We start from the raw sequence: 57,671 nt of genomic DNA, 5'->3' as shown, positions 1-57,671 counted from the left end.
GGCGCCTACAACAAGTTGGTGCAGCTCACCGCCGAGCAAAAGGCGCGTGGTGTGGTGACGGCGTCGGCGGGTAACCATGCGCAAGGCGTGGCACTGGCGGCGAAGGCGTTGGGGATCCAGGCGCGGATCGTCATGCCGTGCAGCACTCCCGAGTTGAAGGTGCTGGGCGTGCGCTCCCGAGGCGCCGAAGCGGTGCTGCATGGCGAGAGCTTCCCGTTTGCCCTGGCCCATGCGCTGCAGTTGGCCGAGACATCCGGGTGCACGTTCGTATCGCCTTTCGATGACCCGGATGTGATCGCTGGCCAAGGCACGGTGGCCATGGAGATCCTGCGCCAGCAACAGGGCCCGCTGGACGCGATCTTCGTGCCGGTGGGCGGCGGCGGCTTGATCGCCGGCATTGCCGCCTACGTCAAATACCTGCGGCCCGAGGTGCGCATCATCGGGGTCGAGCCCGAAGGCTCCAGTTGCCTGCTCGCGGCGCTGCGAGCCGGAGAGCGGGTGGTGCTGCCCAGTGTCGACGGGTTTGCCGATGGCACCGCGGTCGCGCAAATCGGCGCCTATGGCTTTGAGATCTGCCGCGATTGGGTGGACGAAGTGATCACCGTCAGCAATGACGAACTGTGCAGCGCGATGAAGTTGATCTACGACGATACACGTTCCATCACCGAGCCCTCCGGTGCGCTGGCGGTGGCGGGGGTTCGCAAGTACGTGGCCAATCGTGGGGTGAGTGGGCAGACCTTGGTCGCAGTTAATTCAGGCGCCAATATCAACTTTGATAGTTTGCGATATGTTGCTGAAAGAGTGGCGGCACAAGCTGCAGTTTAATTCGAAGCGTGGGGTTAAACGATTAATCGAAGCGGTTCGACGATGATTTAACTGGGGTGACCTAAGCTGTATAAATTCCTACATTGCTTATGAGGAAAAGTTACAACAAAAACGGAATTTGCCGAGTAGGCTGGTAAGGGTAAGCGTCTTCCAGGGTTGGCAAGACGTAGCAGGCAAGCGCCTGCAGACCTACAACAATCGATTGGCAAGTCTCAGACAAGGAGAGGTTGGCCATGCTTTCGGAATTAGAACTTCGCAGCATTATTGAAGGAAGTTTCCTGCCTAAACGGTGCGAATGCACCAAAGCCGAAGATGCTTCGCTGACGATCAAGGTCTATGACGACCGCGACCGTGACCGGGTGGATTTGGAGGTCAAAGGTATAAATGCTGACAAACTCGACAGCAGTCGAGCTATTTGCAACCTCATCACCGGGTTGCGTGAAGACCTCAAGCACAGCCATGCACCTGCCCAGCAAAGGGCTGGAGGGCGCGGTTACTACTGATCGTTGGTTATGAACGGTGGGCCTGGTAAATGCCAGGCCCAATGCTGTGTATGTTTGCCCATCAATTCTGGAAATCGCAGGCTTCGGACATTTTCCGGTAGCTCACGTCTTCCACTTTGCCCGCCTTGTCCAGGAACTTGATATCCGCCTTGATGACTTTGCAGTCGTTGGTTGGGGGTTCGTTCATGGCCAGGACCTTGGCAATGTTCATCGGCATGCCGTAATGATAAGGCACGGGTTTGTTCGCCTGTGTTTGATCGTCAGCCTGGGCCAGGCCCGACACCGCTGCCAGCGCCAGGGCGCTGCCGAGCATTAAGGTGTGCAGTTTCATGGTGGTGCTCCGCAAGTGAGTAGAACTTCACTCTCGACTTGCGGGATTAACCATCGATTAATTTTCCCTGGCTGACAAAACCTTCATCCAAGCTGCTGGCGATACGGCAAGTCCGGCCCGGTCTTGCCGCACGTCAGTGCCGCAGCGCGGATGGCAAAACCGAGCATGGCGTCGATCTGCACGCGGCTCAGTTGTTGCAGGCCTTCCACCGAGTCCAGCTGTTGCTCGGTCAGCCAGGCAATCAACGCGGCCTGGAAGGTATCCCCGGCACCCACGGTATCCGCCATCACCACGCTCTGTGCCGGTTGCGACCAGGTGCCATGCTGACGGCTGAACACACTGGCGCCATCGCCGCCACGGGTGAGGAACACCAGTTGGCAACGGTGCTGCAGCCAGCCTTGCAGCACGCTTTCCGGCGACTGGCCGGGGTAGAGCAGGTGCAGGTCCTCATCGCTGACCTTGATCAGGTCGGCATGCTTGGCCAACTCGGCGACACGGTCGCGCCACAGCTGGATATCCGGCTGCGGATTAAGGCGCACGTTGGGGTCGAGGCTGATCAGGCGCTTGCCGCTTTCGCGCTTGACCAGGTTCAGCAAGGTGTCGCCGATCGGTTGCACCACCAGCGAAAACGAGCCGATATGCAGGCCGCGAATATCAGACCCCAGTTCCGGCAGGTGGGCGACTTCCAGCAGTCGGTCGGCGCAGCCTTCACCCCGGAAGTTGTACTGCGGTGAACCATCGGCGCCCACGGCGACCATCGACAGCGTAGTCGGCGCGGCGAACTCCACCAGGAACTGCTCGCTGACGCCTTCATCTTTCAGCACCTGCAACAAGCGCCGGCCGAGGAAGTCGGTGGACAGGCCGCCGAACAACCCGGCCTCGATGCCCAGGCGGCGCAAACCTACCGCGACGTTGAACGGTGAGCCGCCGGCAATCGCCTTGTAATTGACCTTGGAGGCCTGCCCGCTGGCATCTTCCTCGCTGAAAAAATCAAACAGCGCTTCACCACACACCAAATACATAGTCGTTCGCTCTTAAAGGGTTGCCACGTGCTGTTGATAGCGTTCGTAAGCCAGTTGATAGGCGCTGACACTGGCCGCCACCGGCAGGGTACGGCTGGTCGGGTCGACGCTCACGCATTTGTCGCACAGGCTGGCCAGGGATTCGCCGGACTGGCTCCACGCCGCCTGGATCGCCGCGCCCAGGGCGGCGGCTTCGCTTTGTTCGGTGCAGATCACTTCGGTGTTCATGATATCGGCGACCATCTGCCGCCACACCGGGCTTTTCGAGCCGCCGCCGATCAGGCGGATGCTCTGGCTTTGCAGGCCGGTCTGGCGCAGCAGGTCGAGGCCGTAGCGCAGGCCGAAGGTGGTGCCTTCGACTACGGCCCGGCACAGGTTGGCACGGGTCAGGTTGGTCATGGTCAGCCCATGCAGGCTGCCGGTGGCGTGGGGCAGGGCGGGCACGCGTTCGCCGTTGAGGAACGGCAGCATGCTCACGCCATCGGCGCCAATCGGGGCTTGCTCGACCAGCGCGTTGAAGGCGTTGAGGTCCAATTCAAACAGCTCGCGAATCACCCCGGTGGCGTTGGTCAGGTTCATCGTGCAGATCAACGGCAACCAGCCGCCGCTGGACGAGCAGAACGTGGCGACCGACGCCTGCGGGCTGACGTTGGGTTGGTCAGCGAAGGCATACACGGTGCCGGACGAGCCCAGGCTCATGGTGATCACGCCGGGGGCGATATTGCCGGTGCCGATGGCGCCCATCATGTTGTCGCCGCCGCCGCTGGACACGATGGCCTTGGGGTTGATGCCCAGGCGTTCGGCGATGGCCGGCAGGATGCTGCCCACGGTTTGATCGGCTTCGATCAACGCCGGCAACGCCGCTTCGAGGCGGCCGCTGGGATCGATGTGCTTGAGCAGCGCCACATCCCAGGCGCGAGTGCGCACGTTGAAGTAGCCGGTGCCCGAGGCATCGCCGTATTCGGCGACGGCGCGGCCGGTAAGCCAGTAGTTGAGGTAGTCGTGGGGCAGCAGGACATGGGCGATGCGCGCGAAGATGTCCGGGTGCTGCTCAAGGGTCCACAGCAGTTTCGACACGGTGTAGCCTGGCGCAATCGCCACGCCCAGGCGTTCCAGCGAACCGCTCTCGCCGCCCAGGTAGGCCAGCAGGCGCTCGTTCTCCGGTGCGGTTTCGGTGTCGCACCACAGCTTGGCCGGGCGCAGCACCTGGCCGCTGTCATCCAGCAACACCAGGCCGTGCTGCTGGCCGGACACGCCGATGCCGAGGATGTCCTGGCCGTCCACGCCCGCCTGTTGCAAGGCGCGGTGGGTGGCTTCGGTAAAGGCATCCAGCCATTCCTGGGTGTGCTGCTCGCGCCGGCCATTGGCGCCGCTGATCAGGGTGTGCGCGGCGGCGCCCAGGCCCAGCACCTTGCCGCTGGACGCGTCGAGGACGATGGCCTTGGTGCCTTGGGTGCCGCAGTCGATGCCGAGGAACAGGTTTTGCTGGGTCATGAGAGTGTGCTCAGCGGTGTTATTTTTTTGGATTGGCAACCCGGTCCAGTGTGGGAGGGGGCTTGCCCCCGATGGCAGTGGGTCAGTGAAGAATATTTGCCTGACACACCCTCATCGGGGCAAGCCCCCTCCCACATTTAAGCCGGTTTCTTCAGGAGGTTCTGTAGGGTTTCGGTGACGCCGTTATCACGCAAGCTCCCATAGCAACGCTCGAACGCTGCCACAAACTCAGGCGAGTTGGGAATAGCCGTACCGAAAATCTCTTCCACTGCCAGCAATCGCTGGCTGATCAGTGCATCATCGCTCACCAGCCCCTGGCAGAACGCCGCGCGCGGATCGGGGATCGTGTAGCTCACGCCATTCTCATCCACGCCCTTCAAATACAAGGCCCAGGCCGCGACGACCAGCGCCGCGCGCTCGGTCTCGCGCCCATCGGCAATCAGGCGATTGATGGTCGGCACGGTGAACTTTGGAAACTTCGACGAGCCATCCGAACACACCCGTTCCAACTGGTCGGCAATCGCCTGGTTGGAGAAGCGGTCCACCAGGGTCTGCTTATAGTCGGTCAGGTCGATGCCCGGTACCGGCGCGAGGTTTGGCGTGACGTCGAGGTCCATGTAGGCGCGCATGTAAGCCACGAACAGCGGGTCGTTCATGGTCTCGTGCACAAACCGATAGCCCTTGAGAAACCCCAGGTAGGTCAGGGCGAGGTGGCTGCCGTTGAGCAAGCCGATCTTCATTTCTTCATAGGGTGTCACATCGTCGGTGAACTGCACGCCGACCTTTTCCCATGCCGGGCGGCCGTTGACGAACTTGTCTTCCAGCACCCATTGCACAAAGGGTTCGCAGACAACTGGCCAGGCATCGTCGATGCCGTGTTCATCGTGCAGTTGCAGGCGGTGGGCAGTGCTGGTCATCGGCGTGATGCGGTCGACCATGGCGTTCGGGAAGCTCACATTGGCCTTGATCCAGTCATGCAGCTCGGCATTGTGCAGGGCGGCGAAGGCCAGCAGTGCCTTGCGCGTGACGGCGCCGTTGTGCGGCAGGTTATCGCAGGACATCACGGTAAACGCCGGGATGCCGGCCGCGCGGCGCTGGGTCAATGCCGCACAGATAAAGCCAAACACGGTTTTCGGCGCACCGGGGTGCGCCAGGTCATGCTGGATCTGCGGCAGGTGGGCCATGAACTCGCCGTTGCTGTCGTCGATGCAGTAGCCGCCTTCGGTGATGGTCAGCGAGACGATGCGAATCTCGGGGCTGGCCAGTTTATCGATCAATGCCTGGGCGCTGTCTTCGGCCAGCAGCATGTCGCTGATCGAGCCGATCACGCGCACTTCGGTGTCGTCGGTGTCGCCCAGTTCGTACAGGGTGAACAAGTAGTCCTGGCCGGCCAGGTCGTCGCGGGCCTTGCGGTCCTCGGCGCGCAGGCCAACGCCGCAGATGCTCCAGTCCAGGCCCTCGCCGGTATTCATCAGCGCATCGGTGTAATACGCCTGGTGCGCGCGGTGGAAGCCGCCGACGCCGATATGGGCGATGCCCTGGGAGGTACTCGCAATGGCGTAGGCCGGCAGTTTGACTTCCGGCCGCAGCTGGGTGAGGTTCTGTTTATTCAGTTTCATCACAAATCTCGCAAATCAGGCGGCGGCGCGCAGTGGACGGGCCACGGCAACACCGTCGGTGTCGAACAGATGGCAGTGCGCCGGGTCCAGGTGCAGGTGCAGCGTTTCGCCATACTGGCTGGCCATGTCGCCGCGAATCCGCATGGTCAGCGGCTCGCCGTTCGAGGTGATGACGTGGCAGAAGGTGTCGCTGCCCAGGCGCTCGCCGACGTCGGCGGTGACGGTCAGGGTGGTTTGCCCAGGCGACGCGATTTCCAGGTGCTCCGGACGAATGCCCAGGGTCACCGCGCTGCCCACGCTCAAGCTGGCGCCGCTCAGCGGCAGGCTGATCAGGGTGCCGGCGTCCAGCTGCACCTCACAGCCCTGGCCTTCGACGCGGGTGACCTTGCCCTTGAGGAAGCCCATTTTCGGCGTGCCGAGAAAACCCGCCACAAACAGGTTGGCCGGCTGGTGGTACAGCTCCAGCGGCGAGCCGACCTGCTCGATGCGACCGCTGTTGAGCACCACTACCTTGTCGGCCAGGGTCATGGCTTCAACCTGGTCGTGGGTCACGTAGATCATGGTCGCTTGCAGCTCTTTGTGCAGGCGCGCCAGTTCCAGGCGCATCTGTACGCGCAGGGCTGCGTCGAGGTTGGACAGCGGTTCGTCGAACAGGAAGATCTTCGGGTTGCGCACAATCGCCCGGCCGATCGCCACGCGCTGGCGCTGGCCACCGGAGAGTTGCTTGGGCTTGCGCTCCAGCAGCGGGCCCAGTTCGAGAATACGTGCGGCTTCGTTGACCTTGCTTTCCACCAGCTTCTTGTCGACGCCGGCCAGGTCCAGGGCAAACGACATGTTCTTGCGCACGCTCATGTGCGGGTACAGGGCGTAGGTCTGGAACACCATGGCCAGGTCGCGCTTGGCCGGCGTGACTTCGGTGATGTCGCGGCCATCCAGTTCGATGGTGCCTTCGCTCACCTCTTCGAGGCCGGCAATCAGGCGCAGCAGGGTAGATTTACCGCAGCCCGACGGGCCGACGAACACGACGAATTCCTTGTCATTCACTTCCAGGTCGATGCCCTTGATGATCGAGAAGCCTTCGAAGCCTTTTTGCAGATTCTTGATTTTCAGGTTGGCCATGGGATGGGCCTCCTTTTGAATTTTTATAGGAAACCGTTATTTCACGGCGCCGAAGGACAAACCGCGCACCAGCTGTTTCTGGCTGATCCAGCCAAAGATCAGGATCGGCGCGCAGGCCAGGGTCGAGACGGCTGACAATTTGGCCCAGAACAAGCCTTCGGGGCTGGAGTAGGAGGCGATCAGTGCGGTCAAGGGCGCGGCGTTGGACGAGGTCAGGTTCAACGACCAGAAGGCCTCGTTCCAGCACAGGATCAGTGACAGCAACACCGTGGAAGCCAGGCCGCCCTTGGCGATCGGCAGCAGCACCCGGACCATTTCCTGCCACAGCGTGGCGCCGTCCAGGCGCGCGGCTTCGAGGATGTCCTTGGGGATGTCCTTGAAGTAGGTGTAAACCATCCAGACCACGATCGGCAGGTTGATCAGGGTGTAGATGATGATCAGCGCGATGCGCGTGTCCAGCAGGCCAAAGCTCTTGGCCAGCAGGTAGATCGGCATCAGCACGCCCACCGGTGGCAGCATCTTGGTGGACAGCATCCACAGCAGCGTGCCCTTGGTGCGCTTGGTTTCGTAGAACGCCATGGAGTAGGCGGCCGGCACCGAAATCAGCAGGCACAGGGCGGTGGCGCTGAATGAAATCAGCACGGAATTCCAGGCATAGCTGAAGTAGTTGCTGCGCTCGTTAATGTGCAGGTAGTTCTCCAGCGTCGGCGTGAAGATGAACTGCGGCGGCGTGGCGAACGCGTCGATTTCGGTCTTGAAGCTGGTCAGCACCATCCAGAAGATCGGGAAGAAGATCAGGATCGCGATGGCCCAGGCCAGGGTGCCGAGCAACAGGCTTTGCAGGCGGCGGGATTGTTGAAGCGTCATGGCGCGGCCCTCAAGGCTTGTCAGTCAGGTTTTTGCCGATCATCCGCACCAGGATGATCGCCGCGATATTGGCGATGACCACGGCAATCAAGCCGCCGGCCGAGGCCATGCCCACGTCGAACTGCACTAGCGCCTGGTTGTAGATCAGGTAGGCGAGGTTGGTGGAGGCGTAGCCGGGGCCACCGTTGGTAGTGGTGAAGATTTCGGCGAAGACCGAGAGCAGGAAGATCGTTTCGATCATCACCACCACGGCAATCGGGCGGGCCAGGTGGGGCAGGGTCAGGTGCCAGAAAATCGCGATGGCGCCGGCACCGTCCAGGCGTGCAGCTTCCTTTTGTTCCTGGTCGAGGGACTGCATGGCGGTCATCAGCAACAGGATGGCGAACGGCAGCCATTGCCACGACACAATGATGATGATCGACAGCAGCGGGTAGTGCGCCAGCCAGTCCACCGGCTCGGCGCCGAAGAACTTCCACACGGCGGCGAGAATCCCCGACACCGGGTGAAAAATCAGGTTCTTCCAGATCAGCGCACCGACGGTGGGCATGATGAAGAAGGGCGAAATCAACAGCACCCGGACGATGCCCCGCCCCAGGAACTCACTGGCCTCCAGCAGGGCACTGATCAACACGCCGAACACCACGCTGATCAGCAGCACGCTGCCCACCAGCAACAACGTATTGGTGGCGCCGGGCAGGAAACCCGAGTCGGTGATGAAGTAAGTGAAGTTCTCCAGCCCGACGAATTGGTTTTCACCGGGGTAGAGCAGGTTGTAGCGGATCAGTGAAAAGTACAGGGTCATGCACAGCGGCACGATCATCCACAGCAGCAGCATGGCAACCGAGGGCGTGACGAGGAACCAGCCGGGGTTGGCCAGGCGGTTTTTGGGTGGTGTATTCATGATAATCAAGACCAGTGCGGAGCAAGGATCGGAGTGCGGTCAGTGTGGGAGGGGGCTTGCCCCCGATAGCGGTGTATCAGTCACAAAATCATCAACTGGTAGATTGCTATCGGGGGCAAGCCCCCTCCCACACTGAACTGTGGTGAGGCCCCGGTTACTTGGGGTAACCCGCCCGCTTCATTTCACGCTCGGTGGTGGTCTGCGCGGCGGTCAGTGCAGCATCGACCGTTTGCTGGCCGGTCAGCGCGCCGGAGAAGAACTTGCCGACCTGGGTTCCGATCGCCTGGAACTCAGGAATGGTCACCAGCTGGATACCGATATACGGCACCGGCTTGAGGGTCGGTTTGGTCGGGTCGGCGACTTTCAGCGATTCCAGGGTCACCTTGGCGAACGGTGCAGCCTTCATGTACTCGTCGCTGTAGGTCGACTTGCGCGTACCTGGCGGCACGTTGGCTACGCCGTCGGTCTTGGCGACCAATGCGCCATATTCCTTGGAGGTGGCCCAACTGGTGAACACCTTGGCGGCGTCCTTGGCCTTGGAACTGGTCGGGATCGCCAGGCTCCAGGAGTACAGCCACGACGTGCCTTTGTCGGTTTTTTCGTGCGGGGCAAAGGTGAAACCGACATGGTCAGCCACTTTGCTTTGGGTCTTGTCGGTGACGAACGAGCCGGCGACGCTCGCGTCGACCCAGATCGCGCACTTGCCGCTGTTGAACAGCGCCAGGTTCTCGTTGAAACCGTTGCTGGAAGCACCCGGCGGGCCGGATTTCTTCATGTTGTCGACGTAGAAGTTCAGCGCGTCCTTCCACTCGGGGCCGTTGAATTCCGGCTGCCATTTCTCATCGAACCAGCGCGCGCCGTAGCCGTTGGCCAGGGTGGTGATCAGCGCCATGTTTTCACCCCAACCGGCTTTGCCACGCAGGCACAGGCCGTATTGCTCTTTGCTCTTGTCGGTGAGTTTGGCCGCGAATTCGCCGATCTGGCTCCAGGTCGGGTGCTCGGGCATGCTCAGCCCGGCGTTCTTGAACAGGTCGGTGCGGTAATAGGTGATCGAGCTTTCAGCGTAGAACGGCAGGGCGTACAGCGAGCCCTTGACGGACAAACCGTCACGCACGGAAGGGAATACGTCGTCGAGGTCGTAGGACGCCGGCAAGTCCTTCATCGGTTCGAGCCAACCCTTGGCGCCCCAGAGTGCGGCTTCGTACATGCCGATGGTCAACACATCGAACTGCCCGCCCTGGGTGGCGATGTCGGTGGTCAGGCGCTGGCGCAGTACGTTTTCTTCGAGCACCACCCAGTTCAGCTTGATCTCCGGATGCTCGGCCTCGAAGGTTTTCGAGAGCTTCTGCATGCGGATCATGTCGCTGTTGTTGACGGTGGCAATGGTCAGGGTTTGCGCGCCAAGGCTGACGGCGCTGAGGGTCATACAGGTACAGGCAAGCAGAGCTTTTGCTGTGAACTTCATCGCGCACTCCATTTCCGCGCCCAGGGGCTACAGAAGGACAGTTATTGTTGTTGTGTCTTCCTACGAGCAGTCAGGAAGAGTGTGCGTTGATTACAGCCTTCAAACGGGGCTGTGACAAATCCTTGGGAACACTTGGACTGATACTTTTTTGCACTCGAGGATCGTGTCCACTACGTGGGAGCGATCACCATTAGGCCAGGTTCTGCTCGGTCAAGCGCTGTACCGCCAGGCGGCGGTAGTGAGAGGGTGTCATGCCCTTGAGCTGCTGAAATCGCCGGTTGAAATTGGAGATGTTGTTGAAGCCCGATTCAAAACACACATCCGTCACGGCCTTGTCGCCATCGGCCAGCAGCTCGCAGGACTTGCTGATGCGCAGCCGGTTTACAAACTCGATAAATGTGCGCCCGGTCGCCTGCTTGAACACCCGGGAAAAGTACGTCGGCTTCATCCCCAGGTGTTCCGCCACTTCCTCCAGGGGCAACTCGCGCGCGTAGTGGGCGAAAATGTAGTCCACCGCGCGGTTGGTGCGGTCGATACTGTGTTCATCGGCCAGTTGCGGCGTGGTCACACCGGACAGCAGGTGGTAGTCCTCACAGCTACTCAGCACTTCCAGCAAGATAAAGAAGTGCCCCAGGCGCGCCATGCCCTGGGCGTCTTCGATACGTTGCATCAGGGTCATGGCCTGGGCGATGGTTTTTTTGCAGCGGAACTCGATGCCGTATTGAGCGCGCTCCAGCAACGGTGCCAGCATTTTCAGTTCGGTAAAAATGTGGCTGCCCTGCTCGAACAGCTCATCGGTGAAGTTCACCAGCATGTCGCGCTTGGGCACCACTTCGTCTTCCTCCACCTGGCTGATCCAGTTGTGGGGCAGGTTGGGGCCGGTGAGGAACAGGCTTTCCGGATAGAAGTTGCCGATGTAGTCGCCGATAAACACCTTGCCCGAGCTGGCGACGATCAGGTGCAGTTCGTATTCCTTGTGGAAATGCCAGCGCACCAGCGGGCAGGGGAAACCATGCTGGCGATAGATGATGGACAGACCGTTGTGATCGTCCATCAGCTCGTAGGAAGGGTCGGTGATTCGCGTTGCTCGGGTCATGCTGCCGTCGCTTTATTGTGGTTGCTGCTTGGGATAATGCCCCCTCGCGCACGACCTCGCCAGCGCCGGCGTTTACACGGTCCGGTTTTTTGCCTCGATCCATTGGGACATGTACTGCGTACTTTTATGGGCGTGGTGGCGCAGCATGCTGCCCGTGAAGTTGTCCCGACGGTGGGCGGCGAGATGGCTGCGGCAGCGTTCCAGGCTCTCCACCAACGCGGGACCATGCACGTTTTGGTCATAGCGGCGCGCCAGCAGCTGGCGGCCGTGCTCCTGGGCCTGGGTCCAACGCTCGCGGTCCTGGTACAAACTCACCGCGGCGGCGGCCAGGGCGGCGGCGCTCGGTTCGATCACGCCAGGCCAGGGCTGTTCATCGCCCATGGCCTCGGCACCCACCGGCGTGGTGATGTTGGGTGTGCCGCACAGCATCGCATCGGCCAACTTGCCCTTGATGCCCGCGCCAAAGCGCAAGGGCGCCAGGCAGATACGCGCAGCGGTCATCACTTGCAGGGCATCCTCGGCCCAGTTCATCACGTGAAAGCCTTGCGCCGGATTGTGCAGTGCGGTGGCCTTGGGCGGGGTGTAGGCACCATAGATATGCAGTTGGGCGCCCGGCAGTTGCTGGCGAATCAGCGGCCACAGGCTGTTCTTCATCCACAGCACGGCGTCCCAGTTCGGCGCGTGGCGGAAGTTGCCGATGCTGAGGAAGTGCGCACGCTCCTCGAACGGTACGAAGGCGTCGGTTGGCGGCGTCATCATCAACGGGCACCAGTGGAGCAGGGCGGCCGGTACCTTGAACTGTTCGGTGAGCAGGCGGATTTCCACGTCGGAGATCATCAGGCTGATGTCGCAGCGGTAAATCGCGGCGATTTCGCGCTTGGCCAGGTCGGTGTCGGCCATCAGTTGGAATTCTTCCTCCAGGGCTGGGGCGAACAGCGCAGTGAAGTCGTCGCTGCCCGGATGGGCCTTGAGGTGCGCCTTGAGACGCTGGTGACGGGCGTCGCGCAGGCTTTGCAGGTCGGAGGTTTCCAGCACGCGCAGGGCGTCGGGGCAGCATTTCTCCACGCGCCAGCCAAACTGCTCTTCCATCATGAAACGGTCGAACAGCACGATGTCGGGGGCTAGTTCGCGGATAAAATCGTCGAAACTGCTGTTATTGAGCTCAATCGCGCATTCGGCGATGCCCAGCGCAAGCAGGTCGGCCTTGTGCTCGCCCAGCGCTGCGGGGCTGCTGAAGGTAATGTCCCAACCTTGCGTAAGAAACATTTCGAGGATCTGCATCATGTGCCCGCCCGCGGCCGAGGAACGCGGCTCCGGCCAGACATAACCAATGACCAGGACTTTGGTGGCGGGCTGATTCATCAACAACGGTTTCCTTGGAGGGCAGGCGCAAAGCGCGCAATTAAACCACAACCGCGTGGCATGACAATTTGTGTCTGGCGGTAGGTAGCCACGGCACTTTGTGGTTAACTTCCGCCTCTCGAATTCGTTTAACCAAAACCCAGCATAAGGATTCTGTTCATGGCTCAAGTCACCCTTCGTGGGAACCCTGTCCAGGTTGAAGGCGAATTGCCGAAAGTCGGCTCTGAAGCTGCAGACTTCACCCTGACCGCCGGCGATCTGTCGGATGCAACCCTGGCTACCTTTGCCGGCAAGCGCAAAGTGCTGAATATCTTCCCAAGCGTCGACACCCCGACCTGCGCGACTTCGGTACGCAAGTTCAACGCCCAGGCCAACGAGCTGAACAACGCCGTTGTGCTGTGCATCTCCACTGACCTGCCATTCGCCCAGGCGCGTTTCTGCGGCGCCGAAGGCCTGGAAAACGTGAAGAGCCTGTCGGACTTCCGTGACCCTGGTTTCGCAGTCGATTACGGCGTAGCGATTACTGATGGCCCCCTCAAAGGCCTGACCGCACGCGCTGTCGTGGTACTGGACGAAAACGACACTGTGTTGCACAGCGAGCTCGTTTCGGAAATCGGTCAAGAGCCGAACTACGAAGCCGCCTTGGCTGTTTTGAAGTAACTGTTTCGGCGCATTACTGTCGTTTTGCAGTAACACGTTCGATACATGATTGCGGCCTGGCCTAGTCCAGGCCGTTTTTATTTGCATGTCAGGCGCTTAGCGAAATAGCTGTCGGACTAAGCCGCAGAAGTTAAAAGTTGTAAGCCCAAGGTAAATAGCCGGTAAAGGCGCTTTTCTTAACGCGCTCCAGTGCTTATCTTTCAGCCTCCCGAAGAAGAAGCTCTCGCGCCCAATGGTTGATCACTCCATGCAATCCTCCCCCCGCAACTCCCGCCGCTGGCTGTTCGGCCTGCTCGTGCTGCTGGTTATCGCCGGCCTGTGCTGGAAATTCTGGCCAAGCGGCGCCGCCCACAAAGACGCACCGGCCGGGCACACCGGCAAAACCGGCATGGCGCGCCCGGGCTTCGGCGGGTCCACCGGCCCGGTGCCGGTGCGTGTGGCGCCGGCGGTGCTGGGGGAGTTCCCGGTGTACTACAAGGCCTTGGGCACGGTCACCGCGCTCAATACCATCAATGTGCGCAGTCGGGTGGGCGGCGAGCTGGTCAAGATCGCTTTTGAAGAAGGGCAGATGGTCAAGGCCGGCGACCTGCTGGCCGAGATCGACCCGCGCAGCTACCAGAACGCCTTGCTCCAGGCCCAGGGCACGCTGATGCAGAACCAGGCCCTGCTGAAAAACGCCCAGGTCGATGTCGAGCGTTATCGTGGCCTATATGCCCAGGACAGTATCGCCAAGCAAACCCTGGACACCGCCGAAGCGCTGGTCCTGCAATACCAGGGCACGGTCAAAACCAACCAGGGCGCGGTGGACGACGCCAAGCTCAACCTCGAGTTCACCAGGATCCGCGCGCCTATCAGCGGTCGCGTCGGCTTGCGCCAGGTCGACGTGGGTAACCTGGTGGCGGCCAACGACACCACCTTCCTGGCCGTGATCACCCAGACCCAACCGATCAGCGTGGCCTTCACCCTGCCGGAAAACACCCTCGAAACCGTGCTCGCCCGTTATCGCGCCGGCAACAAGCTGCCCGTGGAAGCCTGGGACCGTGGCGACGTGAAACAGCAGGCCACCGGCGTGCTGCAGAGCCTGGACAACCAGATCGACGTCACCACCGGCACCCTGAAATTCAAGGCGCGTTTCGATAACAAGGACCAGGCGCTGTTCCCCAACCAGTTCGTCAACGTGCATTTGCTTGCCGATACCTTGCACAACGTGGTGCTGGCGCCGTCCGCCGCGATTCAGTTCGGCAACACCGGCACCTTTGTCTACAAGCTCGATGGCGACAAGAAGGTCAAGGTCCAGCCGCTGGTGGTGGGTGACACCGATGGCGACAACACCGTGATCAAGGAAGGCCTGGTCGCCGGCGACCGCGTGGTGCTTGAAGGCACCGACCGCCTCAAGGACGGCAGCGAGATCGAAGTGGTCAACGACAGCAGCGAAGTGCCGACGACGCCAACCGAACACCTGCAAGGCAAGCCAGCGGCTAAAGGGGAGACCGGCACCACCGCCGGCAAGGCGCAAAAGGTCGGTTCATGAACCTGTCGCGGCTGTTTATCCTTCGCCCGGTCGCCACCACGCTGAGCATGCTGGCGATTGTTTTGGCCGGCATTATTTCCTACCGCTTGTTGCCGGTCTCGGCGCTGCCCCAGGTGGATTACCCGACAATCCGGGTGATGACCCTGTACCCCGGCGCCAGCCCCGATGTGATGACCAGCGCGGTCACCGCGCCGCTTGAGCGCCAATTCGGGCAGATGCCCGGCCTGACCCAGATGGCGTCCACCAGTTCCGGCGGTGCGTCGGTGCTGACCCTGCGTTTCAACCTCGATGTCAATATGGATGTCGCCGAGCAACAGGTGCAGGCTGCGATCAACGCCGCCACCAACCTGCTGCCCAAGGATTTGCCGGCGCCGCCGGTGTACAACAAGGTCAACCCGGCGGATACCCCGGTGCTGACCCTGGCCATTACGTCCAAGACCATGCTGTTGCCCAAGCTCAATGACCTGGTCGATACGCGCATGGCGCAAAAGATCGCGCAGATCAGCGGCGTCGGCATGGTCAGCATCGCCGGTGGCCAGCGCCAGGCCGTGCGCATCAAGGTCAATCCCGAAGCCCTGGCGGCCAACGGCTTGAACCTGTCCGACGTGCGCACCCTGATCGCCGCGTCCAACGTCAACCAGCCCAAGGGCAACTTTGACGGCCCCACGCGGGTGTCGATGCTCGATGCCAACGACCAGTTGGTGTCGCCGCAGCAATACGCCGAACTGATCCTGGCCTACAACAATGGCGCGCCTCTGCGCCTTAAAGATGTGGCACAGATCGTCGACGGCGCGGAAAACGAACGCCTCGCCGCCTGGGCCAATGAAAACCAGGCCGTGCTCCTTAATATCCAGCGCCAGCCGGGTGCCAACGTGATCGAGGTGGTCGACCGCATCAAGGCGCTGCTGCCGAGCATCACCGACAACCTGCCGGCCGGCCTCGACGTGACCGTCCTCACCGACCGCACCCAGACCATCCGCGCCTCGGTCACCGATGTGCAGCACGAATTGCTGATCGCCATCGCCCTGGTGGTGATGGTGACGTTCCTGTTCCTGCGCCGGGTCAGCGCGACGATCATTCCGTCGATTGCCGTGCCGCTGTCGCTGGTGGGCACCTTTGGCGTGATGTACCTGGCCGGGTTCTCCATCAACAACCTGACGCTGATGGCCCTGACCATCGCCACGGGGTTTGTGGTGGACGATGCCATCGTGATGCTGGAGAACATCTCGCGCTATATCGAGGAAGGCGAGACGCCGCTGGCCGCCGCGCTCAAGGGCGCCAAGCAGATCGGCTTCACCCTGATTTCCCTGACCCTGTCACTGATCGCCGTATTGATCCCGCTGCTGTTCATGGCTGACGTGGTCGGGCGGCTGTTCCGCGAGTTTGCCATCACCCTGGCGGTGGCGATCCTGATTTCCCTGGTGGTGTCCCTGACGCTCACGCCGATGATGTGCGCGCGTTTGCTCAAGCGCGAGCCCAAGGAAGAAGAGCAGAGCCGTTTCTACAAGGCCAGCGGCGCCTGGATCGACTGGCTGATCGAAGCCTATGGGCGCAAGTTGCAATGGGTGCTCAAGCACCAGCCGCTGACCCTATTGGTGGCCATCGCGACCTTGGGCCTTACGGTGGTGCTGTACCTGGTGGTGCCCAAGGGCTTTTTCCCGGTGCAGGACACCGGGGTGATCCAGGGGATCTCCGAGGCGCCGCAGTCGATTTCATTCGCCGCCATGAGCCAGCGCCAGCAGGAACTGGCGAAAATCATCCTCACCGACCCGGCGGTGGAAAGCCTGTCGTCCTATATCGGTGTGGATGGTGACAACGCCACCCTCAACAGCGGCCGTTTGCTGATCAACCTCAAGCCCCACGGCCAGCGCGACTTGAGCGCGGCCCAGGTGATTACCCGCCTGCAACCGCAGATCGACAAGCTGGTGGGCATCCGCCTGTTCATGCAGCCGGTGCAGGACCTGACCATCGAAGACCGTGTCAGCCGCACCCAGTACCAGTTCAGCATGTCCTCGCCGGACGCCGACCTGTTGGCCCTGTGGAGCGGCAAGCTGGTGCATGCGCTGAGCCAGATGCCGGAACTCACCGACGTCGCCAGCGACCTGCAGGACAAAGGCCTGCAGGTGTACCTGGTGATCGACCGCGATGCGGCCTCGCGCCTGGGCGTCAGTGTGTCGACCATCACCGATGCCCTGTATGACGCGTTCGGCCAGCGGCAGATTTCCACCATCTACACCCAGGCCAGCCAGTACCGCGTGGTCTTGCAGGCCCAGTCGGGAGAAACCCTGGGCCCGGCCGCGCTGAACCAGATCCACGTGAAAACCACCGACGGCGGTCAGGTGCGCTTGTCCAGCCTGGCCCATGTGGAACAGCGCCAGGCGCAGTTGGCAATTGCGCATATCGGCCAGTTCCCGGCGGTGATGATGTCGTTCAACCTCGCCCCCGGCGTTGCGCTGGGCAAAGGCGTGGAGCTGATCAACCAGGCGCAGAAGGACATCGGCATGCCGGTGGGCGTGCAGACCCAGTTCCAGGGCGCGGCACAGGCTTTCGAAGCGTCGCTGTCGAGCACCTTGCTGCTGATCCTGGCGGCGGTGGTCACCATGTACATCGTGCTCGGTGTGCTCTACGAGAGCTACATTCACCCGATCACCATTCTGTCGACCTTGCCGTCGGCAGCGGTAGGGGCCTTGCTGGCCTTGCTGCTCAGTGGCAACGACCTGGGCATGATCGCGATCATCGGCATCATCCTGCTGATCGGTATCGTGAAAAAGAACGCGATCATGATGATCGACTTCGCCCTCGACGCCGAACGCAATCAGGGCCTGGACCCGCAGACCGCGATCTACCAGGCGGCGCTGCTGCGTTTCCGGCCGATCCTGATGACCACCCTGGCTGCGCTGTTCGGTGCAGTGCCGTTGATGCTGGCCACCGGCTCCGGCGCTGAATTGCGCCAGCCCCTCGGCCTGGTGATGGTCGGCGGCTTGCTGGTGAGCCAGGTGTTGACGCTGTTCACCACGCCAGTGATCTACCTGTACTTCGATCGCCTCGGCCGCCGCTGGCGCAAAGAGCCGCAAAGCCTGGAGCCGGTTGAGTCATGAACCTGTCCGGACCTTTCATCCGCCGACCGGTCGCCACCATGCTGCTGAGCCTGGCGATCATGTTGCTGGGCGGTGTCAGCTTCAACCTGCTGCCGGTGTCGCCGCTGCCACAGATCGATTTTCCGGTGATCGTGGTCTCGGCCAGCTTGCCCGGCGCCAGCCCCGAGGTGATGGCGTCCACCGTGGCGACGCCGCTGGAGCGCTCCTTCGGCGCGATTGCCGGCATCACCACCATGAGCAGCTCGTCGAGCCAGGGCTCCACCCGGGTGATCCTGGCATTCGATTCCGACCGTGATATCAACGGTGCCGCGCGGGAAGTGCAGGCAGCCATCAATGCCTCGCGTAACCTGCTGCCCAGCGGCATGCGCAGCATGCCCACCTACAAGAAGATCAACCCGTCCCAGGCACCGATCATGGTGCTGTCGCTGACCTCGGACGTGTTGCAGAAGGGCCAGTTGTACGACCTGGCCTCGACCATCCTCTCCCAAAGCCTGTCCCAGGTGCCGGGCGTGGGCGAAGTGCAGATCGGCGGCAGCTCCCTGCCGGCGGTGCGTATCGAGCTGGAACCCAAGGCCCTCGACCAGTACGGCGTGGCCCTGGACGACGTGCGCAACACCATCGCCAACGCCAACCAGCGCCGGCCCAAGGGTTCCCTGGAAGACAGTGAGCGCAACTGGCAGATCCAGGCCAACGACCAGTTGGAAAAGGCTAAGGACTACGAGCCGCTGCTGATTCGCTACCAGGACGGCGCTGCCTTGCGCCTGAAGGACGTGGCAAAGATCAGCGACGGCGTGGAAGACCGCTACAACAGTGGCTTCTTCAACAATGATGCGGCGGTGCTGCTGGTGATCAACCGCCAGTCCGGTGCCAACATCATCGAGACCGTCAGGCAGATCAAGGCACAACTGCCGGCGTTGCAGGCGGTGCTGCCGTCCAGCGTCAAGCTCAGCCTGGCCATGGACCGCTCGCCGGTGATCACCGCGACCCTGCATGAAGCCGAGATGACCCTGCTGATTGCGGTGGGGCTGGTGATCCTGGTGGTGTACCTGTTCCTCGGCAACTTCCGCGCCTCGCTGATTCCAACCCTGGCGGTGCCGGTGTCACTGGTGGGCACCTTCGCGGTGATGTACCTGTACGGTTTCTCGCTGAACAACTTTTCGCTGATGGCGCTGATCCTGGCCACCGGCCTGGTGGTGGACGATGCCATCGTGGTGCTGGAGAACATTTCCCGGCACATCGACGCGGGTGTGCCACCGATGAGGGCCGCCTACCTGGGGGCCGAGGAAGTCGGCTTTACCCTGCTGTCGATGAACGTGTCGCTGGTGGCGGTGTTCCTCTCCATCCTGTTCATGGGCGGGATCGTCACCAACCTGTTCCGCGAGTTTTCCATCACCTTGTCGGCGGCGATCATCGTGTCGCTGATCGTCTCGCTGACGTTGACGCCGATGCTCTGCGCCCGTTGGCTCAAGCCCCACGTGAAAGGGCAGATGACCGGCCTGCAGCGCTGGAGCCAGAAGATCAACGACCGCATGGTCGCCGGCTACGCCACCAGCCTGGACTGGGTGCTGCGCCACCGCCGCCTGACCCTGCTCAGCCTGTTGCTGACCATTGGTTTGAACGTGGCGCTCTACGTGGTGGTGCCGAAGACCTTTATGCCGCAACAGGACACCGGCCAATTGATCGGCTTTGTGCGCGGCGATGACGGCCTGTCGTTCAGCGTCATGCAGCCGAAGATGGAAATCTTCCGCAAGGCGGTGCTCAAGGACCCGGCGGTGCTCAGCGTGGCCGGCTTTATCGGTGGCAACAACGGCACCAACAATGCGGTGATGCTGGTGCGCCTCAAGCCCATCAGCGAACGCAGGATTTCTGCCCAGGCGGTGATCGAGCGGCTGCGCAAGGACGTACCGCTGGTACCGGGCGGGCGTCTGTTCCTGATGGCCGACCAGGACCTGCAATTTGGCGGCAGCCGTGACCAGACCAGCGCGCAGTATTCCTACATCCTGCAAAGCGGTGATCTCGCAGCGCTGCGCCTGTGGTACCCGAAAGTCGTGGCCGCCTTGCGTGAGCTGCCGGAACTGACGGCCATTGACGCCCGTGAAGGGCGCGGCGCGGCCCAGGTCACGCTGATTGTCGACCGCGACCAGGCCAAGCGCCTGGGCATCGACATGGACATGGTCACGGCAGTGCTCAACAACGCCTACAGCCAGCGGCAGATTTCCACCATCTATGACAGCCTCAACCAGTACCAGGTGGTGATGGAGGTCAACCCCAAATACGCCCAGGACCCGATCACCCTCAACCAGATGCAGGTGATTACCTCCAGCGGCGCGCGGGTGCCGTTGTCGACCATTGCCCATTACGAGAACAGCCTGGCGAACGACCGCGTCAGCCACGAAGGCCAGTTCGCCTCGGAAAACATCGCCTTCGACATGGCGCCTGGGGTTACGGTGGAGCAGGGCACGGCCGCGATCGAGCGGGCGATTGCCAAGGTCGGCCTGCCGGAAGACGTGATCGCCAAGATGGCCGGCACCGCCGATGCATTTGCCGCCACGCAGAAGGGCCAGCCGTTCATGATCCTCGGCGCTCTGGTGGCGGTGTACCTGGTGCTGGGCATTCTGTATGAGAGCTACATTCATCCGCTGACGATCCTCTCGACCCTGCCGTCGGCCGGTGTCGGCGCCATGCTCGCGATCTACCTGACGGGCGGCGAGTTCAGCCTGATCTCGTTGCTGGGTCTGTTCCTGCTGATCGGCGTGGTGAAGAAGAACGCGATCCTGATGATCGACCTGGCCCTGCAACTGGAGCGCAACGACGGCATGGGGCCGCTGGAGTCGATCCGCAGTGCTTGCCTGCTGCGTTTGCGACCGATCCTGATGACCACCCTGGCGGCCATCCTCGGTGCCTTGCCGTTGCTGCTCGGCGCTGGCGATGGCGCGGAAATGCGTCGTCCTTTGGGCCTGACCATTATCGGTGGCCTGATCTTCAGTCAGGTCCTGACCCTCTACACCACCCCGGTGGTCTACCTCTATCTCGACCGCGCGCGCCACCGCTTCAACGCCTGGCGCGGCGTGCGTACCGATGCTGCCCTGGACACTGCGCTATGACCGATTCAACCTTTGCCAAATTGGCCATGATCCGTGGTTCCCGTGTTGCGAGTCTGGTGCTTTGCGGCGCACTGCTCAGCGCCTGCGCCGTCGGTCCGGATTACAAGCGTCCGGAAGTCGTCGAGCCCGCGCAATTCAAGGAAGCCCAGGGCTGGCGCCAGGCCACCCCCAGCGACTCGCTGGCCCGTGGCGCCTGGTGGGAGCTGTATGGTGATCGCCAGCTCAACGACCTGGTGCTGCGCCTGAATAATTCCAACCAGACCGTGGCCCAGGCCGAAGCGCGCTTTCGCCAGGCCCAGGCGCTGGTGCGCAGTTCACGCGGGGCGTTTTACCCGAGCGTCGACCTGAGCGCCGGTAAAACCCGTGCCAGCCAGGGCACCGGCAGCAGCAGCGCCAGCCTCAGCAGTTCCAGCAGCGGGATTCGCGACACGCTCAACGCACAGTTGGGCGTGAGCTGGGAAGCGGACATCTGGGGCAAATTGCGCCGTGGCCTGGAGGCCAACGAGGCCAGCGCCGAAGCCAGCTCGGCGGACTTGGCCGCGATGCGCCTGAGCCAACAGTCGGAACTGGTGCAAAGCTACCTGCAACTGCGGGTCATGGACGAGCAGACACGCCTGCTGCAAGCGACCCTGGAGACCTACCAGCGCTCCCTGCAAATGACCGAGAACCAATACCGTGCCGGCGTCTCCGGCAAGGACGCGGTGGCCCAGGCGCAAACCCAGCTCAAGACCACCCAGGCCAGCCTGATCGACCTGATCTGGCAGCGCGCCCAACTGGAAAACGCCATCGCCGTATTGATTGGCGAGGCACCGGCCAACTTCAACCTGGCGGTGAGCAAGGACATTCCGGCGCTGCCGCAGATTCCGGTCAGCCTGCCGTCGCAGTTGCTTGAGCGTCGCCCGGACATTGCTTCGGCCGAACGCTCGGTGATCGCCGCCAACGCCAATATCGGCGTGGCCAAGGCCGCCTATTACCCGGACCTGACGCTGAGCCTGGCCGGTGGGTATTCCAGCAGCACTTATGCCGACTGGATCAGCCTGCCGAATCGCTTCTGGTCGGTAGGGCCGAAACTCGCCATGACCCTGTTCGACGGCGGCCAGCGCTCTGCGGAAGTCGACCGCACTGTGGCGTCCTACGACGAAACCGTGGCCAAGTACCGCCAGACCGTGCTCGACGGCTTCCGTGAAGTGGAAAACTACATGGTGCAGCTCAAGGTGCTGGAAGACGAGGCGGTGGTCAGCAACGAAGCGCTTGAGGCCGCCCGAGAATCGCTGCGCTTGACCCAGAACCAGTACAAGGCCGGGTTGATTGCCTACTTGGACGTAGTGACTGTCCAGGCCACTGCGCTGAGCAACGAGCGTACCGTGCTGACCCTGCTGCAGAGCCGCCTGGTGGCCAGCGTGCAACTGATCGCCGCACTGGGCGGTGGCTGGGATGGGCAGACGCCGATTGCCGAGAAGGATTGATCTTGAGGAGGACGGGGGTTCCTTGGCAGGGAGCTTGCTTATATAGCAGCTCCCCAATACAGGCCGCCGACCTAAATCCGTACCTCTGCTGCTATCAAATGCTACTAGCTCCCCTCCCGCAGGAAGGGCGGTTGTATTGGCATATATAAGAAGATTAGATTTCAAAGGGACGTATTTTAGAATTTCTCCTATCTCACCGGAGACTCTGAATTTTAAAAATCGAGTGTCCGAGTCTTTAATTTCGTACTCTTTTCCGGCTCGAGAACGATAGGTTACGACCTTGTTTTCAAAGCCATCTATTCTCCCCGCACACCTCATACTCTTCCCGGTTGTAGCAAAGATGAAGGCCTGCTAAAGGCGCATGGTTCGCCTCTTTTGGCTCAGTTATCCGAAGTGGGATAGCGCTTGGGCGTACCTGAAAACGCACGTGCCTTCGAGCCATGGCCCTAAATCATGTGGGTCTTCGAGCCAGTAGATTGGCGTCAAATTGCCATTAATGGCCTTCTGATAATTAATCAACTATCCAATAATTATTCTCGCTACAATCGCGCGCTTTGCCACTTGGCACGGGCGTTTCAGGTCCGATGCCCACGAGAAGTCCCATGCTCATCGGTAGTTATTCACCCTCGTTGGTCGTGATCTCCCTGTTTGTCGCGATCTTGGCTTCCTACACCGCGCTGGACCTCAGCGGCCGCATCGCGACGGCCAAAGGGCGCGCTGTTTATTTATGGATAGCCGGCGGTGCCCTGGCGATGGGCGTGGGGGTGTGGTCCATGCACTTCATTGGCATGCTGGCGTTGCGCTTGCCGTTCGCGCTGGGCTTTGACGTGGGTATCACCGGCCTGTCGTTGTTGATCGCGGTGCTGTCCAGCGGCTTTGCGTTATGGCTGGTCAGCCAAGCCCGTTTGCCCGCCTGGCAACTGGCGTTCGGCGCGCTGGTCATGGGCAGCGGTATTGCCAGCATGCACTACACCGGCATGGCCGCGATGCGCATGACCCCGGGTATCGATTACGACCCCACGTTGTTCGGCGCTTCGTTACTGATCGCGGTGGCGGCTTCCGGTGCCGCATTGTGGATCGCATTTAACCTGCGCCGTAATACCCCGTTTGTGCGCCTGGCCCGAGGCGGGGCGTCGATGGTGATGGGGTTCGCCATTGTCGGCATGCATTACACCGGTATGGCGGCGGCACGTTTTGCCGATGAAAGCTTCTGCGGTGCGGCATTGGACGGCTTGAGCGGCAAGGGCCTGGATAACCTGGTATTGGTCACGACACTGGCGGTGCTGGCGATTGCATTGCTCACCTCGTTGCTCGATGCCCGTCTGGAAGCACGCACCGCCGTGCTCGCCGACTCCTTGTCCCTGGCCAACCAGGAACTGACTCACTTGGCCCTGCACGACATGCTCACAGGCCTGCCCAACCGCACGTTGTTGGCGGATCGCATTCAACAGGCCATTGAAGCGGTAAAAGAGCAGGGCGGTTGCTTCGCCTTGATGTTTATCGACCTGGACGGCTTCAAGCCGGTCAACGATGCTTTTGGTCATCACATGGGTGACCAGTTGTTGCGCGAAGTCGGCCTGCGCCTGCGCGAAGACCTGCGCAGCCATGACACCCTGGCGCGTATCGGTGGTGACGAGTTTGTCTTGCTGGTGCAGTTGACGCAGTCCGACGATGCCCTTGGCCTCGCCGAACGCCAGGTGATGCTGATCAACCGCGCGTTCCAGGTGGCCGAGCATGAGTTGAAAATTTCCGCCAGCCTCGGCATCGCGATGTTCCCGGGCAACGGTAACAACCCTCAGGAGCTGTTGATGAACGCCGACGCCGCCATGTACCACGCCAAGGGCATGGGCAAGAACGGCTACAGCTTTTTTGATGTGTCGATGAACACCAATGCGCGCAAGCAATTGCAGTTGCTGCAAGACCTGCGCAATGCCCTTGAGCAAGAGCAATTTCGTCTGTACTACCAGCCCAAGTTTGATGCGCTCAGTGGCATCCCGGTGGGGGCTGAAGCGCTGGTGCGCTGGGAGCATCCACAACAAGGCCTGTTGTTGCCGGCCACTTTTATCGAGTTGGCGGAAAAAACCGGCTTGATCATCCCCATCGGCGAATGGGTGCTCAATGAGGCCTGTCGCCAAATGAGCGTATGGTACGCCCAGGGTTATGAGCACTGGCGTATCGCGGTGAACTTGTCGGCGTTGCAGTTCTGCCACGCCGGGTTGGTCAACAGCGTCGCCGGCGCACTTGCCCGGCACCGGTTGCCGGCTAACAGCCTGACCCTGGAAATCACCGAGACCACCGCCATGAGCGATGCTGATGCAAGCATGACGGTGTTGCAGCAGCTGTCGGACATGGGCGTGGACCTGTCCATCGACGACTTCGGTACCGGCTATTCGAGCCTGATGTACCTCAAGCGCCTGCCCGCCAACGAGCTGAAGATCGACCGTGGGTTTGTGCGTGACCTGGAGCACGACAGCGACGACGCGGCCATCGTCTCGGCCATCGTTGCCCTCGGCCAGGCCCTGGGGCTGCGGATTGTCGCTGAAGGGGTGGAGACGAATGTGCAGCAGAGCTTCCTCACGCGGCTGGGCTGCAACTCCCTGCAAGGTTACCTGCTCGGCCACCCGCTGCCGGCGGACAGCTTCATGGCCGATATCCAGCGCGCCGAAGACGCAGCGATGCCTGACAAAAGCCTTGCGTGACGGTTAGTATTGGATCCACCCCGTACACCCGCTTCGATCAGGAGACCGCACGCATGGACAAAGTTGTCATCATCACTGGGGGCAGTCGCGGCATTGGCGCCGAAACGGCCTTGCTGGCGGCGCGCGAGGGCTATCGCATCTGCATCAACTACCACTCCGACGAAAAAGCCGCCCATAGCGTCCTGGAACGGGTACGCGGCCTGGGTGCCCAGGCCATTGCGGTGCGCGCGGATGTCAGCATCGAAGATGAAGTGATTGCATTGTTCCACCGTGTCGACGCCGAGCTGGGCCGCGTCACGGCATTGGTGAACAACGCCGGCACCGTGGGGCACAAGTCGCGGGTGGACGAGATGTCCGAGTTCCGCATCCTGAATATCCTCAAGACCAATGTGCTCGGCCCGATCCTGTGTGCCAAGCACGCGGTGCTGCGCATGTCGCCCAAGCATGGCGGGCAGGGCGGCAGTATCGTCAACGTGTCTTCGGTGGCCGCGCGCCTGGGTTCGCCGGGTGAATACGTCGACTACGCCGCATCCAAGGGTGCGCTCGACACCTTCACCCTGGGCCTGTCCAAAGAAGTGGCCGGCGAGGGCATTCGCGTCAACGCGGTACGCCCCGGCTACATCTTCACCGACTTCCACGCCCTGAGCGGCGACCCGGACCGGGTCAGCAAGCTGGAGTCCGGGATTCCCATGGCGCGTGGGGGGCGACCGGATGAAGTCGCGGAAGCGATTATCTGGTTGCTGTCGGACAAGGCGTCGTATGCCACGGGGACTTTTTTGGATTTGGGTGGCGGTCGCTAGTGACGCAGTGCCTGCACCGGCGCCATCGGGGGCAAGCCCTCTCCCACACTTGAGAGTATTCACAGCTCAAAATGTGGGAGGGGGCTTGCCCCCGATAGCGTCAGAAAGCGCAACGCCACAACTTAAAACGACCGCACAATCCGCCCCAACGTCTCCATCGCCTTCTCCGAGGCCTCGGTCCATGGGCTGCCGTAGTTCAGGCGAATACAGTTTCTGAAGCGTTGCGTCGCCGAGAAAATCGGCCCGGGTGCAATGCTGATGCCTTGCGCCAGCGCCATCTGGAACAACTTCAACGAATCGGTCTGCTCCGGCAATTCCAGCCACAGGAAATACCCGCCGGCCGGTTGGCTCACCCGCGTCTGGGCCGGGAAGTAGCGGGCGATGGCGGCCAGCATCGCGCTTTGCTGTTCTTCCAGGGCATAACGCAGCTTGCGTAGATGCCGGTCATAACCGCCGTGCTGCAGGTAGTCGGCAATCGCCGCTTGTGCCGGCATCGAGGGGCACAGCGAGGTCATCAACTTCAAGCGCTCGACTTTCTGCGCATAGCGCCCAGCGGCCACCCAGCCGACGCGATAGCCCGGCGCGAGGCTCTTGGCGAAGGAACCGCAGTGCATCACCAGGCCTTCAGTGTCGAAGGCTTTGGCCGGTTTGGGGGCCTGCTGCCCGTAGTACAACTCGGCGTACACATCGTCCTCGATCAGCGGCACCTGGTGGCTACGCAGCAGTTCCACCAGCGCCTGTTTTTTCGCTTCCGGCAGCGTCGCGCCCATGGGGTTCTGGAAACTGGTCATGGTCCAGCAGGCCTTGATCGGGTAGCGCTCCAGGGTTTGCGCCAGGGCACCCAGGTCAATGCCGTCGCGCGGGTGTACGGGGATTTCCACCGCCTTGAGCTTCAGGCGTTCCAGCACTTGCAGGCAGGCGTAGAACGCCGGGGCCTCGATAGCCACCAGGTCGCCTGGTTCGGTGACCGCTTGCAGGCACAGGTTCAACGCTTCCAGGGCGCCGTTGGTAATCAGCAGTTCTTCCATGGGCAGCATCAGGCCGCCGACCATATAGCGCAGGGCTATTTGTCGGCGCAGTTGTGGGTTGCCCGGCGACATGTCGGTGACCACCAGGCGCGGGTCCATTTCGCGGCTGGCACTGGCCAGGGAACGGGCCAGGCGTGGCAACGGGAACAACATGGGGCTGGGGAAGGCCGAGCCGAAGGGCACGGTATTGGGGTCTTTGATTGAGTCGAGTACTGAGAACACCAACTCGCTGACATCGACTTCGGTGGACTCATGCACCTGCTCGCTCACCACCGGCTCGGAGAACGGGCTGGGGGCATGGGTGTTGACGAAGTAGCCGGAGCGCGGCCGTGCACGGATCAACCCGCGCCGCTCCAACAGGTAGTAGGCCTGGAACACCGTGGACGGGCTGACGCCATAGGTCTGGCTGGCATAGCGCACCGAGGGCACACGCTGGCCGGGGCCGAGCACGCCGGAGCGGATCAGTTCTGCGATGTCGTCGGCGAATTTTTCGTAGCGTTTCATTTTGGCCTTAAACAGATGTTTTGTATGAGTGGAGATCCCACTGTGGGAGGGGGCTTGCCTCTCCCACATGTGACCTTCATCATTTTTCGATACCGAGGTCTCAGCGGTTGAGCGGCGCCACGAATCGGCTATCGGCAAGGCTGTAAATGCTCGGTGCATCCACGTCTGTCACCTTGAACCGCAACGTCTGCGAACTGCTCGCCGGCTTGTCGGCCAGCAACGCCACCGAGACCGGAACGTCACTGATTTCACCAGGCGCCAGGCTGATCTCGGTCTTGCCCTGCAACTGGAAGTCTTCGGCATCCACCAGTTCCAGGCGGTATTCCTGGCGCTGCTGGGTCTTGTTAATGACCTTGAGGCTGTAGATGTTTTCGATCTGACCCTGGGCGTTCTCGCGGAACATGCCACGGTCCTTGGTCACGTCCAGCGAGACCATTGGCCGCTCCACCAGTGCCACCACCAGCGCGGCAATCATCACCAGCAACACGGCACTGTAGCCGATCAGGCGTGGCCTGAGCAGATGGGTCTTGCCGCCTTGCAATTGATGCTCGCTGGTGTAGCTCACCAGACCACGGGCATAGCCCATCTTGTCCATGATCGAATCACAGGCGTCGATGCACGCCGCACAGCCGATGCATTCCATTTGCAGGCCGTCGCGAATGTCGATGCCGGTGGGGCAGACCTGGACGCACAGCTGGCAATCAATGCAGTCGCCGAGGCCGACATCGGCCGGCGTGACCTCGCGTTTACGCGGGCCGCGATGCTCGCCACGGGCGCTGTCGTAGGAAATAGTCAGCGTGTCTTTATCGAACATCACGCTCTGGAATCGCGCATACGGACACATGTGCATGCACACCGCTTCGCGCAGCCAACCGGCGTTGATGTAGGTAGCACCGGTGAAAAACAGCACCCAGAACAGACTCACGCCACCCATTTGCCAGGTCAGCAGTTCGGCGGTCAGTGGGCGGATCGGCGTGAAGTAGCCGACAAAGGTCAGCCCGGTGAGCACGCTGATGCTCAGCCACAACGTGTGTTTGGCCGAGCGCCGCGCGAGCTTGTTCAGGTTCCAGGGCGCCGCTTGCAGCTTGATGCGCTGGTTGCGCTCGCCCTCGGTGACCTTTTCGCACCACATGAACAGCCAGGTAAACGAGCTTTGCGGGCAGGTGTAGCCACACCACACGCGACCGGCGAACACCGTGATCGCAAACAGGCCGAAGGCGCAGATGATCAGCAAAGCCGATAACAGGATGAAGTCCTGGGGCCAGAAGGTGGCGCCAAAAATATGAAATTTGCTTTCGGCCAAGTCCCACAGCACGGCTTGCCTTCCACCCCAGTTCAGCCACACGGTGCCGAAGAACGCCAGGAACAGAAAGCCCGCGCCGCCCACGCGCAAGGTGCGGAACAGGCCGGTGAAACTGCGGGTATGGATCAGGTTGTCGCTGGATTTGGCCTTCACCTTCTTTGGGTGCATCGGCTCAAAGGTTTCCACGGTTGGGATTCGTTCGCTCATGTCGTTCGCTCATCAGCCTCCATCAGGCCGATGAACTATGGGCGCCGGTCTGTTTGCATAACAGACTCAGGTGTGTCGATAAAAAGCGGATCAGATGGGTTTTTTACAGGCGCCTGCGTCAATGTGCTGCACCCCGTGGCTGAAGGGGTGCAGCCCTGTCGAAGCAGTACTGATACAGATCAATTAAATCAGCGAACCAGGTTCTTCAGTCTTTACATGTTGGCGGCCATCGTGGGCACCTGCCACCGTCAGGGCGTCGGCCTCGGCTTCGGTGATATAGATCCGCTCAGCTGCCAGTTCCACGTAAGACATGGATTTGTCGGTGTCGGTAACGATATTGACCCTTGTCGCCGGCACACTCTGTTCCTGGCCGTTGTCATCAAGCATGAAGTAGCACAGTTGGTTTTCGATACGTAGGGGCATGCCGATCTCCTTTTTCGTGGGCTATGAAGGTTAGGGGTCGGCAATGTGCGTGGGTTCAAGGCAACTGACTGGCGGTCGCGGCTGTCCATTCTTTATCAATAAAGACAAAGGACAGTGTTCATGGACGCTTGGTGGCATGAAGTGTGGCAAACCCTGCAGGCCGAATTCGCCGACCTGGGCGACGCAAAACAGCTCACTCAAATTACCGTTCGCCTGCTGATCGCGGCGCTGTTGGGGGGCATCCTCGGGTTTGAGCGCGAGCACAAGGGCAAGGCTGCCGGTGTGCGCACCCATATGCTGGTCGCAATGGGCGCCGCATTATTTGTGCTGGTGCCGCAGATGTCCGGCAATCAGGCAGATGCCATGAGCCGCGTGGTGCAGGGCGTGATTGCCGGGATTGGTTTCCTGGGCGCCGGCACCATCATCAAGGGCAAGGATGATGACGAGGGGCATGTGAAGGGCCTGACTACGGCCGCCGGTTTGTGGATGACCGCTGCGATTGGGGTCTCGGCCGGATTGGGTCGGGAATCGACAGCGGTGCTGAGTACCTTACTGGCGTTGGCGGTGTTCAGTGTGATGCCAAAAATCGTCAAGCAGTTTGAAAAGGACTGACGATCACCGGCGGCATGGTTGTCGGCGGTTCCTCCACCGGCGGCGGCTCATTTTCCGGCGGTTCTTTCTCGGGAATCGGTTGCGGCTCGGTAGGCGGCAGGGTCGGGTTGTCGATATTCGGGTCTGGGGTTTCCGCGGGGATCGGGATATTCATCGGTGTGGCCTCCTTTGTGCTTTGCTCTAGCGGTGGACATTCGCAGGGGCCAATTGATTCCCCCGCCCGATGGAGTTACATCCAGCTGAACTTTTAACCTCGGCCCAAGCTCGGACCTATAGCGGCCCTGCTCAGGGAGAGCGCTGCCGTATCAGAATTTGGATCAAGCAAAGAGCGTCCACAGGGCGTAAGGGGAAGATGCTCGATGACTGCTGAAACACTGGCTACAGAAGACTCCATATTGCCGCTGTCCCAGGCGCTGATGCTGCCCAGGATCGCGATCGAAAGCACCTCACCCGTGATCGACGGCGGCGAATTTGCCGTCAAGGCGGTAGTGGGCCAGCGGGTCAACGTCACCAGCAAGGTATTCGCCGACGGCCACGACAAGCTGGCCGTATTGATCCGCTGGCGCCCCCTGCATGAAGAAAGCTGGCACAGCGTGGTCATGAACGACGTGGGCAACAATGGCTGGGAAGGTGGGTTTACCGTCACCGTCCAAGGCCCTCACGAATACTGCATCGAGGCCTGGATCGATACCTTCGCCAGCTTCTGTTACGAACTGCGTAAAAAGCATGAAGCCAGCGTGCCGGTCAGCCTGGAATTGCAGGAAGGCCGCAGCCTGGTGCTGCAGGCCGCCGAACGCAGCGACAACGAACTGCGCGACCGCCTGATGCTGTTGCATCACGAACTCTCAGGCCTGCTGGAAACCGAGCAGGTCGCGCTGTTTTTGCACGAAGACAGTGCACACTTGATGACCCAGGCCGACCACCGCGCCTACTTGAGCATCAGTACCGTCTACCCGATTGATGTGGAGCGCGAGGCGGCGCAGTTTGCCAGTTGGTACGAGCTGTTTCCCCGCTCGATCACCGACGATCCTGCACGTCACGGTACGTTTAATGACGTGCACGCGCGGTTGCCGATGATTCATGACATGGGTTTCGACGTGCTGTACTTCCCGCCGATCCACCCGATCGGCCGCAGCCACCGCAAGGGCAAGAACAATTCCCTGACCGCAGGCCCCGATGATCCGGGCAGCCCGTATGCCATCGGCAGCGAGGAGGGCGGCCACGAAGCCATTCATCCGCAGTTGGGCAGCCGCGAGGACTTCCGCCGCCTGGTCAAGGCCGCCGCCGAGCATGGCCTGGAGATCGCCCTGGATTTTGCCATCCAGTGCTCCCAGGATCACCCGTGGCTCAAAGAGCACCCGGGCTGGTTCAACTGGCGCCCGGACGGCACGATCAAATACGCCGAGAACCCACCGAAGAAGTATCAGGACATCGTCAACGTCGACTTCTATGCGGCGGATGCGATCCCGGGCCTGTGGACTGAACTGCGCGACATCGTGGTCGGCTGGGTGGAAGAGGGCGTGAAGACCTTTCGCGTCGACAACCCCCACACCAAGCCACTGCCCTTTTGGCAGTGGCTGATCGCCGATGTACGGGCAAAGCATCCCGAGGTGATCTTCCTCGCCGAAGCATTCACCACCCCGGCGATGATGGCGCGCCTGGGCAAGGTCGGTTACTCCCAGAGCTATACCTATTTCACCTGGCGCAACAGCAAGGCCGAGTTGGGTGAGTACCTGACGCAATTGAACGAGTCGCCGTGGCGCGAATGCTACCGGCCGAATTTTTTCGTCAATACACCGGATATCAACCCAGGCTTCCTGCACCAATCCGGCCGCCCGGGTTTCTTGATCCGCGCGGCGCTGGCCACCATGGGCTCAGGCCTGTGGGGCATGTATTCGGGCTTTGAACTGTGCGAAGCGGCACCTGTGCCCGGCAAGGAAGAATACCTGGACTCGGAGAAATACGAGATCCGCCCTCGGGACTTCACCGCGCCCGGCAACATCATCGCCGAAATCGCCCAGCTCAACCGCATCCGCCGCCAGAACCCGGCGTTGCAGACACACCTGGGCCTGAAACTCTATAACGCCTGGAACGACAACATCCTCTACTTCGGCAAGCGCAGCGAGGATGGCAGCAACTTCATCCTGGTGGCGGTCAATCTCGACCCGTTCAATGCCCAGGAAGCCAACTTCGAGTTGCCATTGTGGGAACTGGGCCTGCCGGACGATGCGCAAACCCAGGGCGAAGACCTGATGAACGGTCATCGCTGGACCTGGTATGGCAAGACCCAGTGGACGCGGCTGGAGCCGCAGATGCCGTTCGGGATCTGGCGCATCAGCACCTCCTGAGCCTGGTGAAGATAAACATGTGGGAGGGGGCTTGCCCCCTCCCACATTGACCCGGTTCAGTCTGCAAGCTTTTTCGAGTATTTCAGGAGCCTCCAATGGCGAAGAAACCCAAGGCTGCCACCTTTATCAAAGACCCGCTCTGGTACAAGGACGCGGTGATCTACCAGGTTCATGTCAAATCCTATTTCGACTCCAACAACGACGGTATCGGTGACTTTCCCGGCCTGATCGCCAAGCTCGACTACATCGCCGACCTGGGCGTGAACACCATCTGGCTGTTGCCGTTCTACCCTTCGCCACGCCGCGATGACGGCTACGACATCGCCGAATACCGTGGCGTGCACAGCGACTACGGGACCATGGCCGATGCCCGGCGCTTTATCGCCGAAGCCCACAAGCGCGGGCTGCGGGTCATCACTGAGTTGGTGATCAACCACACCTCCGACCAGCACCCCTGGTTTCAGCGCGCGCGCAAGGCCAAGCCGGGCTCGGCGGCGCGGGACTTCTACGTGTGGTCCGATGACGACCAGAAATACGACGGTACCCGCATCATTTTCCTCGACACCGAAAAGTCCAACTGGACCTGGGACCCGGTCGCCGGCCAGTACTTCTGGCACCGCTTCTATTCCCACCAGCCGGACCTCAACTTCGACAACCCGCAGGTAATGAAAGCCGTGCTGTCGGTGATGCGCTATTGGCTGGACATGGGCATCGACGGCCTGCGCCTGGACGCCATCCCGTACCTGATCGAGCGCGATGGCACCAACAACGAAAACCTGCCGGAGACCCACGACGTCCTCAAACAGATCCGCGCCGAGATCGACGCCCATTACCCCGACCGCATGCTGCTCGCCGAGGCCAACCAATGGCCGGAAGACACGCAGCTGTATTTCGGTGACCGCAAGGGCGATGACGGCGATGAATGCCACATGGCGTTCCACTTCCCGCTGATGCCGCGCATGTACATGGCGCTGGCCCAGGAGGATCGCTTCCCCATCACCGATATCCTGCGCCAGACCCCGGAAATCCCCGCCAATTGCCAATGGGCGATCTTCCTGCGCAACCACGATGAATTGACCCTGGAAATGGTCACCGACAAAGAGCGTGACTACCTGTGGAACTACTACGCCGCTGACCGCCGTGCACGCATCAACCTGGGTATTCGCCGGCGCCTGGCGCCCTTGATGGAGCGTGACCGCCGCCGGGTCGAGTTGCTCAACAGCCTGCTGCTGTCTATGCCCGGCACGCCGACCCTGTATTACGGCGACGAAATCGGCATGGGCGACAACATCTACCTCGGCGACCGCGATGGGGTGCGCACGCCGATGCAGTGGTCCATCGACCGCAACGGCGGTTTCTCCCGCGCCGACCCGGCCAGCCTGGTGCTGCCACCGATCATGGACCCGCAATATGGTTACCTGTCGGTCAACGTCGAAACCCAGGCCCAGGACCCGCACTCGCTGCTGAACTGGACCCGCCGCATGCTGGCGGTGCGCAAACAGTCCAAGGCGTTTGGGCGTGGCAGCCTGAAGATGCTCTCGCCGAGCAACCGTCGCATCCTGGCGTATACCCGTGAATTCACCGGTGAAGACGGGCGTACCGAGATCATCCTGTGCGTGGCCAACGTCTCGCGCAGTGCCCAGGCCGCCGAACTGGACCTGTCGGCCTTTGCCGGCATGGTCCCGGTCGAGATGCTCGGCGGCAATGCGTTCCCGCCCATTGGCCAGCTGAATTTCCTGCTGACCCTGGCGCCGTATGGCTTCTATTGGTTCGTGCTGGCGGCGGAAAACCAGATGCCCAGCTGGCACGTGGAACCGGCGCAAAGCATGCCGGACTTCACCACCCTGGTCCTGAAGAAACGCATGGAAGAGCTGCTCGATGAGCCATGTCGCAGCACCCTGGAGCAGACTTCGCTCCCGGCCTGGCTGCCCAAGCGGCGTTGGTTTGCCGGCAAGGACACGGCCATCGACAGTGTGCGCATCGCTTACGGCGTACGCTTTGGCGACCCGCAGCACCCGGTATTGCTCAGCGAACTTGAGGTCACCGCCGGTGGCCAGGTGAGCCGTTATCAGTTGCCGTTCGGTTTCCTTGGCGAGGACCAGTTCACCAGTGCCTTGCCGCAGCAATTGGCCATGGCCCGCGTGCGACGCGTGCGTCAGGTGGGGTTGGTGACCGATGCCTTCAGCCTCGAGCACTTTATTCGCGCGGTGATCCAGGGCTTGCAGGCCGGCACCGTATTGAACAGCCAGGACGGCGACCTGGGTTTTGAAGCGACGGCGCACCTGGCCAAGCTGCAACTGACTGATGAGTCGCCCGTGCGCTACTTGTCTGCCGAGCAGTCCAACAGCTCGGTGGTGGTGGGCGAGAGCCTGGTGCTCAAGCTGATCCGCAAAGTCAGCGCCGGGGTGCACCCGGAGCTGGAAATGAGCGCCTACCTGACGGAGGCGGGTTACCCGAATATCTCGCCGCTGATGGGCTCGGTGATTCGCCATGATGCCGCAGGCCAGGACAACCTGCTGATGATTGCCCAGGGCTACCTGAGCAACCAGGGCGACGCCTGGGCGTGGACCCAGAACAACCTGGAGCGTGCCATTCGCGATGAACTGGCCGAGGCCATCTCCGAACAGGAACAGCATTACAACGCCCTGGGCGAGCTGGCGGACTTCGCCGGGTTGCTCGGCCAGCGCCTGGGTGAAATGCACGGGGTGCTGGGCGCCAAAACCACCAACAAAGACTTCAAGCCCGAGCTCACCACGGCCAGGGACACCCAGGCCTGGGCCAAGGACGTTGGGGCGCAGATCGACCGTGCCCTGCAATTGCTCAAGCTTCATCAAAGCCAATTGAACCCTGCCGATCAGGCATTGGTCAGTGAATTGCTGGGCCAGAAAAAAGCCATCGGCGCGCATGTCCAGGCCCTGGCGAAAGCCACGTTGGGCGGACTGCGCATTCGTGTCCATGGTGACTTGCACCTGGGCCAGGTGCTGGTGGTCAAAGGTGATGCCTACCTGATCGACTTTGAAGGCGAACCGGCGCGGCCGCTGCATGAACGGCGCGGCAAGCACAGCCCGTATAAAGATGTGAGTGGTGTGCTGCGCTCCTTTGATTACGCGGCGGCCATGGCCTTGAACGTACAAGGGGTGGACCACTCGCCCGAAGCGGACCAGGCGCGCAGACGCGTGACGGATCGCTATCTCAAGGAGGCCCGCCAGGCATTTATCCAGGCTTATCAGGCCGCTGCGTCTACACTGGCGCATGACTGGCAGGATGCCAAGGGCCAGGACGCCGCGCTGACGTTGTTCAGCCTGGAGAAGGCCGCGTATGAAGTGGCTTACGAAGCGGAAAACCGCCCGACCTGGTTGCCGGTGCCTCTACAGGGCTTGCACGGGTTGTTGAGCGGGCTTACATCTAAATCGAACACTGCACGCGGTGGGGAGACGTCATGAGCTTTACGAATAAAGAACCGCTGCAACCGAAGTTGACAGCCATGCCGGCGTCCAAGGACGTCGAAGCGCTGGTGCGCGCCGAGCACCACGACCCGTTTTCCATTCTCGGGCCACACGATGACGAGCAGGGCGGGCAATTTATCCGCGCGTTCCTGCCGGAAGCCTTGAGCGTCCAGGTGCTGAGCCGCGATGGCGGCGAACAGCTCGGCAGCCTGGATGCGACCCAGGTGCCGGGTCTGTTCGTCGGGCAGTTCAACACTCGCCAGGCGTACGTGCTGAAAATCCAGTGGGCTGGCGGTGAGCAGATCACCGAAGACCCTTACAGCTTCCAGCAACTGTTACTGGGGGAGATGGACCTTTACCTGTTTGCCGAAGGCAATCACCGTGACCTCAGCAGTTGCCTGGGTGCCCAGGTGACCAGCGTCGATGGCGTCGACGGCGTGCGCTTTGCCGTGTGGGCGCCGAATGCGCGCCGGGTCTCGGTGGTGGGTGACTTCAATATCTGGGACGGCCGCCGCCATCCGATGCGCCTGCGGCATCCGTCGGGCGTGTGGGAAATCTTCATTCCACGCCTGCAACCTGGCGCCGCCTACAAGTATGAAATTCTCGGCGCCAACGGCATTCTGCCGCTCAAGGCTGACCCGATGGCGCTCGCGACCCAGTTGCCGCCCGACACCGCCTCGAAAGTCGCCGCGCCATTGCAGGTGGACTGGCAGGACCACGAGTGGATGCAATCGCGAGTCGAGCGGCAGAAGGCCACGGCGCCGCTGTCGATCTACGAGTTGCATGTGGGCTCCTGGCAGTGCGAGCTGGACGAGGCGGGCGAAGTGGCGCGCCAATACAACTGGCGCGAGCTGGCGGAGCGACTGGTGCCCTATGTGCAGCAACTGGGCTTCACCCACGTTGAACTGATGCCGATCATGGAACACCCGTTCGGCGGTTCGTGGGGTTACCAGGCGCTGTCACAGTTCGCCCCGACCGCGCGCTTTGGCTCGCCGGAAGATTTCGCCTACTTCATCAACGCACTTCACCAGGCCGATATCGGCGTGATCCTCGATTGGGTGCCGGCGCATTTTCCCACCGATACCCACGGCCTGGCGCAATTCGACGGCACCGCGCTGTACGAATATGCCAACCCGCTGGAAGGCTTCCATCAGGATTGGGACACGCTGATCTACAACCTGGGCCGTACTGAAGTCCACGGTTTCATGCTGGCCTCGGCGCTGCATTGGCTCAAACACTTCCACATTGACGGTCTGCGCGTAGATGCCGTGGCGTCGATGCTGTACCGCGACTATTCGCGCAAGGCCGGCGAATGGGTGCCGAACCGCCATGGCGGGCGCGAGAACCTGGAAGCCATCGACTTCCTGCGCCACTTGAACGACGTGGTGGCGCTGGAAGCCCCCGGCGCGCTGGTGATCGCCGAAGAGTCCACCGCCTGGCCCGGCGTCAGCCAACCCACCCAACAGGGCGGCCTGGGCTTCAACTACAAATGGAACATGGGCTGGATGCACGATTCGCTGCATTACATCCAGCAGGATCCGGTGTACCGCGCCCACCACCATAACGAGCTGAGCTTCGGCCTGGTGTATGCCTGGTCCGAGCGTTTCATCCTGCCGATTTCCCACGATGAAGTGGTGCACGGCAAGCACTCGCTGATCGACAAGATGCCCGGCGACCGCTGGCAGAAGTTCGCCAACCTGCGCGCCTACCTGGCGTTCATGTGGATGCATCCGGGTAAGAAGCTGCTGTTCATGGGCTGCGAGTTCGGTCAGTGGCGCGAGTGGAACCACGATCAGCAACTGGACTGGTACTTGCTGCAGTACGCCGAGCACAAAGGCGTGCAAAAGCTGGTGGGTGACTTGAACCGCCTGTATCGCGAAGAACCGGCCCTGCACGAGCAGGACGATGCGCCCCAGGGTTTCCAGTGGCTGATCGGCGACGACGCGATCAACAGCGTCTACGCCTGGCTGCGCTGGAGCAAGGACGGCAAGCCGGTGCTGGTGGTGGCCAATTTCACCCCGGTGCCCCGTGAGGCCTACAAGGTGGGGGTACCGTTCGGCGGGCGTTGGAGCGAGGTGATCAACAGTGACGCCGATACCTACGCGGGTTCCAATTATGGCAATGGCGGTGGCGTGTTCACCGAGGATGAGCCACGCCATGGGCAACCGGTGTCGCTGTCGTTGAATCTGCCGCCGTTGGGGGTGCTGATTTTGCGGCCTGAAGCAAGTTAAAGGCTCTACCCTGCTGGATTCAGTTGTCCACGCTAGTGGCAGGGTGCCACAATGGCGCCTTTGTCATGGCAGTCGAATCAGGCGAATTTCATGAATGGCCTTGGGCATGGGCAGGACCAGGATTGTTTTATAGAGGCACAGGTGCGAACCGACCGTTTGCACCAGTTGTTTCGCCAGTCATTTGCAGCCATTTTCGGCAGCTACATGGCAGCCGCCATGCTCTGCTGGCTGTGCTGGGAGCGCTTCGATCACACGTTTATGCTGGTGTGGCTGGTGCTGCTGGGCGCCTCGTCGCTGCTGCGGGTCAAGATGTTCCTGGACTGGTTCCGCTGCCCCCACAGCGAACGCACGCCGGACCGCTGGGAGCGCCGTTACTGGATCACGCTGGTGCTGTCCGCGAGCATTTGGGGGGCTGGGGCGTTCGCGCTGATGCCCACCGATGATCGGCTGTCCCAGGCGCTCGTGATGCTGTTCACCGTGGGGATGTCGGTCAGTGCCGTGTCGTGTTATTCGGCCTATCGCTACATGACCCTGGTTTCCATGGGCCTGGTGTTGCTGCCGTGCACGCTGTGGCTGCTGTTCCAGCCGTCATCGATGCAAGTGGGCATTGCCATCGCGGTCCTGGTGTTTTCCACGTATGTGGCCAGCGCCACGCGCAAGTTGTCCGGTGCTCTGGAAAAGGCCTTTCGCCTGACCCGGCAAATGGAACTCGCCCACAATATCTCGACCCGTGTCGCACAGACCGATGAGCTGACCGGCCTGATGAACCGCCGGGCGTTTTTCGAACATGCCCAATTGCTGTACACGCAATGCCGTCACAACCAGCAGCCGCTGTGCGTGCTGATGATGGACATGGACCACTTCAAGCAAATCAATGACACCTACGGCCATCAGGCCGGCGATCAGGTATTGCGCCAGATTGGCGGGGTGATCAGTGCGTCGTTCCGTAAGGCCGATGTGTATGGGCGCTTGGGCGGCGAAGAGTTTGCCGTGTTGTTGCCCAATACGTCGTTGGAAACCGCTCGGAATATTGCCGAGGATCTGATCAAGGCTATAGCCGGTTTGGCCGCCGAGCCGGTCAAAGGACTTTCAGCCAGCCTTGGAGTGGCGTTCACCCATGCCGTGGATGAGGACCTGCACACCCTGATGAATACCGCGGACAAGGCGCTTTACCGGGCCAAGGCGCTGGGCCGCAACCAGGTGGCCGTGGCGGAGTAGGGCGAGGCTCAATCCTTGTGCATGGCCTTGATCAATACCCGCGAAACCTGCTCGGCAGAGTAAGGCTTGGGCAGGAACTCGAAACCGTCGTAGCCGCTGTCTGCCAGCTCTTCGCTGTAGCCCGAGGTCAGTACCACGGGCAGGTCCGCCCGGCGCTGGCGCAGCAGCTTGGCCATGGCAACGCCGGTGATACCGGGCATGACCACGTCGGAGAAGATCACATCGAAGGCCCTCCCATCGTGCCCCGCAAGGGTCAGCGCCTGTTCGGCATCGGTTACCCAGGTGGCCTGGTAGCCCAGGTCTTGAAGAATCTGGCTGGCAAACCGCCCGACCTCCAGGTTGTCCTCCACAATCAGCACCCTGCATTGTGATGCGTCGTGGGACGAAGCCAGCGTTTCCTCGCAGGGGGGTGGCAGCGCTGCTTCGGCTTCGACCTGGGGCAGATACAAGGTGAATACGCTGCCTTGGCCAGGCTTGCTGGTCACATCGATATTACCCCCCGACTGCTTGGCGAAGCCGAAGACTTGCGACAGGCCCAGGCCGGTGCCTTTACCCACAGCCTTGGTCGTGAAGAACGGCTCGAAAATGCGTTCGACGGTCTCTTCGGGAATGCCGGGGCCGGTATCGGCGAGCGAAATGGCGACATACGCCTTACCCGACCCGGCGTCGCCGCGAATGCGGGGCAACGGCTGTTCCCCGATGACCCTCAGGATCAGAGTGCCCTGGCCATCCATTGCGTCCCGTGCATTGAGGGCGATGTTGATCAGCGCGGTTTCAAACTGGCTGGCATCGATGCGCGCAAAACACGGCTGCGAAGGCATCTCGACGCGCACATGAATGCGCGCGCCTGTCACGCTCTCCAGCATCTCGCCGATGTTCTGTACCCGCTGGCCCACGTCGAAGACTTCCGGGTTCAGCGGTTGGCGACGGGCAAAGGCGAGCAATTGGCTGGTCAACTTGCTGGCACGCTCTACGGTATCCGCCACCGCGCCCATATAGCGCTGGCGACGCTGTTCCGACAGGTCTGGCTGACGCAAGAAGTCCACCGATGAGCGAATGATCGTCAGCAGGTTGTTGAAGTCATGGGCCACGCCGCCGGTCAGTTGGCCGATGGCTTCGAGTTTCTGCGACTGGCGCAGCGCGGCTTCGGCCTTGGCCAGCGCCAGGGTGCGTTCTTCAACGCGCTGTTCCAGGGTGGTGTTCAGTTCGGCATAGGCCGCCAGCCCCTTGCGCACATCGGCATCGGCACGCACGCGTTCGATATGCGCCCAGGAGCGCTCGGTGACTTCCCGCAACAGGGCCAGGTCGTAGGGTGACCAGGTGCGTGGATTTTTGTCATGTACCGCCATCAGGGCGGTCAGGCGACCGTTCTTGATCAGTGGCATGCAGATCGTCGCCGTCACCCCCAGGGCCTGGAAGGTGGCGGATTCTTCTGGCGGCAGCTCACGCACATTGTCATGAATTACCAGGGGCTCGCCGGCCCGCAGGCATTTGACGGCCATTGCTCCGAACGCCGCCAGGCTGTAGCGGCCGATGATGCTGGGAGAACCGGGTGCGGTCCAATTGTCGCGAATGGTAAAGCCGTCTTCATCGGCGTCCATGTCGGCGTAGGCGCAATTGCTCACCTGCAGGTGCTCGGCCAGCAACCGGGTGGTGCCGGTCATGACGGCTTCGGCATCGGCGGCGTTGACCACCGCGTTGCCGATGGTGTCCAGCACCGCCAGGCGGCGTGCCAGGAACACCGTCGCGGTAGTCTCGGTGACGGTGTCGAGCATACCGACCACCTTGCCTTGGGGGTCGCGAATCGGGCTGTAGCAGAAGGTGAAGTACGCCTGTTCCCGTGCCTGGCCGCGTTCAATCACCAGGGGGAAGTTTTCAATATAGGTGGCGTGCCCTTGGAAAGCCGCATCGGCGATGGGGCTGACCTGGGGCCACACCTCGCTCCATATGTCGCTGAAGGGGCGTCCGAGGGCATAGGGCTTATTGCCCAGGATCGGAATGAACGCGTCGTTGTAGATCGTGATCAACTGGGGCCCCCAGACAATGGCTTGGGGAAAGCTTGAGGCGAAACACAGCGCGACCGTGGTCTTCAAAACGTCCGGCCACTGCTCCAACGGACCGAGAGGTGTATCGGCCCAGTGATGCTGGCGCACCCGTTCAGCCATGTCGCTGCTGCTTTGCAGCCAATTCATCATTGAGGGAACACCTTGTTTTCCAGAGTCTCAGCGCGTATTCCAGTGTGTGGCGCAGAGCTACAGACCCGGTTGAACGCTGCCAGTTCAGCGTAATTATCGGCTAGATGGCAATTTGATGCTTCATTCGTTTGAAGCGGTAGAATTCAGCGCAATTGGCCGGCGGCCCAATCCCTATTGCGTGCCGAATAAACCGGTCCAGTAAATGCCCGCATCACTCTTCGGGTCCATGGCATAAGCCGCGCCCAATTCGCGAAACTGCGGGTTCATCAGGTTCGCACAATGGCCTGGGCTCGCGAGCCAGCCGTCGACCACCTTGCGCGGGGTGTCCAGGCCGGCGGCGATATTTTCGCCGATGTTCTTCGCAATATACCCGGCCAGTTCGGCGCGGTCGCCAGGCGTGCGGCCGTCGTGGTCCAGATGGTCGAAGAAATTGCCGTTGGCCATGTTGCGCGTGTGGCTGTTGGCGGCTCCGGCCAGCTCCTCGTTCCACGACAATGGCGTGGTTGCGGTAAACGCCTGGGTACCACACTGGCGCGGTTGGGTACGGGCAGCATTGATCAGGTCGAGCAGTTTGCGGCCCTCGGTTTGCCAATCGCCCAGGCCGCTGGACAGCAACGGGCGAGCAAGCACGATGCGCCAGTCCTGGCCGTTGTTGCTTACACCGATGTCGACGAACTGCGGGTCCAGCACCACGCGGCAGAAACTCTCGCGCACGGCTTTCATGGCCGCCTGGGCGTCCTTGGGGCCGGACAGGCTGATGGCCTGCACGTTGACCATCGGGTAGGCCGCGCGGGCCAGCGCCTGCTGCAGGTCGCCGACGTTATTGGCCGGCAGCACCAGCCGTGTATCGCTGGCCAACGGTGGCAGTTCCTGGGAACCCTGGTCGCCGCAGCGCTGCACCTGGCTGCGGTACTCGTTGATCTGTTGCACCAACTGACTTTCTTCATTCGCCATCGCGCTGGCGCAGAACACCGTACTGGCGGCCAGCGTCGTGAGGCCCATCATCAATGACAGAACGCGCATGGACGTTACCCTTGAGCTTGAAAGTGCCCATGATGCGCGATGTAACCCCGTCTGGCGCAACGCCTTTTTTGTTTTTTTGCCTCAACGGGTATTCTGCGGGGCATTCCAGGCGCGGATGCGGCCCGTTGCCATCGCGATAGCCAGCAGGATCAGGCCCACGGCGACGGCGAACGTTGCATGCAGGCCGCCCGCCACGGATTGCGCGGTGGCGTGGGTGACATCCGGGGTTGCCCAGGCAAACACCGCCCCCAGGGCCGAGGTACCGAAGATCAGCCCGATATTGCGTGACAGGTTGAGCAAGCCTGCGACCGTGCCTCGGCGCGCACTGTCTACGTCGCACATCACCGCCGTGTTGTTGGCGGCCTGGAACAGGCTATAGCCCGTCGTCAGAATCACCAGCCCCGCCAGGTAGGCGATCAATCCCGAGGCCACCGACAACAGCAAGGCACCGCAAAACAGGATGCCCAACCCGGCGAACGTCATCGGTCGCCAGCCCTGGCGGTCGGTGAGGCGACCCGCCGGTACACCGCTGAGCGCCGCCACACAAGGCCCGACGGCCATGGCCAGGCCCATCCATTGCGGGTCAAGCCCCAGCCCCTGGGACAGGTAGAACGGGCCGACCACAAAGGTCGCCATGATCACCGCCGCCACCAAGGCACTCATCGCCAGCCCCGTGCGCAATGGCGCTTCCTTCAAGGGCGACCAGAAGCTGGAAGGTAATCCCACTGGGCGACGATCAACCGGCAAATAGCGCCACGCGAGGCAGGCCGTGAGTACCCCCAAGGGCATGCCCACCAGAAACAGCGCGCGCCAGCCCCACACACTGAGCAATAACCCGCCAGCGGCGGGACCCATGGCGGTACCGACGGCTGACATCGTGCCCAGCAGGCCCATCACCCGGCCGGTGCGCTCCTTGGGCACCGTATCGCCGACCATCCCCAGCGCCATCGCCATCATGCTCGCCGCACCCAAGCCCTGCAGGAGGCGTGCAGCAATCAGCCAGCCCAGCGAGGGCGCGCCCGCACACAACCCACTGCCCAGCGCAAACAACAGCAGCCCGCCGAGCAGCAGCCGGCGACGGCCCAGGCGATCCCCCAGTCGGCCCGCCATGACAATCACCGCCGTGATCGCCATCAGGTAAGCGAGCACCACCCACTGCACTGCGTGAAACGACGCATCGAACGCCTGGACCAGGATGGGCAGGCCGACATTGGCAATGCTGGTGCCGAGGGAGGCGAGCAACATGGACAGCGACAGGCTGGCAAGGCCGCCGCGTGAAGAGGTGTGCATGGGAGATTCCTTGAGTGGACGCAACTGTCATAAATCTACGACGTCGCCTAACATGGCGGAAGACGCAGGGTTTGCAGTTAATACGTGCGTCAAACGCCTGATGAGGAGCGCCGATGCCCGATCTCAATTTGCTGATCACCCTGGATGTCTTGCTGGCCGAAGGCAGTGTCGCCCGAGCGGCCAAACGCTTGCAGTTGAGCCCCTCGGCCATGAGCCGTGCGCTGGCGCGCCTGCGCGAAACCACCGGCGACCCGCTGTTGGTGCGCGCGGGGCGCGGGCTGGTGCCGACGCCGCGGGCGCTGGCGTTGCGTGAGCAGGTCAGCCGCCTGGTGCAGGACGCCCACGCGGTGCTGCGCCCGGCCTGCTCCCTGGACCTGGCCCAGGTGGAGCGCACCTTCACCTTGCGCACCAGCGAAGAGTTCGTCGAAAACTTCGGTCCCGCGTTGCTGGCGCGCATCGCACGGGAGGCTCCCGGTGTACGCCTGCGTTTCGTCAGCAAGACCGACAAGGACAGCACGTTGCTGCGCGAAGGCAGCGTCGACCTGGAAACCGGCGTGGTTGATCCCACCGCCAGCCCCGAAGTGCTGACCCAGGCGCTGTTCCGTGACCGCCTGGTGGGTGTGGTGCGCAGCGGCCATCCGCTCAGCCAGGGCGAGGTCAGTGCCCAGCGATTCGCCGAAGGTCGGCACGTCTACGTGTCCCGCCGTGGACAGGCGCGCGGCCAGGTCGACGATGCCTTGCAAGCGTTGGGCCTCACCCGGCAGATCAGCACTATTGTCGCCGGATTCGCCACGGCCATCGCCTTGGCCCGCGACACCGACCTGATTGCCAGCGTGCCCGAACGCTACACCACCCATCAGCGCGAAGGCCTGCACAGCTTTGCGTTGCCGTTGACGTTGGCACCGTTCACCGTGGCGATGCTCTGGCATCCGAGGCTGGATGCCGACCTGGCCCACCGCTGGTTGCGCGGGTGTGTGCGTGAGGTGTGCGGGCAATGAACGGCCTGCAACAGGTACAATCGCCGCTGCCTTGACGCGAAACCCCAGGAATCTGCATGTTCAGCCTTACCCGCTACACCACTCCGTGCCCCGAGCCCATCAATGCGCAAATCCTGCAGATGGTGGTGGATAACCTCACCGACATCAGCAGCGTCGCGCTGCCGCCGAGCAACTTGCTCTACAACATCTACCAATACGCCGTCGGTTTTGAGGTGCACCTGTACCTGGAGGCGGTGGGCGGGTCGAAGGGGATTGCCGTTGAGCTGATCGTGGCGATGGTTGAGGAACAGGTGATTGGCTTTTGCCTGTATCTGCCGGTGAAAGATGATCCCGAAGCCTGTGGCATCGCCTTTATGGCGGTGCAGGCCGGCTTCAGGCGCCAGGGCGTGGCGCGCGGGATGATGGCGGACGTGCTGGCGCGCTATCCCCATGCCGAGTTGGCGTGTGCCGTGGAGAAGGTACCGGCCTTCGAGGCCATGGGCTTTCAAGTGCGGGGTGCGCGGGGCACCCAAGTGCTGATGAATACGCGGGACTACGGTACCGACGGCTTGATGGGGGTGTTGGACGTGGCGGCGATCTACAGCTCGCTGGAGGTACGCCAGATCCACACCTACCTGCTGCAAAAGCACGGCAAGCGGGCGATGGTGGATGCCGAGAAACAGCGGGACCGGCACCTCGATCAACTGGCGCGCAAGGTGCAGCTGTTCGTGGCAGGGCGTTAGCCTGGGCCTGGTAGGTGGGTTTTTTGTGGTGAGCGGGCTTGCCCCGCGTTGGGCTGCGTAGCGGCCCCAAAAAAAACGGGAGCGCTGCGCACTCCAACGCGGGGCAAGCCCGCTCGCCACAGAAGCTTCTTCAGTCTTCAGCGCCGTGCGCGGTTGACCATTGCCAGGATGGTTGCCAATAGTTCCTCTTGCGCCTCTTCACGGCTGATCTCGTCACTGGCTGCGGCGTAGGACAACGCTTCCGCTGCACCCAGCATCGCCCTTAATCCTGCCTGTGATACCTGGCCAAAGGGCGCCAATGCGTCGCGGCATTTGTCGAGGAAGATCGCCTCGTACTTGCGCTTGAGCGTTTCCAGTTCCGGCGAGCTGCTCAGTGCCGCTATCACGCCCGGAATTTCCCGGCCCTGCAATAACACGCAATCGACATAGCACGAGGCGATCACGCCTGCGCGCTCTTCCAGCGTCGCGCTGCTGGCGTCGAGGGCCTCGGCAAACACCTGGTTCTGACGTCCGTCGAAGTCTTCATACAGCGCGGCGAGCAACCCGGCACGGGTGACGAAATGGTCATAGACCACCGGCTTGGTGACACCGGCCAGTTCCGCCAGGCGGCCGAGGGTCAGGGCTTCGGTGCCCTCATCACGTACCAGTTGCCAGGCCGCATCGAGTAATTGACGCAGTCGGTCTTCACGGGACAAGCGCCGACGCGGGGCAGGGGACTCACTGCTTGACATGCTTATATACCAAAAGTAACTTAATGGGCGTAATTTACTAAACGTAGCTTAAGCCCAAAGGGAGTCAAAGTCATGCACGCACTCATCGTCGTTGCCCATCACGATCCACAATCCCTCACCCACGCCGTGGCCGCGCAGGTGGCTGCCGGCCTTACGGCTGCGGGCCACACCTTCGAGATCGCCGACCTTGCGGCCGAAGGCTTCGACCCGCGCTACACCGCCGCCGACCATCGGGTACACCGCACCCACGCCACGCCCCCGGCCGACGTGCTGGCCGAACAGGCGCGGCTGGATCGCGCCGATGCCCTGGTGCTGGCGTTCCCGATCTACTGGTGGTCGCTGCCAGGCCTGCTCAAGGGCTGGGTCGACCGCGTGTTCGTCAACGGCTGGGCGATCGATTATGGCCCGGACACGCCCGTGGTGAAAAAACTGCGGCACTTGCAGGTGCACGTGCTGGCCCTCGGCGGTGCGGATGACAGTGCATTTGACCGTCATGGCTATGCCAAGGCGATGCGCACGCAGATCGACTACGGCATCTTCGATTACTGCGGGGCGAAGGTGCTCACGTCCGAGTTGTTGCTGGACTCTGAAGGCGGCGCAGCCCCGGCGCATCTGAAGACGGCGAAGGCGGTAGGTCAGAGACTGTTCGAGGCCGAGACGGTCGCCGGTTGATTCAACCTTCGCGAAACAGGTCGTGGGCGTCCAGCAGGCGATAGGCAATTTCCGGGTTTTTTTCCAGGCCCCGACGAATCGCCGCCGGGATCGCTTGCCGGGTCTTGCGGCACATGCCCGGCAGTTCATCGATGACGATCTGGATGCCGCGCATGCTTTTGACCTCGGTGTGCCCCGGTGCGACATGCACGCGAATGCCCAATAGCTCATACATCCGCTGTTGCATGCGCTCCAGGTCTTGCAGGCTTTGCATGTTTTCCAGGCGCTCGATCAGGCGTTTCTCTTCCTGACGCGTCAGGCTGAGGATACGCAGGTCGGCGCCGGGGGCATCCAGCAGTTGTTCACGCTCGCAGACGCAGGCGCCGGGTGGGCAGGGTTGGCGAATTATCATGATCCTTACCTCCCCATTCCGACGCCGGTGAGTCAGTAGCTCAAACCGACCCCAAGGCTGCCCAGTGCCTTCCAGTACCCAGGATAGGTCTTGGCCACGCAATCGGGGTCCTGAATGCGGATCCCCGCGACTTTCAAGCCCGCCAGCGCAAAGCACATGGCGATGCGGTGGTCGGCGTGGGTGTCGATCAGGGCGTTGCACGACGTGCCGGCCAGCGCGGGGTCGGCCGCGACCAGCAGATCATCGCCTTCAATGGTGGCGAGGCCCGGACGGATCTCATTGAGGCCGTCATGCAGTGCCTGTACGCGATCACATTCCTTGACCCGCAGGTTGGCCAGTTCGGTAAAACGCACCGGGGTGTTGTTGAACGCGGCCAGCACGGCGAGGGTTGGGATCGCGTCCTGCATCTGCGAGCCCACCACGGTGGCCTGCATATTCGGGAACTGGGCGATTACGGCCTGCGCCTTGGCGTCCGGTTGGGTGAAGGCCTGCGCGGCGACGCCGATGTCGATGCGGCCACCGGTCAACACTTCGGCAGCCCACAAGTAGGTGGCGGCGGAAGCGTCGGGTTCGATCAGGTAATCATGGGCGGTGTAGCCGGTGGGAGCCACGCGCCAGGTGGTGTCGTCGGCCACATCGACCTGGGCGCCGAAGGCACGCATGCAGTCCAGGGTCAGGTCCACGTAGCCACGGGCGCCGATGTCCTTGCCGGTCAGGGCCACTTCAATCGGCGCTTCGCCGCACGCGGCCAGCATCAACAGGGCCGAGACATACTGGCTGGACAAGCCACCGTCGATCTCAAAGCGCTTGGCCTGGACCTTGCCCACGCCGTGCACCGTCACCGGTGGGCAACCGGTCGGGCTGTCGACCTGGATACCGTTCTGGCCGAGGGTGGCCAGCAGCGGGCCGATCGGGCGTTTTTGCATATAGTCGTCGCCGTCCAATACCACGGTACCTTGCACGGTAGCCACAGCGGCTGTCAGGAAGCGCATCGCGGTGCCGGCATTGCCGAGGAACAACGGCTGCGTCGGCAATTGCAGCTTGCCGGTGCCGGTGACCACGAAGGTAGTGTCGTCCGGCTCGTCGATGGTCACGCCCATCTGGCGCAGGGCCACCGACATATGCCGGGTGTCATCGCTCTTCAAGGCGCCGCTCAGGCGGCTGGTGCCCTTGGCCAGGGCCGCCAGCAGCAGGGCGCGGTTGGTAATGGATTTGGAGCCGGGGGGCGCGACCTTGCCATTCAGGGGGAAGTTGGGCGGTGTAACGGTCACGGTTTTCTGCGAACTCAAGGTACAAGGCTCCTGATCAAGGCAAGGTGGTACGGAGTGGCCGACGGGCGGACCCGAATAATCGGCCAAAGGTGCGGTGCTTGTCGAGGTCTAGCGCTTGCTCAACCAGTAATCGTGCAGTGCCCGTGCCGCCGGTTCGATAGCGCTGACGCGTTGCTGATGCAGCTTCACATCCAGGTCGGCGGGCAACTCGAAGTTGTCCTGTTCGGCGCACCAGGAGATTTTCTCCAGCTGTGCGGCCTGCTCGGCCGGCAGTTCCGGCCAGTTGCCGATCGCCGCGCCACGGATATAGCCAAAGCACCATTCTTCGGCGAGGGTCACGTCCTGGCCCTGATGTTCGGTTTCATCGAAGCGCGCCTTGAAGCCCTCGGCGTCAGTCGCCAGTTGCCCGGCGAGCAGGTTGATATGACGCACGCACAGGTCCAGGAACTGCTTGGCCTCTTCGGCGCTTTCCCACTCCGGGTTCTGCCCACCCCAGATCGCCGGGAACCACTCTGCAATATCCACCTGCTCGGGGCTGGACACCAATGCGGTGAAGTAGCCGTCGAGCTCGGCCAGGTTCAGCACCGAATGGTCGTCGCCGTACTTCAACAGGGTTTCTTCGATGAATTCGAAATCGGCGGGGGCGAGGGGTTGGGCGTGCATGGGCATATCCTTTAAACGTCGAACGCCGCTGATGGGGCGGCTCAAAGCGCGAAGGATGGCGTGTGCCGGGGCTTTTATCCAGCGTCTTTTCCATCGCCGTTGCCAGTCCCGCTTTTGGCCGATGCGCCGTCACGTAGCCTTGTTATAGTTCGGGCCTTATCACTCGCCAGCCAGGGATCACTGCCATGTCCGAATACCAAGCTTTCGTCGTCGAACTCACCGGCAACGTTGCCCATGTGCAGATCAACCGCCCGGAAAAGATCAACGCGATGAACGCCGCGTTCTGGACCGAGATCATCGACATCTTCCAATGGGTCGAAGACACCGATGCCGTACGCGCCGTGGTGCTCAGCGGTGCCGGCAAGCATTTTTCCTCCGGCATCGACCTGATGATGCTGGCCTCGGTGGCCAATGACTTCGGCAAGGACGTGGGCCGCAATGCACGCTTGCTGCGCCGCAAGATCCTCGAGCTGCAAGCCTCGTTCAATGCCGTCGACAACTGCCGCAAGCCGGTACTGGCGGCGATCCAGGGGTACTGCATCGGTGGCGCCATCGACCTGATCAGCGCCTGCGACATGCGCTACGCCGCTGAAGACGCGCAATTCTCGATCAAGGAAGTCGACATCGGCATGGCCGCCGACGTCGGCACCCTGCAACGCCTGCCACGCATCATCGGCGACGGCATGCTGCGTGAGCTGGCCTACACCGGCCGACAGTTCGGTGCCGAGGAAGCGCGCAGCATCGGCCTGGTCAATCGTGTGTATGCCGACCAGGAAAGCCTGTTGGCCGGCGTGTTTGAAATCGCCCATGAAATCGCCGCCAAGTCGCCGATTGCGGTCACCGGCACCAAAGCCATGATCAGCTATATGCGTGACCATACGGTCAATGACGGTCTGGAATACGTTGCCACCTGGAACTCGGCTATGTTGCAATCCAACGACCTGCGCGTGGCCATCGCGGCCCATATGAGTAAGCAGAAACCCGAATTCGTGGATTGACTGACATGACCCCAGGCTGGATTACCACAACGCTGCTGGACAACGACGCCCCCGGCGGCTGGGCTGTCGCCCGCAGCCGCGACGGCTTTTTGCATGACGCCAATGGCCCGCTGTTCCCTCGGGAATGGCTCAAGCGCCAGGACCTTTCGGTGTTTGCCGAGCACGGCATCGGCCACCTCGACGGTGAGCCGGTGTACCTGCTGGAACTCGACTCGGCGGGCGAGGTGCAAGGTTGCAGTTGGCAGGGCCTGCGCGGCTTCATGCTGCAAGGTGATCACACCCTGTACAAAGTGCTGGGCTACGCCGCGCAGATCGGCACCTGGGCGCGCGAGCATCGGTTCTGCGGCAGTTGCGGCCAGGCGATGGTCCAGGTGCCGCGGGAGCGGGCGATGTACTGCCAGGCCTGCGACCTGCGCAGCTACCCACGGATTTCGCCGAGCATGATCGTGCTGGTGACCCGTGGCGACGAGATCCTGCTGGCGCGCTCGCCGCGTTTTGTCACCGGGGTCTACAGTACCTTGGCCGGCTTTGCCGAGCCGGGTGAGTCGGCCGAAGACTGCCTGATCCGCGAGGTGCGCGAAGAAGTGCAGGTGGAGGTCAAGAACATCCAGTACATGGGCAGCCAGTGCTGGCCGTTCCCCCATTCGATGATGCTGGGCTTCCATGCCGAGTACGCCGGTGGCGACATCGTGCCCCAGGCTGACGAGATCGAGGACGCGCAGTGGTTCAGCATCCACGACCTGCCGCCGTTGCCGGCATCACGCTCGATTGCGCGTTACCTGATCGACCTCTACCTGGCCCGTCGCCTAGGCCACGCTGAACCAGTGCTGCCAGGCTAGGCGCACGGTCAGGCCGAGGACCACGGTGATGAACACCGGGCGAATGAACTTGGCGCCGCCGCTGATCGCGCTGCGGGCGCCAAAGAATGCGCCACACATCACCGAAATCCCCATTGCCAGGCCGACAATCCAATCCACCGAGCCGTTGATGATAAACACCGACAGCGCCGCCGCGTTGCTGACGAAGTTCATGCTGCGCGCCACGCCGCTGGCCTTCACCAGGTCGATGGGGTGCAGCAGCATCGTGCTCACGGTCCAGAACGCACCAGTACCGGGGCCGGCCACGCCGTCGTAGAAGCCCAGGCCAAAACCCTGGGCGCCTTGCCATTTCTTCTTGATCGGCGCGTCGGCGTCCAGCGGCGCCTTGGGCGTGCCACCGAACAGCAAATATACGCCGCAACCGAATACGATCACCGGGAGCATCTTGTTCAGGGTTTCGGCGGGCAGGTAGTGGGCAACCACCGCACCGGCCAACGCACCGATCAGCGTGCCGACGATCGCATGCACCCACTGGCGCGGGTGGAACAGCTTGCGGCGATAGAAGGTGAAGCTGGCCGTGGCCGAGCCGAAGGTGGAGCTGAGCTTGTTGGTGCCCAGTACCAGATGGGGCGGCATCCCGGCGGTGAGCAGCGCCGGGGTGGTAAGCAGGCCGCCGCCGCCGGCGATGGCATCGATAAAGCCGGCAATAAAGGCCACGACGGCGAGAATGGCGAGGGTGGTGAGGTCTACGCTGAGTTCGAAGGGCATTGGGCGGGGCTTATGGTTGGCAGTGCGCAGCAAAGCGCTGTGCGAAGGGCTGCCATCTTACCTGCCTGATGTACGCAGAACCAAATGTGGGAGGTGGCTTGCCCCCGATTGCGGTGTATCAGTGACAGATAAGCTGACTGACACACCGCAATCGGAAGCAAGCCCCCTCCCACAGTTGAACTGTGTTCATCTGGCTATTTGTGGGTTCCCATCCACTCCAGCGCCGTGCGCCACACGCAAATCCCGAGGAAATACGCCGACATCACTGACCACAACCCAAACGTCCACGGGTTGGTGTTGGGATAATCCACCACCATCAAAAAGCTGCACAGCAACCAGATGGTGGTCACTGCGATATTGATCGGCATGAAGCGCTTGACCCGAAATGGGTGCAAGAACTTCATCGGCGTCACGGTCAGCAGGGCCAGGCCGATCACCGTCAGCAAGGTGACCCAGGCGGCCGGCTGGATGATGTACACGCACAAGGCCACTACGTTCCAGGCGGCGGGGAAACCGACGAAGTAGTTGTCCTTGCTCTTCATGTTCACGTTGCAGAAGCAGAACAGCGATGACACCAGGATCACCGACACCGTGAACAGGTGGGTAAAGTCCGGCAGGTCGATATAGCGGTAGATAAACAGTGCCGGGATAAACACATAGGTGAGGTAATCGATCACCAGGTCCAGTACCGAGCCGTCAAAGCTAGGCAATACCGTGCTGACATTCACCCGCCGCGCCAGGGAACCATCGACGCCGTCTACTACCAAGGCCAGGCCCAGCCAGAGCAGGCAGGCCTTGGGTGAGTTTTCCAGCAGCGCCAGGGTGGCCAGGAAGGCCAATACCACACCGGTGGCGGTGAAGCCGTGGGCGCCCCAGGCTTTGATTCTGGCTACATGCAGGGTCGATATCACGGGCGGTTCTCCAAAAGGTGAAACGGGGCAGCCGACAACGTGACGCTGTCGAGTCTGGCCGGGGAATGCAGGTATCGACCGGGAAGGGGGGCATAAGGTTCACCACCCGGCGCATCACATAGCGTAGCAAGCGTAGGAAGTTTCAGCATCAGCCTTGGCGAAACACCAGTGCCTTGAGGCCGCTTTGGGCGTCGATATCCGGAAATTCCGGCGGGTTTTGCAGCCGTTCAATAAAGCGCAGGCCCGGTGCTTCGCGGGTGACGCCGTCGATCAGGAAGTCTTCGCCAAAGGCCGGATCGTTCATGCACGCCAGGACAGTGCCCTGGGCCGTGAGCAAATCCGGCAGGCGGCGCAACACGCGCTGGTAGTCCTTGGTCAGCAGGAAGCTGCCTTTCTGGAAGGACGGCGGGTCGATGATCACCAGGTCGTAGGGGCCGCTGTGGGTGACCTTGGCCCAGGATTTGAACAGGTCGTGGCCCAGGAAGGTGACCTTGCTCAGGTCATGACCGTTCAGGCGGTGGTTATCGCGGCCCCGGCTCAGGGCGCCACGGGCCATGTCCAGGTTCACCACGTGGCTGGCGCCGCCCTCGATGGCCGCGACCGAGAACCCGCAGGTGTAGGCAAACAGGTTGAGCACGCGCTGGCCCTTGGCCTGTTCGCGCACCCAGTTGCGCCCGTAACGCATATCGAGGAACAGCCCGCTGTTCTGCTTTTTGCCCAGGTCGATCAGGTAACGCAGGCCGCCTTCAGTGATGGTCAACTCGTCGATGGCTGCGCCCACCAGCCATTCGGTGGTGCTTTGTGGCAGGTAGCGGTGTTGCAGGGCGACGGTGTGGGCGCCGAATGGGGCCCAGTCGAAGTCGATCAACAGTTGTTTCAACGCATCCAGGTGTGTCGCTTCGGGCGCCTTGAACAGCGCGACCAGCACCACGCCTTGCAGCCAGTCCACGGTCAACTGCTCAAGGCCCGGCCAGCAGCGACCACGGCCGTGGAACAGGCGCCGGGTTTCAGCCGGGGCGCTGGCCAGGGCGGTGAGCAGGTGAGCGTGCAGGGTGGCGAGTGCGTCTGGGTTCATCGTTGAGCGTCGTTCGTTGAGCGGGCGGCATTTTAAACACAATGGTGAGGTTTCGGGTTGATTGAGCACAACGTGCTGGAAAAGCGCCTGTGGGCAGTGATTCATGCTCAAAATGCTGCAAGCTGCGCCTGATAACAGGCAAAAAATCCTCAGGCACCGACATAAACTGGAAAAAAAGCCCGGAGGTGCCCATGAACGGTTTCGCGACTGCAGTGAATCACACAGCCCAGGATCAACAAGAGCTCGACGAATGGCGTGACGCGTTGGCTTCGCTGGTAGCCAATGCGGGCCCTGAGCGCGCACGCCAGATCCTCGACCTGCTGGCCCGCGACGCCAGCGCTCCGCACATCGACTGGAAGCCCCGCCACGGCACGCCCTACATCAATAGCATCAGCGTCGAGCAGCAGCCGGCGTTTCCCGGCGACCTGGCCACCGAAGAGCGCCTGGCCTCGCTGGTGCGCTGGAACGCCCTGGCCATGGTGGTGGGGGCCAACCAGGCCTATGGCGAACTCGGTGGCCACATTGCCAGCTACGCCAGTGCTGCGGATTTGTTCGAGGTGGGCTTCAACCACTTTTTCCGCGCTCGCAACCACGACTTTGGCGGCGACCTGGTGTTCTACCAGCCGCATTCGGCCCCCGGCATTTATGCGCGCGCCTTCCTTGAGGGGCGCTTGAGCGCGGACGACCTGGCCCACTATCGCCAGGAACTCGGCGGCGCCAAGGCCGGCGCCCGCGGGCTGTCCAGCTACCCGCACCCGTGGTTGATGCCGGACTTCTGGCAGTTTCCCACCGGTTCCATGGGCATTGGCCCCATCAGTTCGATTTTCCAGGCGCGCTTCATGCGCTATCTGCAGCATCGCGGCCTGCAGGACACTGCTGAGCGCCACGTGTGGGGTGTCTTCGGCGACGGCGAGATGGACGAGCCGGAAAGCATGTCGGCCCTGACCCTGGCCGCCCGTGAAGGCCTCGACAACCTGACCTGGGTGGTCAACTGCAACCTGCAACGCCTCGACGGCCCGGTGCGTGGCAATGGGCGGATCATCGATGAACTGGAGGCGTTGTTCGCAGGCGCTGGCTGGAACGTGATCAAGCTGGTCTGGGGTTCGGACTGGGACGCCTTGCTCGCCAAGGACGCCGACGGTTCACTGGTCAACACGTTGTCGAACACCGTGGACGGCCAATTCCAGACCTTCGCCGCCAAGGACGGGGCCTACAACCGCGAACACTTCTTCGGCCAGAGCGAGGCGCTGGCCAAGCTGGTCGAGGGTATGAGCGATGAGCAAATCGACCGCCTCAAGCGTGGCGGCCACGACATGGTCAAGATCCACGCCGCCTATCATGCGGCGCGCCGGGTCAAGGGCAAGCCTACGGTGATCCTGGCCCAGACCAAAAAAGGCTTCGGCATGGGCGAGGCCGGGCAGGGCAAGATGACCACTCATCAGCAGAAGAAGCTTGATCGCGAGGCGTTGCTCGCGTTCCGCAACCGCTTCCAGTTGCCGCTGAGCGATGAGCAGGCCGAATCGCTGAGTTTCTTCAAACCCACGGATGACAGCCTCGAGTTGCGCTACCTGCATCAGCGGCGCACGGCCCTGGGCGGTTATGTGCCCAGCCGTAGCCAGGCCGCAGCACCGGTGAACGTACCGCCCGTGAGCGGTTACGCCGGCTTCGCCACGGCGGCCGACGGCAAGGAAATGTCCACCACCATGGCCTTCGTGCGCATGCTGACCAACCTGCTCAAGGACAAGGCGCTCGGGCCACGCATCGTGCCCATCGTGGCGGATGAGGCGCGTACTTTCGGCATGGCCAACCTGTTCAAGCAGATCGGCATCTATTCCAGCGTCGACCAGCGCTATGAGCCGGAAGACATCGGCTCGATCCTCAGCTACCGCGAGGCCACCGACGGGCAGATTCTTGAAGAAGGCATCAGTGAAGCCAGTGCCATCAGTTCCTGGGTGGCGGCGGCCACCAGCTACTCGGTGCATGGCCTGCGTATGTTGCCGTTCTACATCTACTACTCGATGTTCGGCTTCCAGCGCGTCGGCGACCTGATCTGGGCCGCCGCCGACCAGCGTGCCCGTGGTTTCCTGCTCGGCGCCACTGCCGGGCGCACCACCCTCGGCGGCGAGGGCTTGCAGCACCAGGACGGCAGCAGCCATCTCACCGCCGCCACCGTGCCCAACTGCCGCGCCTACGATCCGGCGTTTGCCGGGGAGTTTGCGGTGATTCTCGACCACGGCATGCGCCAGATGCTGGAGCATGACGTGGACGAGTTCTACTACGTGACCCTGATGAACGAAAACTACCCGCAGCCGAGCCTGCCCGAAGGCGTGGAGGCGGCGATTATCAAGGGTATGTATCGCCTGGAGCGCGCCGCCGAGGCTAAGGTACGCCTGCTCGGTTCGGGGACCTTGCTGCGTGAAGCCCAGGCTGCCGCGCGGTTACTGGCTGAGGATTGGCACGTGGCGAGCGAGGTGTACAGCGTCACCAGTTTCAGCGAACTGGCACGGGAGGCACGGGAAGTGGAGCGCTGGAACCGCTTGCATCCACAGGCCGGCAAGCGCGTCAGTCATCTGCATGATTGCTTACCGGCGGGTGCGCCGGTGGTTGCCGTGTCCGACTACGTACGCGCGGTCCCGCAGATGATTGCGTCCTATCTGGACTCAAGCTACACCGTGCTCGGCACCGACGGGTTTGGTCGCAGTGATACACGGGCGGCGCTGCGGGATTTCTTTGAGGTGGATCGGCATCACATCGTGTTGGCGGCGCTTACCGCGTTGGTAGAGCAGGGCAGTCTTGAACGGCAGGTATGCCAGCAGGCAATTGAACGGTATGGCGTGCAGGTGGATCGCGCAGCTTCCTGGGTCTGAATGTGGGAGGGGGCAAGCTCCCTCTTATCAACCTTAAAATAACTGACTGATTTTAAGAGGTTAAAATTTCACCCTGAAGTCTTGAGTCTTGCCTGAACAATGTCGGGCGACCGCTCGCCGCAGAAGTTCCAGTTTGCTGCGCGACAGCGCTACTTTGAAGAGGCAGTGGGACCTCCCACATTTTAGTGTTGCGCTGAGTTTTAAAGCGTGGCGATCAGGGCGGGCCCGAAGGCGTCCCTGATAAACCCCGGCGCGATATACCGTTCGTAATGCGCCTCGGACAGCAGGAAAAACTCCCGGTCAATCGCATCGCGCAAATCCGCCAGGCTGCGCTCGCGAAACTCCGGCAACAACGCCAACCCATACGCATCCAGCCTGGAAATCACCCGCGCGCCCCGGGCAATCAGCTGATATGCCCAGCAATACGGCGACTGGTGCGGCATAAAGCGGATCTTGCGGTCCTCCAGTTGCTGGCGCAGGCGCTGTGGGTCGAACACTTCCAGCTTGCTGGCCATCACCTGCACCAGCAACTGCTCAAGGCGCAGCCATACCGCCTGCTTTTCCTCGGCGTTGTAGCCATTCCACTGGATCACTTCATGGTGATAACGCTTGCAACCCCGGCAGACCAGGTCCCCGTAAACGGTGGAACACAGGCCTATGCACGGCGTCTTGATGGTTTGATTGGGCATAAAAAACATCGACAAGTGAAACAACACGGCCCCAGAAAGGGGCCGTTTTTAATCAATCCCAGCTCAGCGCACCGCCGGTCTGATACTCGATCACACGGGTCTCAAAGAAATTCTTCTCTTTCTTCAAGTCCATGATTTCACTCATCCAAGGGAACGGGTTAGTCGTGCCTGGATACTCTTCCTTCAAGCCGATCTGCGACAGACGACGGTTAGCGATGAACTTGAGGTAATCCTCCATCATCGCCGCGTTCATGCCCAGCACCCCACGCGGCATGGTATCCCGCGCATATTCAATCTCCAGCTGAGT

At 61.9% G+C, this 57,671-nt stretch carries 46 protein-coding genes (1 of these 46 running past the window's edge); 20 read left to right on the top strand and 26 right to left on the bottom strand.

Annotated elements, in window-relative coordinates; all coding sequences use genetic code 11:
• Both ilvA and FBY10_RS18075 read left to right on the top strand, forming a co-directional pair.
• A protein-coding gene (gene ilvA / locus FBY10_RS18080; RefSeq protein ID WP_145337314.1) for a threonine ammonia-lyase, biosynthetic crosses the window boundary here: on the top strand, positions 1–825 show its 3' portion. The gene continues 198 nt to the left of window position 1, outside the view; only the last 825 of its 1,023 coding nucleotides appear in the window; its start codon lies beyond the left edge, outside the window; the stop codon is at positions 823–825.
• 233 nt (positions 826–1,058) lie between these two features.
• Entirely contained in the window at positions 1,059–1,328 is a 270-nt protein-coding gene (locus FBY10_RS18075) for a DUF1652 domain-containing protein (protein WP_145337315.1), read from the top strand.
• 61 nt (positions 1,329–1,389) lie between these two features.
• On the opposite strand, the gene FBY10_RS18070 is transcribed toward FBY10_RS18075, so the two are convergent.
• From FBY10_RS18070 to FBY10_RS18025, 10 genes are all read right to left on the bottom strand, one after another.
• Complete coding sequence (locus FBY10_RS18070; RefSeq protein ID WP_131696570.1) at positions 1,390–1,659, bottom strand: DUF2790 domain-containing protein; 270 nt, start codon at positions 1,657–1,659, stop codon at positions 1,390–1,392.
• 83 nt (positions 1,660–1,742) lie between these two features.
• Positions 1,743–2,681 carry a carbohydrate kinase gene (locus FBY10_RS18065; RefSeq protein WP_131696569.1) on the bottom strand — a complete coding sequence of 313 codons (939 nt, stop codon included), beginning with the start codon at positions 2,679–2,681 and terminating at the stop codon, positions 1,743–1,745.
• 12 nt (positions 2,682–2,693) lie between these two features.
• The gene (gene xylB, locus FBY10_RS18060) at positions 2,694–4,175 is read right to left on the bottom strand and encodes a xylulokinase (RefSeq protein ID WP_131696568.1); all 1,482 of its coding nucleotides are present in this window, start codon (positions 4,173–4,175) and stop codon (positions 2,694–2,696) included.
• Between the two features lie 137 nt (positions 4,176–4,312).
• Entirely contained in the window at positions 4,313–5,794 is a 1,482-nt protein-coding gene (locus FBY10_RS18055; protein ID WP_145337316.1) for a mannitol dehydrogenase family protein, read from the bottom strand.
• Positions 5,795–5,809: 15 nt separating this feature from the next.
• Positions 5,810–6,913: an ABC transporter ATP-binding protein gene (locus FBY10_RS18050; RefSeq protein WP_090405114.1), complete on the bottom strand. Its 1,104-nt coding sequence runs from the start codon at positions 6,911–6,913 to the stop codon at positions 5,810–5,812.
• 36 nt (positions 6,914–6,949) lie between these two features.
• A complete protein-coding gene (locus FBY10_RS18045; RefSeq protein WP_032886872.1) occupies positions 6,950–7,780 on the bottom strand; it encodes a carbohydrate ABC transporter permease in 831 nt (276 codons plus the stop codon).
• A gap of 10 nt (positions 7,781–7,790) precedes the next feature.
• Positions 7,791–8,681: a carbohydrate ABC transporter permease gene (locus FBY10_RS18040; RefSeq protein ID WP_145337317.1), complete on the bottom strand. Its 891-nt coding sequence runs from the start codon at positions 8,679–8,681 to the stop codon at positions 7,791–7,793.
• Between the two features lie 154 nt (positions 8,682–8,835).
• The gene (locus FBY10_RS18035) at positions 8,836–10,146 is read right to left on the bottom strand and encodes a sugar ABC transporter substrate-binding protein (protein ID WP_145337318.1); all 1,311 of its coding nucleotides are present in this window, start codon (positions 10,144–10,146) and stop codon (positions 8,836–8,838) included.
• A gap of 190 nt (positions 10,147–10,336) precedes the next feature.
• The gene (locus tag FBY10_RS18030) at positions 10,337–11,242 is read right to left on the bottom strand and encodes an AraC family transcriptional regulator (protein ID WP_131696564.1); all 906 of its coding nucleotides are present in this window, start codon (positions 11,240–11,242) and stop codon (positions 10,337–10,339) included.
• A 72-nt stretch (positions 11,243–11,314) separates the two neighbouring features.
• Complete coding sequence (locus tag FBY10_RS18025) at positions 11,315–12,604, bottom strand: glycosyltransferase (RefSeq protein WP_145337319.1); 1,290 nt, start codon at positions 12,602–12,604, stop codon at positions 11,315–11,317.
• A 159-nt stretch (positions 12,605–12,763) separates the two neighbouring features.
• Between FBY10_RS18025 and tpx the strand changes: the two genes are divergently transcribed.
• The 7 genes from tpx (at position 12,764) to FBY10_RS17990 (ending at position 25,962) form a co-directional block, all read left to right on the top strand.
• Positions 12,764–13,264, top strand: a complete 501-nt coding sequence (gene tpx, locus FBY10_RS18020) for a thiol peroxidase (protein WP_145337320.1) — start codon at positions 12,764–12,766, stop codon at positions 13,262–13,264.
• Between the two features lie 232 nt (positions 13,265–13,496).
• The gene (locus FBY10_RS18015) at positions 13,497–14,795 is read left to right on the top strand and encodes an MdtA/MuxA family multidrug efflux RND transporter periplasmic adaptor subunit (protein WP_145337321.1); all 1,299 of its coding nucleotides are present in this window, start codon (positions 13,497–13,499) and stop codon (positions 14,793–14,795) included.
• The gene (locus tag FBY10_RS18010; protein WP_145337322.1) at positions 14,792–17,893 is read left to right on the top strand and encodes an MdtB/MuxB family multidrug efflux RND transporter permease subunit; all 3,102 of its coding nucleotides are present in this window, start codon (positions 14,792–14,794) and stop codon (positions 17,891–17,893) included. Before FBY10_RS18015 ends, FBY10_RS18010 begins: the two co-directional genes overlap by 4 nt.
• Positions 17,890–20,997 carry an efflux RND transporter permease subunit gene (locus FBY10_RS18005; protein ID WP_145337323.1) on the top strand — a complete coding sequence of 1,036 codons (3,108 nt, stop codon included), beginning with the start codon at positions 17,890–17,892 and terminating at the stop codon, positions 20,995–20,997. Before FBY10_RS18010 ends, FBY10_RS18005 begins: the two co-directional genes overlap by 4 nt.
• Positions 20,994–22,463: an efflux transporter outer membrane subunit gene (locus FBY10_RS18000; RefSeq protein WP_131696558.1), complete on the top strand. Its 1,470-nt coding sequence runs from the start codon at positions 20,994–20,996 to the stop codon at positions 22,461–22,463. Before FBY10_RS18005 ends, FBY10_RS18000 begins: the two co-directional genes overlap by 4 nt.
• A gap of 602 nt (positions 22,464–23,065) precedes the next feature.
• Positions 23,066–25,162 (top strand): bifunctional diguanylate cyclase/phosphodiesterase, encoded by a 2,097-nt coding sequence (locus FBY10_RS17995; protein ID WP_145337324.1) that lies wholly within the window; start codon positions 23,066–23,068, stop codon positions 25,160–25,162.
• Between the two features lie 53 nt (positions 25,163–25,215).
• On the top strand, positions 25,216–25,962 hold the full coding sequence (locus FBY10_RS17990; protein WP_131696554.1) for an SDR family oxidoreductase: 747 nt from the start codon (positions 25,216–25,218) through the stop codon (positions 25,960–25,962).
• Positions 25,963–26,084: 122 nt separating this feature from the next.
• Here FBY10_RS17990 and mapR read toward each other — a convergent pair whose 3' ends face one another.
• The 3 genes from mapR to FBY10_RS17975 all read right to left on the bottom strand — a co-directional run bounded on the left by mapR (position 26,085) and on the right by FBY10_RS17975 (position 29,427).
• Complete coding sequence (gene mapR / locus FBY10_RS17985) at positions 26,085–27,494, bottom strand: GntR family transcriptional regulator MpaR (RefSeq protein ID WP_027606390.1); 1,410 nt, start codon at positions 27,492–27,494, stop codon at positions 26,085–26,087.
• Between the two features lie 100 nt (positions 27,495–27,594).
• On the bottom strand, positions 27,595–29,004 hold the full coding sequence (gene ccoG / locus FBY10_RS17980) for a cytochrome c oxidase accessory protein CcoG (protein ID WP_131696553.1): 1,410 nt from the start codon (positions 29,002–29,004) through the stop codon (positions 27,595–27,597).
• 183 nt (positions 29,005–29,187) lie between these two features.
• A complete protein-coding gene (locus tag FBY10_RS17975; RefSeq protein ID WP_145337325.1) occupies positions 29,188–29,427 on the bottom strand; it encodes a DUF3203 family protein in 240 nt (79 codons plus the stop codon).
• 120 nt (positions 29,428–29,547) lie between these two features.
• On the opposite strand from FBY10_RS17975, the gene FBY10_RS17970 reads away from it, so the two are divergent.
• Positions 29,548–30,039 (top strand): MgtC/SapB family protein, encoded by a 492-nt coding sequence (locus FBY10_RS17970; protein ID WP_131696551.1) that lies wholly within the window; start codon positions 29,548–29,550, stop codon positions 30,037–30,039.
• Here FBY10_RS17970 and FBY10_RS31515 read toward each other — a convergent pair.
• A complete protein-coding gene (locus FBY10_RS31515; protein WP_167655506.1) occupies positions 30,017–30,193 on the bottom strand; it encodes a hypothetical protein in 177 nt (58 codons plus the stop codon). The genes FBY10_RS17970 and FBY10_RS31515 overlap by 23 nt on opposite strands.
• A 205-nt stretch (positions 30,194–30,398) precedes the next feature.
• On the opposite strand from FBY10_RS31515, the gene FBY10_RS17965 reads away from it, so the two are divergent.
• From FBY10_RS17965 to FBY10_RS17950, 4 genes are all read left to right on the top strand, one after another.
• Entirely contained in the window at positions 30,399–32,387 is a 1,989-nt protein-coding gene (locus tag FBY10_RS17965; RefSeq protein ID WP_145337326.1) for an alpha-1,4-glucan--maltose-1-phosphate maltosyltransferase, read from the top strand.
• 95 nt (positions 32,388–32,482) lie between these two features.
• Positions 32,483–35,830: a maltose alpha-D-glucosyltransferase gene (gene treS, locus FBY10_RS17960; protein WP_145337327.1), complete on the top strand. Its 3,348-nt coding sequence runs from the start codon at positions 32,483–32,485 to the stop codon at positions 35,828–35,830.
• Positions 35,827–38,064 (top strand): 1,4-alpha-glucan branching protein GlgB, encoded by a 2,238-nt coding sequence (gene glgB / locus FBY10_RS17955; protein WP_131696548.1) that lies wholly within the window; start codon positions 35,827–35,829, stop codon positions 38,062–38,064. The genes treS and glgB overlap by 4 nt, the downstream gene beginning before the upstream one ends.
• Positions 38,065–38,115: 51 nt before the next feature.
• The gene (locus FBY10_RS17950; protein ID WP_145337328.1) at positions 38,116–39,282 is read left to right on the top strand and encodes a diguanylate cyclase; all 1,167 of its coding nucleotides are present in this window, start codon (positions 38,116–38,118) and stop codon (positions 39,280–39,282) included.
• Positions 39,283–39,290: 8 nt separating this feature from the next.
• On the opposite strand, the gene FBY10_RS17945 is transcribed toward FBY10_RS17950, so the two are convergent.
• The 3 genes from FBY10_RS17945 to FBY10_RS17935 all read right to left on the bottom strand — a co-directional run bounded on the left by FBY10_RS17945 (position 39,291) and on the right by FBY10_RS17935 (position 43,790).
• Positions 39,291–41,477 (bottom strand): ATP-binding protein, encoded by a 2,187-nt coding sequence (locus FBY10_RS17945; RefSeq protein ID WP_145337329.1) that lies wholly within the window; start codon positions 41,475–41,477, stop codon positions 39,291–39,293.
• Positions 41,478–41,648: 171 nt separating this feature from the next.
• Entirely contained in the window at positions 41,649–42,500 is an 852-nt protein-coding gene (locus tag FBY10_RS17940) for a CAP domain-containing protein (protein ID WP_131696545.1), read from the bottom strand.
• A gap of 81 nt (positions 42,501–42,581) precedes the next feature.
• Positions 42,582–43,790, bottom strand: a complete 1,209-nt coding sequence (locus FBY10_RS17935; protein WP_145337330.1) for an MFS transporter — start codon at positions 43,788–43,790, stop codon at positions 42,582–42,584.
• A 113-nt stretch (positions 43,791–43,903) separates the two neighbouring features.
• Between FBY10_RS17935 and FBY10_RS17930 the strand changes: the two genes are divergently transcribed.
• Together FBY10_RS17930 and FBY10_RS17925 are read left to right on the top strand one after the other, a co-directional pair.
• The gene (locus FBY10_RS17930) at positions 43,904–44,788 is read left to right on the top strand and encodes a LysR family transcriptional regulator (protein WP_145337331.1); all 885 of its coding nucleotides are present in this window, start codon (positions 43,904–43,906) and stop codon (positions 44,786–44,788) included.
• 56 nt (positions 44,789–44,844) lie between these two features.
• Positions 44,845–45,510 carry a GNAT family N-acetyltransferase gene (locus FBY10_RS17925; protein ID WP_131696542.1) on the top strand — a complete coding sequence of 222 codons (666 nt, stop codon included), beginning with the start codon at positions 44,845–44,847 and terminating at the stop codon, positions 45,508–45,510.
• A gap of 137 nt (positions 45,511–45,647) precedes the next feature.
• Here FBY10_RS17925 and FBY10_RS17920 read toward each other — a convergent pair whose 3' ends face one another.
• Positions 45,648–46,241 carry a TetR/AcrR family transcriptional regulator gene (locus FBY10_RS17920; RefSeq protein ID WP_145337332.1) on the bottom strand — a complete coding sequence of 198 codons (594 nt, stop codon included), beginning with the start codon at positions 46,239–46,241 and terminating at the stop codon, positions 45,648–45,650.
• Positions 46,242–46,313: 72 nt separating this feature from the next.
• On the opposite strand from FBY10_RS17920, the gene FBY10_RS17915 reads away from it, so the two are divergent.
• Positions 46,314–46,913 (top strand): NAD(P)H-dependent oxidoreductase, encoded by a 600-nt coding sequence (locus FBY10_RS17915; protein WP_145337333.1) that lies wholly within the window; start codon positions 46,314–46,316, stop codon positions 46,911–46,913.
• Position 46,914: 1 nt separating this feature from the next.
• On the opposite strand, the gene FBY10_RS17910 is transcribed toward FBY10_RS17915, so the two are convergent.
• The 3 genes from FBY10_RS17910 to FBY10_RS17900 form a co-directional block, all read right to left on the bottom strand.
• Positions 46,915–47,304 carry a hypothetical protein gene (locus FBY10_RS17910; protein WP_145337334.1) on the bottom strand — a complete coding sequence of 130 codons (390 nt, stop codon included), beginning with the start codon at positions 47,302–47,304 and terminating at the stop codon, positions 46,915–46,917.
• 32 nt (positions 47,305–47,336) lie between these two features.
• Positions 47,337–48,593, bottom strand: a complete 1,257-nt coding sequence (gene aroA, locus FBY10_RS17905; protein WP_145337335.1) for a 3-phosphoshikimate 1-carboxyvinyltransferase — start codon at positions 48,591–48,593, stop codon at positions 47,337–47,339.
• A gap of 90 nt (positions 48,594–48,683) precedes the next feature.
• Positions 48,684–49,238 carry a UPF0149 family protein gene (locus tag FBY10_RS17900; RefSeq protein WP_145337336.1) on the bottom strand — a complete coding sequence of 185 codons (555 nt, stop codon included), beginning with the start codon at positions 49,236–49,238 and terminating at the stop codon, positions 48,684–48,686.
• 185 nt (positions 49,239–49,423) lie between these two features.
• Here FBY10_RS17900 and FBY10_RS17895 point away from each other — a divergent pair, with 185 nt between their 5' ends.
• Together FBY10_RS17895 and nudC are read left to right on the top strand one after the other, a co-directional pair.
• Positions 49,424–50,236, top strand: coding sequence for a crotonase/enoyl-CoA hydratase family protein (locus FBY10_RS17895; protein ID WP_145337337.1), 813 nt, complete (start codon positions 49,424–49,426; stop codon positions 50,234–50,236).
• 5 nt (positions 50,237–50,241) lie between these two features.
• Positions 50,242–51,075 carry an NAD(+) diphosphatase gene (gene nudC, locus FBY10_RS17890; protein ID WP_131696535.1) on the top strand — a complete coding sequence of 278 codons (834 nt, stop codon included), beginning with the start codon at positions 50,242–50,244 and terminating at the stop codon, positions 51,073–51,075.
• Here the strand turns inward: nudC and FBY10_RS17885 are convergent.
• From FBY10_RS17885 to FBY10_RS17875, 3 genes are all read right to left on the bottom strand, one after another.
• Positions 51,043–51,822, bottom strand: coding sequence for a TSUP family transporter (locus FBY10_RS17885; RefSeq protein WP_131696534.1), 780 nt, complete (start codon positions 51,820–51,822; stop codon positions 51,043–51,045). The two genes, nudC and FBY10_RS17885, sit on opposite strands and share 33 nt — an antisense overlap.
• 194 nt (positions 51,823–52,016) lie before the next feature.
• Positions 52,017–52,733, bottom strand: coding sequence for a phosphatidylcholine synthase (gene pcsA, locus FBY10_RS17880; protein WP_090404995.1), 717 nt, complete (start codon positions 52,731–52,733; stop codon positions 52,017–52,019).
• A gap of 148 nt (positions 52,734–52,881) precedes the next feature.
• Positions 52,882–53,808 carry a class I SAM-dependent methyltransferase gene (locus FBY10_RS17875; protein ID WP_145337338.1) on the bottom strand — a complete coding sequence of 309 codons (927 nt, stop codon included), beginning with the start codon at positions 53,806–53,808 and terminating at the stop codon, positions 52,882–52,884.
• Positions 53,809–53,999: 191 nt separating this feature from the next.
• On the opposite strand from FBY10_RS17875, the gene mdeB reads away from it, so the two are divergent.
• Complete coding sequence (gene mdeB / locus FBY10_RS17870; RefSeq protein ID WP_145337339.1) at positions 54,000–56,675, top strand: alpha-ketoglutarate dehydrogenase; 2,676 nt, start codon at positions 54,000–54,002, stop codon at positions 56,673–56,675.
• 200 nt (positions 56,676–56,875) lie between these two features.
• On the opposite strand, the gene FBY10_RS17865 is transcribed toward mdeB, so the two are convergent.
• Positions 56,876–57,364: a DUF1289 domain-containing protein gene (locus FBY10_RS17865; RefSeq protein WP_131696531.1), complete on the bottom strand. Its 489-nt coding sequence runs from the start codon at positions 57,362–57,364 to the stop codon at positions 56,876–56,878.
• 52 nt (positions 57,365–57,416) lie between these two features.
• Positions 57,417–57,671, bottom strand: a 255-nt coding sequence (locus FBY10_RS17860; protein ID WP_177146852.1) for a ribonucleotide-diphosphate reductase subunit beta, incomplete at its 5' end; no start/stop codon positions are given.

Origin of the sequence: Pseudomonas sp. SJZ103, assembly GCF_007828335.1 — a bacterium.
Lineage (GTDB): Bacteria > Pseudomonadota > Gammaproteobacteria > Pseudomonadales > Pseudomonadaceae > Aquipseudomonas.
The sequence above is the reverse complement of the archived record's forward strand: the minus strand, read 5'-3'. Positions and strand labels throughout refer to the sequence as shown.

Excerpts from the sequence above, each read along its gene's own strand:
- treS (WP_145337327.1), top strand. The coding sequence starts at position 32,483 with ATGGCGAAGAAACCCAAGGCTGCCACCTTTATCAAAGACCCGCTCTGG.
- FBY10_RS18035 (WP_145337318.1), bottom strand. The coding sequence starts at position 10,146 with ATGAAGTTCACAGCAAAAGCTCTGCTTGCCTGTACCTGTATGACCCTC.
- FBY10_RS17945 (WP_145337329.1), bottom strand. The coding sequence starts at position 41,477 with ATGATGAATTGGCTGCAAAGCAGCAGCGACATGGCTGAACGGGTGCGC.
- FBY10_RS17900 (WP_145337336.1), bottom strand. The coding sequence starts at position 49,238 with ATGCACGCCCAACCCCTCGCCCCCGCCGATTTCGAATTCATCGAAGAA.
- FBY10_RS18040 (WP_145337317.1), bottom strand. The coding sequence starts at position 8,681 with ATGAATACACCACCCAAAAACCGCCTGGCCAACCCCGGCTGGTTCCTC.
- FBY10_RS18010 (WP_145337322.1), top strand. The coding sequence starts at position 14,792 with ATGAACCTGTCGCGGCTGTTTATCCTTCGCCCGGTCGCCACCACGCTG.
- tpx (WP_145337320.1), top strand. The coding sequence starts at position 12,764 with ATGGCTCAAGTCACCCTTCGTGGGAACCCTGTCCAGGTTGAAGGCGAA.
- ccoG (WP_131696553.1), bottom strand. The coding sequence starts at position 29,004 with ATGAGCGAACGAATCCCAACCGTGGAAACCTTTGAGCCGATGCACCCA.
- FBY10_RS17940 (WP_131696545.1), bottom strand. The coding sequence starts at position 42,500 with ATGCGCGTTCTGTCATTGATGATGGGCCTCACGACGCTGGCCGCCAGT.
- xylB (WP_131696568.1), bottom strand. The coding sequence starts at position 4,175 with ATGACCCAGCAAAACCTGTTCCTCGGCATCGACTGCGGCACCCAAGGC.
- FBY10_RS18075 (WP_145337315.1), top strand. The coding sequence starts at position 1,059 with ATGCTTTCGGAATTAGAACTTCGCAGCATTATTGAAGGAAGTTTCCTG.
- FBY10_RS18015 (WP_145337321.1), top strand. The coding sequence starts at position 13,497 with ATGGTTGATCACTCCATGCAATCCTCCCCCCGCAACTCCCGCCGCTGG.
- FBY10_RS18025 (WP_145337319.1), bottom strand. The coding sequence starts at position 12,604 with ATGAATCAGCCCGCCACCAAAGTCCTGGTCATTGGTTATGTCTGGCCG.
- FBY10_RS17990 (WP_131696554.1), top strand. The coding sequence starts at position 25,216 with ATGGACAAAGTTGTCATCATCACTGGGGGCAGTCGCGGCATTGGCGCC.
- FBY10_RS18055 (WP_145337316.1), bottom strand. The coding sequence starts at position 5,794 with ATGAAACTGAATAAACAGAACCTCACCCAGCTGCGGCCGGAAGTCAAA.
- FBY10_RS17865 (WP_131696531.1), bottom strand. The coding sequence starts at position 57,364 with ATGCCCAATCAAACCATCAAGACGCCGTGCATAGGCCTGTGTTCCACC.
- FBY10_RS31515 (WP_167655506.1), bottom strand. The coding sequence starts at position 30,193 with ATGAATATCCCGATCCCCGCGGAAACCCCAGACCCGAATATCGACAAC.
- FBY10_RS17910 (WP_145337334.1), bottom strand. The coding sequence starts at position 47,304 with ATGATAATTCGCCAACCCTGCCCACCCGGCGCCTGCGTCTGCGAGCGT.
- FBY10_RS17925 (WP_131696542.1), top strand. The coding sequence starts at position 44,845 with ATGTTCAGCCTTACCCGCTACACCACTCCGTGCCCCGAGCCCATCAAT.
- FBY10_RS18045 (WP_032886872.1), bottom strand. The coding sequence starts at position 7,780 with ATGACGCTTCAACAATCCCGCCGCCTGCAAAGCCTGTTGCTCGGCACC.
- FBY10_RS17965 (WP_145337326.1), top strand. The coding sequence starts at position 30,399 with ATGACTGCTGAAACACTGGCTACAGAAGACTCCATATTGCCGCTGTCC.
- FBY10_RS18000 (WP_131696558.1), top strand. The coding sequence starts at position 20,994 with ATGACCGATTCAACCTTTGCCAAATTGGCCATGATCCGTGGTTCCCGT.
- nudC (WP_131696535.1), top strand. The coding sequence starts at position 50,242 with ATGACCCCAGGCTGGATTACCACAACGCTGCTGGACAACGACGCCCCC.
- FBY10_RS17895 (WP_145337337.1), top strand. The coding sequence starts at position 49,424 with ATGTCCGAATACCAAGCTTTCGTCGTCGAACTCACCGGCAACGTTGCC.
- FBY10_RS17915 (WP_145337333.1), top strand. The coding sequence starts at position 46,314 with ATGCACGCACTCATCGTCGTTGCCCATCACGATCCACAATCCCTCACC.
- mapR (WP_027606390.1), bottom strand. The coding sequence starts at position 27,494 with ATGAAACGCTACGAAAAATTCGCCGACGACATCGCAGAACTGATCCGC.
- FBY10_RS18050 (WP_090405114.1), bottom strand. The coding sequence starts at position 6,913 with ATGGCCAACCTGAAAATCAAGAATCTGCAAAAAGGCTTCGAAGGCTTC.
- FBY10_RS17970 (WP_131696551.1), top strand. The coding sequence starts at position 29,548 with ATGGACGCTTGGTGGCATGAAGTGTGGCAAACCCTGCAGGCCGAATTC.
- FBY10_RS17875 (WP_145337338.1), bottom strand. The coding sequence starts at position 53,808 with ATGAACCCAGACGCACTCGCCACCCTGCACGCTCACCTGCTCACCGCC.
- FBY10_RS17950 (WP_145337328.1), top strand. The coding sequence starts at position 38,116 with ATGGCGCCTTTGTCATGGCAGTCGAATCAGGCGAATTTCATGAATGGC.
- FBY10_RS18065 (WP_131696569.1), bottom strand. The coding sequence starts at position 2,681 with ATGTATTTGGTGTGTGGTGAAGCGCTGTTTGATTTTTTCAGCGAGGAA.
- FBY10_RS17920 (WP_145337332.1), bottom strand. The coding sequence starts at position 46,241 with ATGTCAAGCAGTGAGTCCCCTGCCCCGCGTCGGCGCTTGTCCCGTGAA.
- FBY10_RS17995 (WP_145337324.1), top strand. The coding sequence starts at position 23,066 with ATGCTCATCGGTAGTTATTCACCCTCGTTGGTCGTGATCTCCCTGTTT.
- mdeB (WP_145337339.1), top strand. The coding sequence starts at position 54,000 with ATGAACGGTTTCGCGACTGCAGTGAATCACACAGCCCAGGATCAACAA.
- FBY10_RS18030 (WP_131696564.1), bottom strand. The coding sequence starts at position 11,242 with ATGACCCGAGCAACGCGAATCACCGACCCTTCCTACGAGCTGATGGAC.
- FBY10_RS17935 (WP_145337330.1), bottom strand. The coding sequence starts at position 43,790 with ATGCACACCTCTTCACGCGGCGGCCTTGCCAGCCTGTCGCTGTCCATG.
- FBY10_RS17975 (WP_145337325.1), bottom strand. The coding sequence starts at position 29,427 with ATGCCCCTACGTATCGAAAACCAACTGTGCTACTTCATGCTTGATGAC.
- FBY10_RS17885 (WP_131696534.1), bottom strand. The coding sequence starts at position 51,822 with ATGCCCTTCGAACTCAGCGTAGACCTCACCACCCTCGCCATTCTCGCC.
- FBY10_RS18070 (WP_131696570.1), bottom strand. The coding sequence starts at position 1,659 with ATGAAACTGCACACCTTAATGCTCGGCAGCGCCCTGGCGCTGGCAGCG.
- FBY10_RS17930 (WP_145337331.1), top strand. The coding sequence starts at position 43,904 with ATGCCCGATCTCAATTTGCTGATCACCCTGGATGTCTTGCTGGCCGAA.
- FBY10_RS18005 (WP_145337323.1), top strand. The coding sequence starts at position 17,890 with ATGAACCTGTCCGGACCTTTCATCCGCCGACCGGTCGCCACCATGCTG.
- glgB (WP_131696548.1), top strand. The coding sequence starts at position 35,827 with ATGAGCTTTACGAATAAAGAACCGCTGCAACCGAAGTTGACAGCCATG.